Source organism: Aeromonas sp. PS2Canimalfood6 (assembly GCF_048276795.1).
GTDB classification, from domain to species: domain Bacteria; phylum Pseudomonadota; class Gammaproteobacteria; order Enterobacterales; family Aeromonadaceae; genus Aeromonas; species Aeromonas caviae.
Genome location: NZ_JBLUXC010000035.1, coordinates 1 through 44081, shown reverse-complemented (window position 1 = coordinate 44081; position 44081 = coordinate 1). Strand labels below are relative to the sequence as shown.

Sequence of the window (44081 nt, the reverse complement as noted above, 5' to 3'; positions counted from 1 at the left end):
GGAAGGGGTGAACAACAAGATCAAAGTGATAAAGCGTATGGCATATGGATTTAGGGACTCAGAATACTTTTTTCTGAAAATCAAGGCGGCCTTCCCCGGAAAGCCGCGATGAACCTTATTTATGGTTGCTCAGACTCCGGGTCTCAGAGGCTGGGCAGAGTCCCGGCCGGGATCAGGTCGTTGTAGCTGGCACGGCCCAGCAAGGCGGCGGCCGCCTCGATGTCCGGTGCAAAGTACCTGTCCTTGTCATAGAAGCTGACCTCTTCCCGCAGACGGCCCTTGGCCAGCTCGATGAGCTCGGTGGAGCGCAGGGGTGCGCGGAAGTCGAGCCCCTGGGCCGCTGCCAGCAGTTCCACCGCCAGGATGCCACGGGTGTTCTCGGCCATGTCCGCCAGCCGGCGACCGGCGAAGGTGGCCATGGAGACGTGGTCCTCCTGGTTGGCCGAGGTGGGCAGGCTGTCCACCGAGGCCGGGTGGGCCAGGGTCTTGTTCTCGGAGGCCAGGGCCGCCGAAGTAACCTGGGCGATCATGAAACCGGAGTTCACCCCGCCGTTGTTCACCAGGAAGGCCGGCAGGCCGGACATGCGCGAGTCGATGAGTAGCGCCATGCGCCGCTCGGACAGCGACCCGATCTCGGCGATGGCCAGGGCCAGGTTGTCGGCGGCAAAGGCCACGGGTTCTGCGTGGAAGTTGCCGCCGGAGATGATCTCCTCATCCTCGGCAAACACCAGGGGGTTGTCGGAGACCGCGTTGGCCTCGCACACCAGCACCTCGGCGGCCTGACGGATTTGGGTCAGGCAGGCGCCCATCACCTGGGGCTGACAGCGCAGGGAGTAAGGATCCTGCACCTTCTCGCAGTTGTGGTGGGACATGCCGATCTCGCTGCCGTCCACCAGCAGGTGGCGGTAGCAGGCGGCCGCATCGATCTGGCCGCGCTGACCGCGCACCTCGTGGATGCGGGCATCGAACGGCCGGCGGCTGCCGAGGGCCGCTTCAACGCTCATGGCACCGATGGTGATGGCGCCGGCGTAGAGATCCTCGGCATGGAACAGCCCTTCCAGCGCGAAGGCGGTGCTCGCCTGGGTGCCGTTGAGCAGGGCCAGCCCCTCTTTCGGCGCCAGGGCGATGGGCTCCAATCCTGCAATCTTCAGGGCAGTGGCGGCGTCGATCAGCTCACCCTTGTGACGGGCCTTGCCTTCACCGATCAGCAGGCAGCTCATATGAGCCAGGGGCGCCAGATCGCCGGAAGCGCCGACGGAGCCCTTCTTCGGCACCACGGGGTAGACCTCGGCGTTGATAAGGGTCATCAGGGCCTCGAGCACCGTCAGCCGAATGCCAGAGAAGCCACGGGCGAGCGAGTTGACCTTGAGCACCATCATCAACCGCACGGTGGCGTCATCCATGTACTCGCCAATTCCTGCCGCATGAGAGAGCACGATGGAGCGTTGCAGCTCGTCCAGCTGCTCCACCGGGATCCGGGTATTGGCCAGCAGGCCAAAGCCGGTGTTGATGCCATAGACCACCCGGTTTTGCTCGATCACCTTGGTGACCACGGCGGCGGAGGCGTGGATCCCCGCCAGGGCAGCCGGACCCAGGCTGACGTGTACGGGCTCGCGGCTGACACGGCGCAGGGTGGCGAGGCAGAGTTTGCCCGGTTGCAGATTGAGTTCGAACATCTTATTTCACCCCTTTGCCGGTGGCGTCGATCATCGGCAGATCCAGTTTCGCCTCATGGGCACAGTTGATGGCAATCTCGTAGCCGGCGTCGGCGTGACGCATCACCCCGGTGGCCGGGTCGTTGCGCAACACGCGGCCGACCCGCTTGGCGGCATCGTCGGTGCCGTCACAGACGATCACCACGCCGGAGTGCTGGGAGAAGCCCATGCCGACCCCGCCACCGTGGTGCAGGGAGACCCAGGTCGCACCGCCGGCGGTGTTGAGCAGGGCGTTGAGCAGCGGCCAGTCGGAAACGGCGTCGGAACCATCCATCATGGATTCGGTCTCGCGGTTCGGGCTCGCCACCGAGCCAGAGTCCAGATGGTCACGGCCGATGACGACCGGTGCCTTCAGCTCGCCATTCTTCACCATCTCGTTGAAGGCCAGGCCCAGGCGCACCCGATCCTTGACGCCAACCCAGCAGATCCGCGCCGGCAGGCCCTGGAAGGCGATGCGCTCGCGGGCCATGTCGAGCCAGTTGTGCAGGTGGGGATCGTCCGGGATCAGCTCTTTTACCTTCTGGTCGGTCTTGTAGATGTCTTCCGGGTCGCCGGAGAGCGCCACCCAGCGGAACGGGCCAATGCCCTCGCAGAACAGCGGGCGGATGTAGGCCGGCACGAAGCCCGGGAAGTCGAAGGCATTCTTGACCCCCTCTTCCAGCGCCATCTGGCGGATGTTGTTGCCGTAATCGAGCGTGGCGGCGCCGCGGGATTGCAGGGTCAGCATGGCTTCGACCTGACGGGCCATGGAGCGGCGAGCCGCCACGTTGACCTCGTCCGGTGCGCTCTTTTGCAGATCGCGCCATTGGGCCACGCTCCAGCCCTGGGGCAGGTAGCCGTGTACCGGGTCATGGGCGGAGGTCTGGTCGGTCACCACGTCCGGCGTGATGCCGCGAGCCACCAGCTCGGCGAAGACGTCGGCGGCGTTGCCGAGCAGGCCGACGGAGACGGCGGTGCCGCTGCGTTTGGCCTCCTCGATCATGGCCAGCGCCTCATCCAGGCTGTGGGCCTTCTTGTCGACGTAGCGGGTACGCAGACGGAAATCGATACGGGTCTCGTCGCACTCCACGGCGATCATGGAGAAACCGGCCATGGTGGCGGCAAGGGGCTGGGCACCGCCCATGCCACCCAGGCCCCCGGTCAGGATCCAGCGGCCTTTGGGCTCGCCGTTGAAGTGCTGGTTCGCCACCGCGAAGAAGGTCTCGTAGGTGCCCTGCACGATGCCCTGGGTGCCGATGTAGATCCAGGAGCCAGCGGTCATCTGGCCGTACATCATCAAACCCTTTTTATCGAGCTCGTTGAAGTGCTCCCAGTTGGCCCAGTGGGGCACCAGGTTGGAGTTGGCGATGAGCACCCGCGGCGCATCCTTGTGGGTCTGGAACACCCCGACCGGCTTGCCGGATTGCACCAGCAGGGTCTGATCGTCCTCGAGCCGGGTCAGCACCTCGACGATCTTGTCATAGCAGGCCCAGTTGCGGGCGGCGCGGCCGATGCCGCCGTACACCACCAGGGACTGGGGATGCTCGGCAACATCCGGATCCAGGTTGTTCATCAGCATCCGCAGTGGCGCTTCGGTGAGCCAGCTCTTGGCGGTCAGCTGGGTGCCGTGGGGAGCACGGATCACGCGGCTCGGATCGTGGCGGGGATCCTGGTGTTGTACAGACATAGACACTCCTTGTTTAGCGATGCAATCAGGCGGCGCGGTGCGCCACTACTTGGTCAACTGGTGAACCAGGCGCGCAGCCACGCGGGCACTGCGGTTGTCCTGATCCAGGTTCGGGTTGTACTCGGCCAGATCGGCGAGCCTGAGCTTGCCGCTGGCCCGGATATGGGCGATGAGCGGTTCGATGACCGCCAGCTCCACGCCGCGAGCGGCGGGAGCGCTCACTCCCGGCATCACCGCCGCCGGCAGCACGTCGAGATCGATGGTGAGATAGAGGTGGTCGCAACGGGCGATGAAGGCATCCAGCCCGCCTAGCAAGGCTGGCAGCTCGGTCGGCGTCATCGCTTCGTCCAGCACGTGCCAGACTTCCAGCGCCTCGGCGCGGGCAAAGAGCGCCGCGGTATTGGCGGTTTCGGCCACCCCGAGACAGGCATAGTGAAAGGGGGTGCCCTGGGCAGCACACTGCTCGGCAATCTGGAAGAAGGGGGTGCCCGAGCTCGCCTGCTCCTGTTTCATGCGCAGATCGAAGTGGGCGTCGAAATTGATGATCCCGACCCGCCCTTCGCCGCCAAGATGACGGTTCAGGCCGCTCCAGCTGCCAAACGCCACCTCGTGGCCGCCTCCCAGCACCAGGGGGAAGTGCCCCTGATCCAGCGCACTCGCGACCCGCTCGGCCAAGCGCCCGTGGGCGGCATCGAGATCGCCGTCCTCACAGGCCAGATCCCCGCCGTCATAGACGGAGGCGCCCAGATGCCAGGCCGTGTTGGCCAGCAGCTTGCGCACCGCCAGCGGTGCACCGGCGGCGCCGACCCGCCCCTTGTTGCGGCGCACCCCTTCGTCACAGGCAAAGCCGAGCAGCACCACGCCGGGTTCGCGATTCCCCTGCCAGGGTTGCACCCTATCGTGCCAGCGCAGGGCCAGCTCGCCGTCTTCGGGATCCTGACGCCCCTGCCAGACCGACATGTCGATCCCGTTGAACTTATCCATGAAGGGTTTCCTCCCCGTTGACCACACGGCTCACCAGCTGATCGACGCCGATGAGGTAGCTGAGCTCGGCCGGATGGCCGCAGTTCCAGACAAGGAAATCCGCCAGCATGCCGACCTTGAGCTGCCCCAGCCGTTCCTGCTCGCCGAGCGCCCTGGCGGCGTGGCGGGTCACCCCGGCCATGGCCTCCACCGGGGTCAGGCCAAACAGGGTGCAAGCCATGTTCATGGCCATGCGCAAGGAGACGATGGGGGCCGTGCCCGGGTTGATGTCGGAAGAGACAGCCATGGGTACCCCCGCCTTGCGCAAGGCAGCGATCGGGGGCAACTTGGTCTCCTTGAGGAAATAGAAAGCGGTGGGCAGCAGGGTGGCGACCACGCCACGGTGGGCCAGCGCCTGGATCCCGTCCTGATCCAGATATTCCAGATGATCCACCGAGAGGGCGCCGAAGTGGGCGGCGAGCGTGCTGCCCCCCAGGTTGGAGAGCTGATCCATGTGCCCTTTCACCGCGAGGTTGTACTGATCCGCCGCCAGATAGACCTGCTCGGTCTGGGCAAGGGAGAAGCCGATGTGCTCGCAGAAGACATCCACCGCATCCGCGAGACCTGCCTCGGCCGCCGCCGGGATGATCTCCTGGCAGATGGTCTCGACCCAGGAGTCGGGATCGTCGCGATACTCCGGCGGCACCGCATGGGCCGCCAGCAGCGTGGTCTTGACCCGGATGGGCTGCGTCTCTCCCAGACGACGGGCCACCCGCAACATCTTGAGCTCGTCTTCCAGGGTGAGGCCGTAGCCGGACTTGATTTCGACTGTGGTGACCCCTTCCCGGATCAGGGACTTGATCCGCGGCAACGCCAGCTCATAGAGCCGCTCCTCGCTGGCTGCCCGGGTGGCGCGCACCGTGCTGATGATGCCACCCCCCTTGCGGGCGATCTCCGCATAGGGGACTCCCTTCTGGCGCAGCTCGAACTCTTCGGCGCGACTGCCGGCGAAGATGAGGTGGGTGTGGCAATCGATAAGACCGGGGGTGACCAGCTTCCCCTTCATGTCCTGCCAGGAGGCGGCATAGGGGCCCTTGAGATCCTGCATGGGGACCAGAGCGTGGATCTTGCCATCCCGCACGCCAAGGGCATGGGGCTCCAGCAGGCCGTAGTCCGCCAGATCGGGGCGCAGGGTGGCGGGTGTCACGTTGAGCCAGACCCGCTCGCAGTTCAACAGTTCCTTGTTCATACCGACCTCTAAATGTATATACAATAATTTATAGCCGATCTCTGAAAAGAAAGGAAGGATAAAGTTCACATCTTGATAACAGCGGTTTTATTAGAGTGTAAGCACAAAAAAGCCCACCGAGAGGTGCAATGCTGTTCAGATAAGCACTTTTTTGACTGATTATTCATAAATTGGATTTGAGTTGAGGGGGCAAGGCTGTGTCCAGTCGATCTTCCTCCAGCCTTTATCCAGCGGGGCTTGCAATAGAAAGAGGGAGGCATCATGCCTCCCTCGATTTTTTGTCCTGATACTACGTGGACTGGAACTCAAATTCTCTTAAGTGAACAGCATTGCACCGAGAGGTGGGCTTTTAAATGCTTAATTTGTATATACAATTATGCGAGACGCGTCTTGGAGCTCAGCTTGTAGCGGGAACCCGGCGACAACAATCTGGCATAGGAGACCAGACAGCCGTCTGACCAGGTGCGCCGGTGCAGCAGCAGGCAGGGGGTGTCGACCCTCACTTGCAGCAGTCCGGCTTCACCAGCACTCGGCAACACGGCTTCTACCACGTGCTCCATCTCGGAGAGAGGGCAGATCTCCATCAGATAGCTGTTTGGCGTCTGCTGGGTGAAATCCTGCTCGCCATAGCCGGGCAGTCGCTCGGCATCGACGAAGCGCTCCTCCAGTTGCAGCGGCTCCCCATCGGCCTGATGGACGATGAGGCTGTGAAAGGTGGGCGCCCCGACCCGCAGGCCCAGACGCACCGCCACTTTCTCGTCGGCGGCCTGACGTTGCAGCCGGATCACCCGCGCGCTGTACTCGCTGCCCCGCTCGGCGATCTCGTCGGCGATGTTGCGAATCGCCAGGAGCGGCGACTCGGTGCGCCTGTCGGCCACAAAGCTGCCGGATCCGGCGGTGCGCACCAGCCAGCCTTCGGCCACCAGTTCACGCAGCGCCTTGTTCACCGTCATGCGGCTCACGGCAAACTGCTCGCACAGGGCGGCCTCGGTCGGGATCCGGTCGCCCGCCTGATAGTGGCGTTCGCGGATCCCGTCCAGGATGTGCTGCTTTATCTGAAGGTAGAGCGCAGGAGCCACCGGATGGTCCTCAGCGGCGACGATGGGGCGGACGCATGTCCGGCCAGGCGCGATAGACGTCCGGGATCTGGTCAGGGCCGCTGATGCAGAGATCGAGATCGTGCAGCAGGCCATCCTTGATGCCGTAGATCCAGCCGTGCACCGCCAGCTCCTGCCCCTTGCGCCAGGCATTCTGGATGATGGTGGTGTGACAGACGTTGGCGACCTGCTCGGCCACGTTCAGCTCGCACAGGTAGTCGAAGCGCTCGTGCTCATCCTCGATGGCTTCGAGCTGTTCGCCGTATTTGAAGTAGACGTCCTTGATGTTGCGCAGCCAGTTGTCGATGAGACCCAGCTCCTGGTTCTGCATCGCAGCCTTGACCCCACCGCAGCCATAGTGGCCGCAGACGATGATGTGCTTCACCTTGAGCACCTCCACCGCGTATTGCAGCACCGAGAGGCAGTTGAAGTCGGTGTGCACCACCAGGTTGGCGACGTTGCGGTGGACAAAGACGTCCCCCGGCAAGAGCCCCATCAGCTGGTTGGCGGGAACCCGGCTGTCGGAACAGCCGATCCAGAGGTACTCGGGTGCCTGCTGGGCGGACAGGGTAGCGAAGAAATTGGGATCCTCGGCCTTGATCCGTTCCGCCCACTCGCGGTTGTTGGTAAACAAGTCGTTCAACAGTTTCACTTCTGCTCTCCCTACTGTGGCAGTGGCGGCAACATACCATACACAAGGGTAACCAAGGCAAGGCCGACCAGATCCCCGCAAAACAAAAACAGGGCCATCAGGCCCTGCTTCTTACCGGAGGAGGCCGTCAGGCATCCATGGCATCTTTCAGCTTCTTGAGCGCGTTTTTCTCAAGCTGGCGCACCCGCTCGGCGGAGACGCCGTAAGTATCGGCCAGCTCCTGCAGGGTGGTCTTGCTCTCGTCATCGAGCCAGCGGGCACGGATGATGTGCTGGCTGCGCTCGTCCAGGGTCGCCATGGCCGCACTCAGGCGACGGGTGGCATGGCTGTCCCAGTTGTCGTTCTCGATGTTCGCCGCGAGATCGGAAGATTTGTCTTCCAGATAGTGCACCGGCGCGAAGCCACCCTCGTCTTCATCGTCACCGACCAGGTCGAAGGCCTGATCGTAATTGCTCATGCGCGCTTCCATCTCGGTGACGTCGGCAGCGGATACCCCGAGGTCGGCAGCCACGGCCTGCACCTCTTCGTGGTTCAGCCAGCCCAGACGCTTCTTGGACTTGCGCAGGTTGAAGAAGAGCTTGCGCTGGGCCTTGGTGGTCGCCACCTTGACCATGCGCCAGTTGCGCAACACATATTCGTGGATTTCGGCCTTGATCCAGTGCACGGCGAAGGAGACCAGACGCACGCCCACGCTCGGGTCGAAGCGTTTGACGGCTTTCATCAGGCCGATGTTGCCTTCCTGCACCAGATCGGCCTGAGGCAGGCCATAGCCGGAGTAGCTCTTGGCCACGTGAACGACAAAACGCAGGTGCGACATAACGAGCTGGCGTGCAGCTTCGAGATCGCCATCCTGCTGCAGACGCATCGCCAGTTCGCGCTCTTCCTCTGCGCTCAGCACAGGGATCGAGTTGACGGCCTGGATATAGCCTTCCAGACTACCTTGCGGAATCAGAGCCATAGTGCGTTGCAATGAAGTTCCCATGTTCTACCTCTTACTTTTCAATCGAATCAGTCTAACACCCTGAGAAGACGTGTCTACCGACCAGGTATCATTCTGCGTGCTGCATCATACATCACCCCAGCATGAACCCGGCCCATCTTAGGCTGACGGCATGAATCATAAATGAACAGTCAAAAAAAAGGGGTCACAGTAAAGGACCCCTGAAAAGTAGCATGCTAAGTCCATTGTTGCGGAGCTCGCAACCTTCACATGCTTGCCAAGTCAGACGAGCAAGGCATAGGGGCCATACCCGTATTCATTCTGCTGCAGTCAATAGACCATTGATAAATCAAAAGGTTCAGAGGATCCACATATGATCCTCGGCGCAGACACCATTCAGATTACTCTGAGAAAGTGGCCCGTGCCAGAAACGGGCCACTCTTTTACTTGATCCAGTTCGCAAAATCCAGCGCTTTAAAATGCTGACAAATTAATCAGGACGGTTCTATGTCGCGAATGTGCCTGTGCACCGAGAACCAGGAGGCGATCAACCCCAGCAGGGCGCCCAGCAGTATGAGATTGAAGCCGTCGAACGCCCCCATCCCCACCAGACGGAAGTTGCTGTTGTAGAGCCCCGCCAGCTCCTTCACCACCCCCTCGCTCCAGATCACCATCACCTCGGTCAGCCACCAGGCCAGCATGCCGCCGATGACCCCAAACCAGATGCCCGTATAGAGGAAGGGACGGTGGATGAAGGCATCGGTCGCGCCCACCAGCTTGAGCACTTCAATCTCGGAACGCTGGTTCAGGATGTTCAGGCGCAGGGTGTTGCCCACGATCAGCAACACGGCGGAGAGCAGCAACACCGCGATACCTGTAATGGTGTGGCGCAGCAGGTTCATGATCCCCTGCAACCGGGTCAACCACTGCAGATCCAGCTTGCCCTGCTCGATACCGGGCTCGTTCTCCAGCTTGGCGAGCAGCTCGGCGGCCCCTTCGGGATTCTGCCAGCGCGGATCCGGGATCACGCTCAGCACCGGCGGCAGCGGGTTGCTGTCCAGATAATCCAGGGCATCGCCGAAACCGGAGATCTCCCGAAATTCCCTGAGCGCCTCGTCACGGTTCATATAAGTGACGGACTCCACTTCCGGATAGAGCAGGATCCGCTGCTTCATGTCGAGGATGCTCTGCTCCGGCAGATCCTTGCGCAGATAGAGGGAGATCTGGGAGCTGGTCTGCCAGCTCCCCTCTACCACTTCGGCATTCTTCAGCAATACGTGGAAACAGGAAGGCAGCGCCAGACTCACGCCAAGCACTGCCAGGGTCATCAGGGAGGCGAGCGGGTTGCGCCACAGCTCACCCAGGCTGGCAAAGGCCTGTCGCACATGATCCACCCCATACATCATCAAACGACGCAACGGCGGCTGTTTATGACGAACAATAGCCATCAGCGATCCTCCCCGGACGAATACATGCGACCCGCCTTGAGGGTCAGGGTGCGGTAGCGCATCCGGGCGATCAGCCCCAGATCGTGAGTGGCAATCAGCACGGAGACGCCGAAGCGGTTGAACTCCTCGAACAGGCGCATGATGTCCATGGAAAGCTGGGGATCCAGGTTGCCGGTCGGCTCGTCCGCCAGCAGCAGCGGCGGTTTGTTGACGATGGCGCGGGCGATGCCGACCCGTTGCTGCTCACCACCGGAGAGCATGCGCGGCTGGTAGCGCTCCTTGCCGAGCAGCCCGACCTTGTCCAGCGCCGCCGCCACCCGCTTGTTGATGTCCCCATGGCTGTAGCCATCGATCACCAGGGGCAGGGCGACGTTGTCGAACACGGTACGATCCATCAACAGGCGGTGATCCTGGAAGATCATGCCGATCTGGCGGCGCACGTAGGGGATCTGACTGCGCTGGATGTGGCTGACGTCATCGCCGTGGAAGAAGACGCGGCCGTCGGTCGGTCGTTCCATCACGCTGATGAGCTTGAGGAGGGTACTCTTGCCCGCCCCCGAATGGCCGGTCAGGAAGGCCATCTCCCCCTTGCGCAGGTGAAAACTGACCTTTTGCAGCGCTTGATGACCGCCACTGTAGACCTTGCTGACCTTGTCAAAACGAATCATAACGGTTCCCTGAGATTGACAAACCCCGACCGGGATAAAGCATGGGGCGCTCACTCCCCCGTACCGGCACAACACCTGGATGACAACACCGGTCACAAGCATGCCACATGTCACCCTTGCCTGGATGAGCCATGCCTGCGCCCTCATAGTGACATACCCCGACCGGAGTCGGGGTATGGAACACGTGCTTGTCACGGCCGGGCCGACTCATGTCAGCCGGATTTATTCTTCGCGGCTGAAGAGCGCCTCGATAAAATCGTTGGCGACGAACGGGCGCAGATCGTCGATCCCCTCGCCCACCCCGATGTAGCGGATCGGGATCTGGAACTTGTCGGCCACCGCGAAGATGACACCACCCTTGGCAGTGCCGTCCAGCTTGGTGAGGGTGATGCCGGTCAGGCCCACCGCCTCGCTGAACAGCTTGGCCTGGCTCAATGCGTTCTGGCCGGTGCCTGCGTCCAGAGTCAGCATGATCTCGTGGGGCGCCGCATCGTCCAGCTTCTTCATCACCCGCACCACCTTCTTGAGCTCCTCCATCAGGTTGCTCTTGTTCTGCAGGCGGCCGGCGGTATCGGCGATCAGCACGTCAGCCCCGCGGGAGCGGGCAGCCTCGATGGCGTCATAGATGACGGAGGCGGAGTCGGCACCGGTGTGCTGGGCAATCACCGGAATGTTGTTGCGCTGACCCCACACCTGCAGCTGCTCGACCGCAGCGGCACGGAAGGTATCGCCAGCGGCCAGCATTACGCTCTTGCCCTCGGCCTGGAACTGTTTGGCCAGCTTGCCGATGGTGGTGGTCTTGCCGACGCCGTTCACACCGACCATCAGGATGACGTAAGGCTTCTTGCTGGTGTCGATCACCAGGGGCTGCTCGACCTTGGCCAGCATCTCGCCCATGTCCTGTTTGAGCAGACCGTAGAGCGCCTCGGCGTCCTTGAGTTGCTTGCGATCCGCGTGCTGTACCAGCCCCTCGATGATGCGGGTGGTGGTGTCGACGCCAAGATCGGCGGTCAGCAGCTGGGTCTCCAGCTCTTCGAACAGATCGTCATCGATCTTCTTGCCACGGAACAGGCCGAAGAAACCGGAACCGATATTCTCCCTGGTACGCACCAGGCTGCGCTTGAGGCGGGCAAAGAAGCCCTCCCGCTGCGGCTTCTCCTGAGTGTCGTCGTCCACCTTGGCGGCCAGTGGCAGAGCGGCCAGCGCGGCGGCCTCAGCCTCCATCGCGGCGACCAGACGCAAATCTTCCGCTCGCTGGGCCTCTTTGGCGACACGGGCTTCCTCGGCAGCCTGAGCTTCGGCGGCAATACGGGCTTCTTCTGCGGCGCGAGCCTCGGCGGCAATACGGGCTTCTTCCGCGGCAAGGGCTTCGGCAGCGATGCGAGCCTCTTCCGCAGCGCGGGCCTCGGCAGCAATACGGGCTTCTTCTGCGGCGCGGGCTTCGGCAGCGATGCGAGCCTCTTCCGCAGCGCGGGCCTCGGCGGCAATACGGGCTTCTTCTGCGGCACGAGCCTCGGCGGCAATACGGGCTTCTTCTGCGGCGCGAGCTTCGGCGGCAATACGGGCTTCTTCTGCGGCACGAGCCTCGGCGGCAATACGGGCTTCTTCTGCGGCGCGAGCCTCGGCGGCAACACGGGCTTCTTCTGCGGCGCGAGCCTCGGCGGCAATGCGAGCCTCTTCCGCAGCGCGGGTTTTGGCGGCAAAAATGGCGTCGTCTGCGACCTGAGCTTCGGTTGAGATCAAAGCCTCATTGACGATGACGGGCTCAAGCTCGCCCTCCGGCTCTTCCACAACCAGGGGGCCTTCGTCAGGGCCGCTCAGCGGCGCTTCGGGCTTGGCGGTGGGGGCATCAGCCGGGGCAACATCGGCGACAGGCGCGGGAACAGCGGCGGCCTGCGACTCGACGACCGCCGGGGTAGCGTCGGGCGCCTGCGATGGAACGGCCTCAGCCTCTTCTTTCTTGCGGCCGAAACCCAGCCAGGAAAACAAACCTTTTGCCATCTAAAAATACTCACATCAAAGGCTGACTGCTAAGATAGCCGTCCCTCGGCGGGTCGGCATAAAAATGAACCGCCTTATACTATCACTTTATTTTCTGACGACGAAACGCGATGCCCAGAGTGAAATCCAGCCGTAACAGCCCGAGCAAGAGCCCGGCCCCTCAGGGGCGAGCGGGCGTGGTACGAATCATCAGCGGCCAATGGAAGGGGCGCAAACTCCCCGTCAGGGATGTGGAAGGGCTCAGACCCACCACGGATCGCGTCAAGGAGACCATCTTCAACTGGCTGGCTCCCCACGTGCGCGGTACCCGCTGCCTGGATCTGTTCGCCGGCAGCGGCGGGCTGGGGCTGGAAGCCTTGTCCCGCTATGCCGAACAGGTCACCCTGATCGAGATGGACAGAGGCGCCGCCGACCAGCTCAAGAAGAACCTGACGACCCTGGGCAGCAGCCAGGGGCAGGTGATCCAGGCTGATGCCGTGAGCTGGCTGCAAGGCCCGCCCACCCCCTTCGACCTGGTCTTTCTGGACCCACCGTTTCGTCGCGAGCTGCTGCCCCAGGTGTGCGAGCTGCTCGAGCAGCGCGGCTGGCTGGCATCCGATGCCCTCATCTATCTGGAGCGGGAAAAAGAGATGGCCGATCTGGCGCTGCCCACCAGCTGGACACTACTCAAGGACAAGCAGGCTGGTCAGGTCTGCTATCAGCTCTATCTGCGGGACACCAAGCATGACGCAGCTGTTTAAAGGGGAGATGGGTACAGTCCCCTTCTCCGTCAATTTGGACAACGGCTCAAGGACAAGCAGGTCGATCACATCAGGTCTGCTATCAACTCTATGTACGGGAGGTAAACGATGAAGCGGGTGTTTAATCTGTTGGCGATGGGGGTGCTGCTGTTCTTCTGGTTCGGTGTGGCACTCGCCCTGCTGGGCACCCTGCCGGGCAAACTGAACGGCTTTCTGCCTGTGTGCGGCGTCATCGTGATATTGATGCACTGGGTACAGGCCAGCATGATCAAGGCGGCTTGCAAACCCTACTTCGCTGTCACTCGTCTCGAATTCACCCAGGTGCTGATCTTCGGGGTGTTCGGCATGATGGATATCCGCACCAAGCTGCAGGCCATCATAGACGCCAGGAAGAAGGGAGAGACCCCCCCTAGGGCCGATTAGGCCACCCCCGGCCCGACCAGAAGGAGTGATTCGTCACTCCTTCTGCGTTTTTCCGAGGCTGATTCCCAGCTTGATGGAGAGGGCGGCAAGCAGCAGCAGCATGGCAATGAGGGAGAAGAAGTTGCTGCCAAGCTCGGGGTACTGCACCTTGACCAGGGCAGAATGGCCGAACACGCCGATAAAGAAGCAGAGCAGAATGCAGCTGGGTGTGTTGCCCACCATGGGCTCATGGCGATAGTGCTGATAGAGCTGGCTGGCCGCCAGCAACAGGGCGATGAGGGGGTAGAAGGAGAAGGGGACGACCGACTCCGTCAAGGCCGACAGGAAGGCATCGCCACAGATACCGATCAGCAGGGCCAGCACCAGGGGCTTCTTCGGAATCGCGTTCGGTTCATGCATGAGGCTGTCCATCCTTGCGTTATGTGAGAGATTCGTGGCGCTTGCGGTTCTGCACCTCGGCGCCCATGGCGATCATCCGCAATTGGCTGATGGTGCGCTCCGACAGTGCCTTGCACTCTTCCGGAGTCATGTCGAGGGCGTCTGCACCGGCGCTGAAGACGATGGTCACCATGGCCTCGGCCTGGATATAGGCCTCTTCCCGTGGCGCCTGCGTGGTGGCTTCCAGATAATCGGTCAGCTCGGCGATGAAGTGCTGGATCTCCCGGGCCACCGCCTGACGGAATGCAGCCGAGGTGCCGGAGCGCTCGCGCAGCAGTAGCCGGAAGATGTTCGGGTTGTTTTCGACGAATTCCATGAAGGTCTGCACCGAGGTGCTGATGACGCTGCCACCACCGGCAATGCGCTGGCGCGCCTGGCGCATCAGTTGGCGCAGGGTCAGCCCTCCCTCGTCCACCAGCGTCAGCCCCAGCTCTTCCATGTCCCGAAAGTGGCGATAGAAGGAGGTCGGCGCTATGCCCGCCTCTCTGGCCACTTCCCGCAGGCTGAGGTTGGAGAAACTGCGGTTGGCGCAGAGTTGACTGAACGCCGCCTCGATCAGCGTACGCCGGGTTTTTTCTTTTTGTTGCGCGCGAATACCCACGAAAACAGTCACCTTGAGATTAGCGAGGCCAGATGATAACCCGAAGGCGGGGCCGGGATCAGGTTTGTCTCCGACTTTTTTACCATTGACCCGCATTCCGGCTCAATGGAGAATAGTGAACAGCTGTTCGCTGAAAGGAGCCGAGTGAAATGGACCGCCCCCCGATCATCATGACCAACACCCTGCTGTTCGCCCTCTCCGGGCTGACGGCACTGATAGCGGTCCCCTGGTATGGACTGAGCCAGGGCTACGACCTCTGGCAGTGGCTCTGCTTCCTGCTGCTGTTCTGCTATTGCGGCATCTCCATCACCGCCGGCTACCACAGGCTCTGGTCCCACAAGGCCTACAAGGCGCACCCGGCCCTGCAATGGATCTTCGCCATCGGAGGCGCGCTCGCCCTGCAGAACTCGGCGCTGCACTGGTCCTCGGATCATCGCCGCCACCACCGCCACGTGGATGACAACCAGAAGGATCCCTACAGTGCGGGTCGCGGCTTCTGGTACTCCCACATCGGCTGGATGCTGCGGGAATACCAGCGCGATACCTACCACGACTACAGCAATGTGCGCGACCTGCAAAACAACCCCGTGGTCGCCTTCCAGCACAGGCACTATCTGGCTCTGGCCCTGGTCACCAACATCGGCATTCCGCTGCTGCTCGGCCTCTTGCACGGGGATCTGCTCGGCATGATGCTGCTGGCCGGGGTGCTGCGCATGGTGATGACCCATCACACCACCTTCTTCATCAACTCCCTGGCCCACATCTGGGGCAGCCAGCCGTTCACGGATCGCAACAGCGCCCGGGACAACGGCATCCTGGCCTTCTTCACCTTTGGCGAGGGCTATCACAACTTCCATCACCTGTTCGAGAACGACTACCGCAACGGCATTCAATGGTGGCAGTTCGACCCCACCAAGTGGCTGATCCGCACCGCCGCCTGGTGCGGGCTCGCCAAAGACCTGAGATCCTGCCCGGAGGAACGCATCGAACAGGCCAGGCTGGAGATGCAGCTCAAGCGCGCCCAGGCCAGAGTGCACAAGCAGGATGACAGGGAACGCTGGCAGGCACTGCTGCAGGAGGAGTACGACAAGCTGAGCCTGCAGATCCAGCACTACTATGCCAGCCGCAAGTCACTGCTGGAGCAGCGCAAGCGCACAGCCCTCGCACGCTACGACAGGCTCAGGCTGCAACTGGAGTACCGCACGTTGCGAGACGGTTTCCTCGTTGCCAAACGCAACTGGAGTCGTCTGCTGGCGGGCCTCGCCTGATCGCCGAAACATCACGCAAAAGACCGCCAGCAGGCGGTCTTTTTTATTGGACAAGCAGACGGCGGGCATAAAAAAATGGGGCAACATTCGCATGTCACCCCCTCGCAAATAGCATGTTCCATATTGGGCTACCGCAACCACGGGGGTCTGTCTGGCATCACGGGTTTCCGCTCCCGATCTGCCTCGCCTGCCGGAGCAATCCGGTTGGCCCATTTCCCCTGTTGCCGTCACCCACACGGCAGACCAGCCGCCGTGTTTGTCCTTGCACTCGAGATACTACGCAGTTAAATAAAATAAAAAACCGTTCTACACGCACCTCTATGCAGTCGAGGCCCCTGGATTGTTACGGCGCTATCAATATAAATCGATTAAAAACAATACGATGCAATCCAGTCCCGTTTTTGGATGGCAAACGTTATCCTCGAAGGCGCACAAGGCTTTGCGAGATCTCGCACAAGGCGGATCCCACTCACAACCAACGGTGCAAAGGTAACCAATCGCTCAATTGCGCCAGCAGGCGCCGCCATGCAGAAGGGGACACCGCCACCGGGTGCACGGCCTGCTGCAACCAGCCATCGATGAGTTGCTGCAACTCGTCGCACAACCTCGGGCTATGGAGGTGCAGCATCAACTCGGTGTTGAGCATCAGGGAGCGGGGATCCAGGTTGAAACTGCCGAGCAGCGCCTCCTCCTTCCCCATCAGGATCAGCTTGGCATGCAGACTGAACGCCTCCGTCGTCAGCTCGAACAGGTTGACCCCCTGACGCTCGAGCCAGGGGCGGTGACGTCGATAGGCGCCATAGACCAGGGGCACGTCCGTGCTGGCCAGGGAGTTGGTCAGGATCTCGATGTCGACCCCCTGCCGTCGCTGCCCCTTGAGCCGGCGACGCAGCCCCCGTGTCAGGATCAGGTAAGGGCTCACCAACCTCAGGGCCCCCTGATTGCTCGCCAGCATGCGTCCCAGCAGGGGCGCCGTGGTCGGCCGGGCGACCAGCCCCTTGCCGGGGCGATCGAACCAGCACTGCCCTCGCCCGGGATGCCAGCAAAGGGGAACGGGGCACTCATCAAACAGAGTGGCCGGCAGATCATAGGCGGCCGCCATGGCGGGGTCGGTCAGGGTCAGCAGGAAATCGTTCAGGGCCCGGGTTTCGGCTGGCAGCAAGGGGCGTCTCAACAGGCGACGGACCGGGTGGCTCCAGCGACTGTGCCAGAACAGCGCGAACCCCTGCTCGGCCTGCTGACAGAGGGGGCCGCGGCAGACCAGATCCAGGTCGATGAAGTGAGGCGGCATCCCCAGCCCGAAGTAACGATCACCAATATTGCGCCCGCCGATCACCGCCTGGCTGCCATCCACCAGCAGCAGCTTGTTGTGCATCCGGTGATTGATGCGGCGAAAGCTCAGCACCCCTTCCAGCAGCAAGGTAAGGGGACGCCAGCCCCGCAGCCAGAAGGGGTTGAACAGGCGCACCTCGATGCCCGGTTCCGCCGCCACCGCCTCCAGAAAGCGGTTCTCCCCGCCGTAGAGATCATCGATGAGCAGTTGCACCACCACTCCGCGCCGGGCCGCCCGCACCAGCTCCGCCAGCAGCAGCTTGCCGCTGCCGTCCTCTTCCCAGCTGTAATACTGGGCGAGGATCCGGTGGCGAGCCTGGCGGATCAACTGGCATCGGGCCTTGAGGGCTGCACCGGGATCGGCGAGCAAGGCAAACTCGGCGGGGATCAAGGGTCATCTCTCTGTCATCTGGTGGTGGCATAACCCAGACAACCGCCCCGATAGCCCAGTGTCAAGGAGCCGATGATGGAACTGCGCGACCACCCCTCCCTCAGTCAGAGACCCCATGCCAGCCAACCGGATCCCACCCCGGCCAGGCTGTTGATGCCCTGGTACCAGCAGCACCGGGATCTGGGCTGGGAGCCCCTTGCGCAGCATCACGAGGATCCCCTCCCCGGCCAGCATTGACAGGCTCAGGGCTGCACCGCCTCGATGGCCTCTGACTTGCCCTCCAGCTGGGGCAGGCTGAAACGGTAGGCCACGTAGTATTTGTAGATGGTGCCAACGTAGTTGATGGGCCCCTGGCCCACGTCGTTGGCCACCAGCTGCTCCACGTTGCCGAACCAGACGTTCGGATCCAGCCCCTTGTCAGCCGCCTTGGCCTGCAATGCCTGGACCCGGTTCGGACCCGCATTGTAGGCGGCCAGGGCGAACAGATGGCGATTGAGCCTGTCCATCCCGGGATCATTGAAGTAGGTGTCCAGGATGAGTCGCATGTAGCGACAGGCCGCCTCCACATTGCCCTCCAGACTGGTGAGTCTGGCACCGCGGATCCCCACCTCCTTGCCGGTGCTCGGCAGCAATTGCATGATGCCGACGGCCCCCCGGTGAGAGCCGACATTGGGATTGAGCCCCGACTCCTTGTAAGCCAGCGCGGCCAGCATCAGCCAGTCCAGCTGATACTTGTCCGCCTGGGCCTCCAGTACCTTGCGAATGGTCGACAGTCGCCCCAGCGGGTCCGGCGCCAGTATGTTGCTCATGCGGTCGCTCTGCGCCAGCAGGCGGCGCAATGTCATGTCACTGTAGAGGGTCCGCTTGCTCGACTCCGAGATGTAGGCGTTCACCGCCTTGAGCAGCTCCGGGCTGTTGTTGCGCAGGGCCCAGGCGCTGCGCCCCTTGTCCCGCAGCGGTATCAGCCTGTGGGCCTTGAGACCGCCAATCATGTCGAGCCAGATCCGCCCCTTGAAGCTGTCGGTGACCGTCAGCGGAATGATCCCGGCTGACACCATCTCCAGCAGGTCCCCGTCCTGCAGGTATTCGGGAACCGTCTCGATGTAGACCGGGGGCAACCCCAGCTCCCGAAACAGCCAATTGAGCTGGTGCAGGCTCTCGAAATAACTGGAGCTGGCTCGCACCCAGATCCGCCGGCCGGACAGTTGGGTGATGCGATTGAAGGCAGGGAGATCCCGCTGGCTCACCACCCACTCCTCGATGGGGGCGATCAGCGGCTGGGAGAAGGTCACCTGCTCGCGCCGGGTGGGGGTGACCGTCAGGTTGGCGGCCACCAGATCCCCACGCCCCTCGGCCAGGTAGTCCAGCAGCTTGTCCTGGCGCACCGGGATATAAATGATCTTGAGCTTGAGCTTCTCCTTGGCCAGGTAGGTCTGGTTCAACCAGCGCTCGAATCCCTGAAGCTGATTGACCAGGATGCCGTACTGGGCTCCCTTGTCGAAAAAGAAAAACCCCCGCTCATAGACCACCAGGGCCCTGAGCTCTTTTTTTTGCAGGATGTGTTCGAGATCACCGGCCTGGGGCAGCAACTGCGGCTTGAGATCCGCCGCCAGCAGAGGGAGAGAGCAGAGAGCCAGCAGGGCCCAGATCCATCGCCGCATCATGATTTAACCACCTCGCTGTGGGCCGGTGCGCACCGTCGGGTCTGTCAGAGAAGGCGCCTGCGCCAAGTCATGGGGCGTCGCGGGATCTTCTGCCGATCGGCGCATGCCGGACGGAAAACGGATCGTCCGTGGGATAACTCACTATACAACGCAAAGGGAGGGAAAAAGCGAGGGGCAGAGCAAGACGGCAGGCAAGCCTGCCGTGTCATCACGATCTCAGAGGGAGCGGGCGCGCATCTCGAAGATCAGCTTCTCGGCGGTGCAGGTGAATTGCAGGCGGGCCTTCAGGATCACGCCATCCGGGCCCCGGCTCAGCTCGCTGCTGCTTTTGGCTTCGGCAGTGACCTGCTTGGCCAGCGCCTCGTAAGCTGCAAATTTCTCGCGGGCGTCGGCTTCTGCAGCGGCCTCGATCACCAGCTCCATGACGTCGTCACCTTCGCCGATGATGGTGCCAATTTCGGCGAAACAGCCGCAACTGTCACAGGTCTCGTTCAGTTCCACTTTCTCGTCTACAGACATACGTTTACTCCTACTTATTCCGGATATTGTCATCGTCGCGCAAGGCGTTGCGAAAATCCCTGATGGCAGTGCCCAGATCCTCACCGGCGCCAGCCAGGCGTTTGCTGCCAAACGCCACGACGACGACGACGAGCAGGATCAGCAGATGCCAGATATGAATGCCACCCAGTCCCATAGGGAGACTCCTGACTGTTAGATACCTGGAGGTTGTATCAAAAGAAAGCGTATCGATTGTTGGGCAAAATCAAGGCAGGTGCAAGTTGGCGAAAAAATCGCGCAAAAACGGCGACGAGGCGCAAGAAATACGGCGACCATGGGCCGCCGTATGAGTCGGTGCTACTTGTCCCCTCAACCGCTACATCCTGTACCAGCCGCCACCAGGGCGAGAGACCCGTCGAGCATAGGATCGCCAAGATATGAAAACAAATGGTATATATTCATCTAGGAATTGAAGAGGATTCATATCATGTTGCTGGAACAGCTTGCACGCATAGACCTTAATTTGTTGATAATCCTGCAAGTCTTGCTGGAAGAGCGCAACGGCAGCCGGGCTGCACGCCGCTTGCACCTGAGCCAGTCCGCCGTCAGCAAGGCCCTCGGACGGTTGCGGGAGACCTTTGACGATCCCCTGTTCGTGCGCTCGGCCTACGGGATGGATCCCACTCCGCGCGCCCTGGATCTCCAGCAACAGCTACAACCCATACTGCTCTCCCTGGACAACCTGATCCAGCCGCCGGATTTCGATCCCGCCAGCACGGAGCGGGAGTTCGTCATCGCCAGCATGGACAGCGCCTTCACCCTGTTTGCCCCCCTCTACCTGAGCGAACTGAAGCGTCAGGCTCCTGGCATCCGCCTGCGCTACGAGGAGTGGACCGAGCACAGCCTGACCGAGATGAGCCAGGGCCAGGTGGATATCGCCTTCACGGTGCGGGAGAACTGCATCAATTCGGATTTTCGCCTCGACACCCTGCCCAACGCCATCTGCCAGCGGTTGCTCACCATCGACGATCTCACCTGCCTGGTGCAGCGGGATCACCCTGCCTTGCAGGAGCCCGAGTGGGATCTCGCCCGTTACCTCGCCTACCCCCATGTGCAGACCTACTGCGAAGGGCGGGATCGCTGGATGCTGGATCACAAGCTGGCGGAGCAGGATCTCTATCGCCGGATCGAGGCGACCGTCCCCTCCTTCGAGGCGGCCCTGCGCATGGGCATGCACTCGGACATGATAGTGACCCTCTCCCGCCTCTACGCCCGCCACGCGACCCAGGTCTATCCCCTGGTGCCGCTGCCGCTGCCCATCGCCCTAGACAGCATCTCCCACCTGCTCATCTGGCATCAGCGCCACGAGGAGGATCCGGGCCATCGCTGGCTGCGGGAGACCCTGCTCGCCCTCATCATGGGCAAGCTGGAAACCTCGGTGGACGACCCGGCCGCTGCCGCCTGACGCGCAAAAAAACGGGGCTCAAGAAGCCCCGTTTCACGTTGACATCAGCATTCGCCCCGTCAGTTCTGACCCGTCACCGCCAGATAGTGGTGTACCCCGTCCAGCAGCATCTGCACCGAGATCATCACCAGCAGCATGCCCATCAGCCGCTCCACCGCGGTGAGTCCTCGCTCACCCAGCAGCTTGTTGAACAGCTCGTAGAACATCAGGATCACGGCGCTGGCCCCCCAGGCCATCAGCAGGGCCAATGACCAGTCCACCATCCGGGTCGGCTCCTGGTTCGCCAGAAGCAGCAGGGAAGCCAGGATGGAGGGGCCTGCAATCATGGGGATGGCCATGGGCACCAGGAAGGGCTCCTCCCCCGCCGCCAGCCCGGTCACGCCACCGGGGCTCGGGAAGATCATCTTGATGGCGATGAGGAAGAGGATGATGCCCCCCGCGATGCTGACCGCCTCCTGACGCAGGTTGAGGAAGCTCAGGATCTGCTGACCGGCGAACAGGAAGCCCATCATGATCACCAGTGAAAACAACAGCTCCCGCAGCATTACCTTGCGTCGACGCTTGGGGTCGACATGGCGCAGGATGGAGAGGAAGACCGGCAGGTTGCCCAGCGGATCCATGATCAGAAACAGCATGACGGCAGCGGAGAATGTGTCCATAGAGCGCCCGGGCAGAACCTTTCAACAAGAGGGGAAGGAGGGCGAAATATAACAAAGGTGGCGGGATTCGGCGAGCGCCCCACCGCGCTCGCCGCTGGCGATCATCCGTGGTTGCAGATCTTGTCGGCGCGGGTCTGGAACCCTGACTCCGAGTCGATGAACTTGCCGCGCCTGGCCAGGAAGTCGATCAGGGCGTCAGCGTCCATCTCGCTGGCGCTGCAGGTGTGGAACCGGGCCTCGGCACCGAAGCGCGAGGCGATCGCCGCCCTGAGGCTGGCCCGGGTAAACGGACTCTCCTGCTCCAGCATCATCTCCATCACTTCGTGACCGTGTATCGATTGGGACATCTCGAACCTCTTTAATCATCATGTCAGATGACAATTAAAGCCCGAAGCCCGGAGAGGGTTCTTGATATAGGCCAACAAAACGCCTTTTTTAACGCCAGCGGGCTGGTCGTGAGCGCCGCTTTGTCGATAATGTGGCAACCTGACGGGGGGATGGCTACACTGTCGCCCCTTTTTGCCACCGCAGACAGAAAATAAGGACATTGGCGTCATGCTGTTCCATGGATTGGTCTTCAAACCCTGGCGGATCTGGACCCGTCGCCCGCTCTGGTTGAAGACCCTGCTCGGCATGCTGACCGGGATAGGTCTGGGGCTCTGCTTCAGCGAGCAGGCCCTGCTGCTCAAGCCCATCGGCGTCCTGTTCGTCAACACCATCCAGATGCTGATGGTGCCCCTCATCTTCTGTTCCGTCCTGGCAGGCCTCACCGCCCTGCTCAAGGGCAAGCGGCTCGACCGCATCGCCGGCAAGGCCATCGGCTTCTATCTCTGCTCCACCGCCGTCGCCATCTGTATCGGCCTGATGATGGGCTGGCTGCTGGAACCGGGCATGGGCGCCAACATGGGTCCTTATGAACGGGGCGCCATGGCGCAGCAACCTACCCTGGCCAGCGTGCTGAGCCACCTGGTGCCGCGCAACCCGGTGCAGGCCATGGGCGATGGCAAGATATTGCAGGTGATCGTGTTCGCCGTGGCCCTCGCTCTCGCCCTCAACGCCACCGGGCGACGCGGCCGCCCCGCCATCCTGTTCTTTACCTCATTGGCGGAGGGAATGTTCAAGCTGACCCAGATGGTGATGGCCCTGGCCCCCTATGGCGTCTGCGCCCTGATGGCCTGGATGACCGGCAAGTACGGCGTCAGCCTGCTGTTGCCGCTGCTCAAGGTGATCGGCGCCGTCTACCTCGGCTGCCTGCTCCACGTGCTTGGCGTCTACAGCAGCCTGCTGCTCCTGATGGCGCGCCTCAACCCGTTGCACTACTTCAAGAGCATCGTCGATGCCCAGGCGGTGGCCTTCACCAGCAGTTCAAGCAGCAGTACCCTGCCCATCAGCCTGGCCTGCGCCGAACGCAGGCTCGGGGTCTCCCCCGCCATCACCGCCAAGGTGCTGCCCATCGGCGCCACCATCAACATGGATGGCACCGCCCTCTATCAGGGGGTCACCGCCCTGTTCGTGGCCCAGGCCTTCGGGGTGGATCTGCATCTGGTGGACTACCTGACCATCATCAGCATCGTCACGCTGGCCAGCATCGGCACGGCGGGCACACCCGGTACCGGGCTGATGTTGCTGACCCTGACCCTCACTGCCGTGGGACTGCCTCTGGAAGGGGTGGCGCTCATCGCCGGCATAGACCGGATCCTCGACATGGCGCGCACCACGGTCAACGTCTCCGGCGACATCCTGGTCTCCGTGCTCATCGCCCGCAGCGAGAAGGAGCTGGATCTCGCCACCTACCACGATGCCCATGCGGGGGATGACATCGACTTCACCCTGCGCTGAGGGCGCGAGGGGCGTTCAATGATCCTGGGGATCGTGATGGCAGCGCCAGCAGATATCGAAGTTGGCGCCGTTCTCCTCCCCGCACTGGCCGCACAGCCAGCCGTTGCCCTGGCGCTGCTGGTAGCGCTCGATGATCCGGCCCGCCCGCTGACGATCCCGCTCGTTCACCATCAGGGTCACTTGCAGCAGATCCACCGGCAGCTCCCCGAGCGCGCCGGAGAGCCCTTCGCCGCTGAGGCGCACCCTGACTCCCTCTACCTCCAAGGCCCCTTTCAGGGCATGCGCCTCCAGGGAGTGAGAGGCGCGATACAAGTTAATCCACTGATCCATACGTTGTCCTCGAAACCCTTGCCAGTGCCGTCATCACCAGCACTACCATCATTCCAGGGCGAGCATCTTCCGGGAGCGAGATGCCCGATACAGATTCATCCACTGATCCATACGTTGTCCTCGAAACCCTTGCCAGTGCCGCCATCACCAGCACTACCATCATTCCAAGGCGAGCATCTTCCGGGAGTGAGATGCCCGATACAGATTCATCCACCGCTCCATACGTTGTCCTCGAAACCCTTGCCAGTGCCGTCATCACCAGCACTACCATCATTCCAGGGCGAGCATCTTCCGGGAGCGAGATGCCCGATACAGATTCATCCACCGCTCCATACGTTGTCCTCGAAGCCCTTGCCAGTGCCGTCATCACCAGCACTACCATCATTATTCCAGGGCGAGCATCTTCCGGGAGCGAGATGCCCGATACAGATTCATCCACCGCTCCATACGTTGTCCTCGAAACCCTTACAGCAGCTTGTCGATACCGTAAGCCGGGCCGTTGGCCACCAGAAAATCGATGAATGCCCTCAGCTTGCGCGGCATCAGGCGCCGCTCAGGAAACAGCAGGTAGATGGGTACCCTGGGTTGCTGCCACTCCGGCAGCAAGGAGACCAGCGTCCCGTTCGCCAGCTCATCATGGCACAGCATGGCAGGCAGGGAAGCCAGCCCCAGCCCCGCCTTCGCCGCCTCCCTGGCACAGGTGATGTTGTTGACCTGGAAGCGGGACGGGGGATCCACCAGCACTTCGCGATCATCCAGCTCGAAACACCAGTGCGAGGCGAGGAACCCCGTGCTGACCGCGATCCGCTCGTGATGCACCAGATCGGCGGGCCTCTGGATCACCGGGTGGCGCGCCAGATAGTCCGGGCTGGCGCACAGCAGCCGCTCGGTGCTCCAGAGACGCCGCGCCGCCAGGTTGGAGTCGCTCATGTCGCCGACCCGCACGATGGCATCCAGCCCCTCGCTGATGGGATCCACGATGCGGTTGGTCAGCTCCAGCTCCACCTTCATGCCCGGATAGGCTTGCAGGAAGTTCGCCACCAGCCTGCCCACCACCAGCTGTCCCGTCTCGATGGGCACCGCCAGCTTGAGGGTCCCCGTCACCTCCTGCTGGCTGGCACTGAGCATCAGCTCGGCCTGGGCCAGCTCCTCCACCGCCTTGCTGCAGCGTAGATAATATTGTTCACCGGCTTCCGTCAGGGTGAGCTGCCGGGTGGAGCGATAGAGCAGCCGTGCGCCGAGACGCTGCTCCAGCTCGGCGATGCGGCGGCTCACCGTCGCCTTGGTCATGCCCAGCTCCTGGGCAGCGGCGGTAAAGGAGCCCTTGTCGACGATACGAACGAGGATTAAGGCAGCATTCAGGTCCATTGTTTCACCAGTGAAACTGTATATCTCATGAATGGATACTAATCGAAACAGTTGCACGATGTTAGCCTGCCCGCCACAGTTCAGGAAAACCAATATCATGAGTCAACACAAGAAGATCCCCCTGCTGGCCGCCCTGGTGCTGGCCCTGCTCGGCCTGCTGTTTGCCGGTTACTGGTATCTGCATGGCCGCTACTTCGAGAGCACCGACAACGCCTACCTGCAAAGCGAGGTGACCGGCATCGGTTCCAAGCTCTCCGGCTACATCAGCGAAGTACTGGTGACCGACAACCAGGCGGTGAAGGCCGGCCAGCTCATCGCCCGGCTCGACGACCGCGAATACAGGACCAAGGTGGCGGAGGCCGAGGCCGATCTGCACCTCAACCAGGCGACGGCGGATAACCTCGCCGCCACCCGTATCCAGCAGTTGAGCCTCATCCGCCAGGCCGAGGCAAAAGTCAGCTCGGCCAATGCCGAACAGGTCCGGGCCCAGCAGCAGGTGCGCCGGGTCAGCCAGCTCAATGAGCGTCACTACAGCTCCCAGGACAGCCTGGACGAGGTGCGCGCCGGCTTGCAGGTCAACCAGGCCCAGGCACTGGAGGCCAAAGCCGCCCTGCAGGCCGCCCGCGAGCGGCTGCTGGTGCTGGATGCCGAAGCCAAGCAGAACCAGGCCAGGCTGGCATTGAGCGAAGCCCAGCTTGAACAAGCCAGGCTGGAACTCGGCTACACCGAGCTGCGAGCCCCCGCTGATGGCATCATCGGCAAACGCAGCCTCCGGGAAGGGCTCTACGTCCAGTCCGGTATGCAGGTGGCCAGCCTGGTGCCCCTGAGCCAGGTGTGGGTCGAGGCCAACTTCAAGGAGACCCAGTTGCAGCACATGCAGCCGGGCCAGAAGGTGGAGGTGATCCTGGATACCTATCCGGATCAACCGGTCGAGGGGATCATCGACAGCCTCTCTCCGGCCACCGGCGCCAAGTTCGCCCTGCTGCCGCCGGAAAACGCCACCGGCAACTTCACCAAAATCGTGCAGCGGGTACCGGTCAAGATCCGCATCCCGGATCCGGGCGCCCTGGCGGGCAAGCTGCTGCCCGGCCTCTCCACCGAGGTGATCGTCGACACCCGCACCCCTGATCCCGTGGTGGCCGCCCACTGATGGACGCCATACCACGCCGCAACTGGATCGCGGTCATGGGGGGCCTCATCGGCGCCTTCATGGCCATCCTCGACATCCAGATCACCAACGCCTCCCTGAAAGACATTCAGGGGACACTCTCGGCCACCCTGAGCGAGAGCTCCTGGATCTCCACCTCCTATCTGGTGGCGGAGATGATCGCCATACCGCTGAGCGGCTGGCTGAGCCGGGGACTGAGCGTGCGGCGCTACCTGCTGTGGACCACGGGCGCCTTCATCGTCGCCTCCGTGCTCTGCTCGTTCAGCTGGAACCTCACCAGCATGATCGTCTTTCGGGCGCTGCAGGGCTTTACCGGCGGGGCCCTGATCCCCATGGCCTTCTCCCTCATCGTCAGCCTGCTGCCGCTGCACAAGCGAGCCACCGGCATGGCGCTGTTCGGCCTTTGCGCCACCTTCGCCCCCGCCATCGGCCCGACCCTGGGGGGCTGGCTGACGGAGCAGATGTCCTGGCACTACATCTTCTATCTGAACGTGCCGCCCGGCCTGCTGGTGATGGCCATGCTGGCCCACGGGCTGGACAGGAAGCCGGTGGACTGGGAGGTGATCAAGCGGGTGGATCTCATCGGTATCCTCACCATGGCGGTGGGTCTCGGCCTTCTGGAGGTGGTGCTGGAAGAGGGCAACCGGGAGGACTGGTTCGGCTCGAGCTTCATCGTGCGGCTCACCGTCATCTCGGTGGTGGCCCTGGTGTTCTTCGTCATCAGCCAGTTGCTGCGCCGCCACCCCCTGGTCAACCTGCGGCTGCTGCACAACCCGCGCTTCGCCCTGGCCTGCTTCGCCTACCTGGTGCTCGGCATGGGGTTGATGGGCTCCATCTATGTGCTGCCCCTCTACATGACCCAGATCCACAATTACAACGCCCTGGAAATCGGTGAGGTGCTGATGTGGATGGGGTTACCCCAGTTGCTGGTGCTCCCCCTGGTGCCCAAGCTGACCCACAAGATAGATCCGCGCTATCTGGTGAGCTTCGGCTTTCTGGTCTTCGCCATCAGCTGCTTTATGAACGTGAACATGAACGCCGACTACGCCGGGCCCCAGCTGATCCAGTCCCTCATCGTGCGGGCCCTGGGGCAGCCCTTCATCATGGTGCCCCTCTCCCTGGTCGCGACCGCCAGCCTGACGCCGGACGAGATCCCCTCTTCCTCGACCCTGCTCAACGTGCTGCGCAACCTGGGGGGCGCTTTCGGCATCGCCATCATCGCCACCCTGATCGACAACGACACCCGAACTCATGTCAGCCAGATCGGCAGCACCCTGGCCGCCACCAGCATCGAGGGGCAGGCCTATCTGATGCAGTTGGCCCAGACCATGATGGCCCAGGGAGCCGGGCCGGAGCAGGCCCAGTTGCAGGCCCGGGCCATGCTGTCGAACACCATCAGCCGCGAGGCGGCCATCATGGCCTACAACCAGGTGTTCTACGTGATGGGTATCTTCCTGCTGATCGCCAGCGCCCTGATGCTGCTGCTCAAGCAGCCTGCCCCGAGGGCCCCTGACGCAGAACCGGTCGAGGCGTGAAAGGTGGGGCTCACATAGCAAAACGGGCCAGAAGGCCCGTTTTTCATGGCTGCCCGCCGGTCAGCCCGCCAGGGAGGCGGCGATCAGGAACTGTGCCGCGAAGTAGCTGCTCATGATCCAGGCCGTGGCATGGGGGAAGGGGCGGCGGAATCTGTCCAGCGCCAGCATGCTGTCGGAGAAGAGGAACATCAGCGCCCCCACCAGGGCGGCGGCGCTGCCGGCAGTGAGAGAGGCATGCCAGGCACCGGCGGCCACCCAGGCCATGGCGATGATCACCAGCATGTAGCAGAAGACGGGGATCCTCATCTCGCCGAGCTGGCCCCACAGGAGCCCGAACACCATACCGGCCACCAGCAACAGCAGCAGGCCGTCCACCAGCTTGAGCACCAGGGGCCCCTGGGCGAAACCGACGATGTAGCAGAGGTGAGCGACAAAAAATGCCGCCAGCCCCTGGATGAAGCGATCCCGTGGCAGCATCAGCAGCACGTCCCCCGCCAGCGACAGGCAGAGACCGAGCAGGATCCAGGCGTGGGAGCCGTTGTGATCGTCGCTCTGGTAGCCAAACGCCAGGGCGATGATGAACAGCATGGTCAGGGGCTTGCTGATGTAGAACTGACGGGAGTCTGAGCCGTAAGCCGCGCGGATGTGCCACCAGCCCGATGCGATGATCAAGAAACTCAATAACATGCCCTGCTCCTCACCGGCTGCTCACCCTGGGGCGGCAACCTCTTTAGTGCCCGCAAGAGTAGCAAATTCCCCCGGCCAGTGGCAGAGGCTGAAGCAGATGGCACCCTACACCTAAAGTCTAATTGCCCCCATCCCCGCCCTCGGGCATAAGAGACAGTTCTGGAGGATCACCATGGAAGACGCTATGACCAACTACCTGCCCGCTATCGATATCATGATGTGCCATCTTGGCATTAGCTTTGAACAGGCCTGCGAGCAGCTTGGCCTCAGCCCGCAGGAGCAGCAGACCCTCGACCAACTGCAAAAACAGAAGCAGACCCAGTCCAACTGATGCCCCGGACTGATGGCCCGAAGTGGCCGGCATCACAGCCCAGCATAAAAAACGGCGCCCGAAGGCGCCGTTTTTTATTGGGTGATGATCAGGGTCGAGCGACCCGGCGGCGTTGCAGCCAGACCACGGCTCCGAACAGCAGGAAGCCCGGCAGCCACATCAGCTCCTTGGGCCAGCGCTCGGTGGGCGCCTTGACGCTCAGGATCTGCTGATCCATCTCCAGCCCCAGATCGGCGGCCTGGCTGCCGAAGGTGACGGTGTCGATCAGGATCTTGCCGTCCTGCTCATAGGTCTGGATCCCCAGCTTGGCCAGACGATCCTCACCACTGACGCCCGAAGGCACCGGCAGCAGCACGGTGAAGCGGCGCAACTTGCCCACCGCATCTTCCCCTTCCATCCGCAGGCGCAGGGTGCTTTCGGCCTCCACCTGCCCCATGGTCTGGACCAGCTCGGCCGGGGCGGTGTCGCGATACGGGTCGTGCAGCAGATCCATCCAGAAGCCAGGACGGAACAGGGTGAAAGCCACCAGCAGCAGCAGCACGCTCTCGTACCAGCGGCTCTTCACCAGGAAGAAGCCCTGGGTGGCGGCAGCGAAGATCAGCATGGCGATGGTGGCCACGATGAAGATCAGTACGCCGTGGGCGAAGTCCACGTTGATGAGCAGCAGATCGGTGTTGAAGATGAACAGGAACGGCAGCGCCGCGGTACGCAGGCTGTAGTAGAACGCCGTGATCCCGGTCTTGATGGGGTCGCCCTTGGAGACGGCGGCCGCGGCGAACGAGGCCAGCCCCACCGGCGGGGTCACGTCCGCCATGATGCCGAAGTAGAAGACGAACAGGTGCACCGCGATGAGCGGCACGATGAGGCCGTTCTGCTGCCCCAGGGTGACGATCACCGGCGCCAGCAGGCTCGATACCACTATGTAGTTGGCGGTGGTCGGCAACCCCATGCCGAGGATCAGGCTCAGCAGGGCGGTGAGGAGCAGCATCAGCAGCAGGTTACCCATGGAGAGGAACTCCACCAGATCCGCCAGTACCAAGCCGACGCCGGTCTGGGAGACGGCCCCGACGATGATACCGGCCGTGGCGGTGGCAATGCCGATGCCGATCATGTTGCGGGCACCGGCAATCAGCCCCTCGCGCAGGTCCACCACGCCATCGGTGAAGGAGCCGTAGTCATGCTTGCCGTCGGTGCGCAGCCAGTTCAGCAGCGGTCGCTGGGTCAGCAGGATGATGATGAGCATCACCGAACCCCAGAAGGCCGACAGGCCGGGGGAGAGGCGCTCCACCATCAGACACCACACCAGCACCACCACGGGCAGCAGGAAGTGCAGGCCGGAGAGCAGCACGGCGCGGGTTTCCGGCAGCTCGTCCAGCGGCTTGTCCGGATCTTCCGATGGCAACGGCTCGTTGCTGGCGGCGATCTTCAGCAGTCCCAGATAGGCGGCGGCCAGCAGCACGCTGATCCCCGGCAGGGCGTAGTCGCCCAGTGCCGGTTTGAGCCAGCCCAGGCCGTAGTAGACCGCCATGGAGAGGCCGCTGATGAGAGCGGCACCGAAGGCGAAGCCGGTCAGGCGGCGCAGCCAGGGGCGCGGCTGACGGTTGCCGATGGGCTGCATGCCGAGCTTGAGCGCCTCGAGGTGCACTATGTAGAGCAGGGCGATGTAGGAGATGGCCGCCGGCAGGAAGGCGTGCTTGATAATGTCGACGTAGGGAATGCCGACGTACTCCACCATCAGGAAGGCGGCGGCGCCCATGACCGGGGGCATGATCTGGCCGTTGACCGAGGAGGCCACTTCCACTGCGCCTGCCTTCTCCTTGGAGAAGCCGACCCGTTTCATCATGGGAATGGTGAAGGTGCCCGTGGTCACCACGTTGGCGATGGAGGAGCCGGAAATGACGCCGGTCAGGGCCGAGGCCACCACGGCCGCCTTGGCAGGGCCGCCGCGCAGGTGGCCGAGCAGGCTGAAGGCGAGCTGGATGAAGTAGTGGCCCGCACCGGCGCGCTCGAGCAGGGCGCCAAACAGCACGAACAGGAAGACGAAGCTGGTGGAGACCCCGAGGGCGATGCCGAACACCCCTTCGGTGGTGATCCACTGGTGGTTGGCCAGCGCGTGCAGGCTCACCCCGCGGTGCGCCAGCAGGGAGGGCATCCAGGGACCGGCCAGGCTGTAGGCCAGGAAGACGATGGCGATCACCGCCAGGGCCGGGCCGAGGGCACGGCGGGCGGCTTCCAGCAGCAGCGGAATGCCGATACAGGCGACCACGAAGTCCATGGTGGTCAGGTTGCCGGGGCGCTGGGCCAGCTGCTCATACATGATGAACAGGTAGCTGGCGACGGCGGCGCCGATGAGGCCGAGGGCGATGTCACCGAGCGGCACGCGGTCGCGCGGCGAGCTGCGCATGGCCGGGAACACCAGATAGGCGAGCAGGATGGCGAAAGCCAGGTGAATCGAGCGTGTTTCAGTGTCGTTGAGAACACCGATGCCGAGAGAGAACGGCAGCGGCGAAGCGATCCAGAGCTGGAACAGGGACCAGATCAGCGCAAGACCCGCGATGATCCAGCTCATGGTGCCCACCGGCAGGCGGGCTCCCACATCCTGGGCGATCAGCTCCTCGGCCGAGAGCGCCTCTTGTTGTTGTGTTTGCTGCATAGTGTGACTCTGTAGGTACTGCAATAAATGAGACTCGCTCCCCCGAAGGAGGAGCGAGTCCGGGGCACATCCGAAGACGCAGCCGGATTACATCCAGCCACGTTCCTTGTAGTAACGCACAGCGCCTTCATGCAGCGGAGCGGAGAGACCCACCTTGATCATGTCGGCTTCCTTCAGATCCGCGAAGGCCGGGTGCAGGCGCTTGAAACGATCCAGGTTGTCGAACACGGACTTGACCAGCTGGTAGACCACTTCCGGGTCAGCCTTGGCGCTGGTGGAGAGCACCGCCTTGCCACCGATGGACGGGGTCGGGTTCGGGCTGCCCTTGTAGAGACCACCCGGGATCTCGGCCTTGCTGTAGTAGCTCTTCTCGGCCAGCAGCTTGTCGATCTCGGGGCCGGTGACCGGCACCAGCACGGTGTCCGTGGTGGTGGAGGCTTCCTGGATGGCGCCGTTCGGGTGGCCGACGAAGTAGCTCATGGCGTCGATGTTGTTGTCACCCAGGGCAGAGGCCTGCTCGGCGGGTTTCAGTTCGGAGACCAGGCTGAAGGCGGATTTGTCCCAGCCCTTCACGGTCATGATCTCTTCAAAGGTGTCACGCTGACCGGAACCCGGGTTGCCGATGTTGACGCGCTTGCCCTTCAGGTCGTCGAAGCTGGCTACCTTGGCGTCCTTGCGGGCCAGGATGGTGAACACTTCGCTCTGCAGGGAGAAGACGGCGCGGATGTCATCCATCGGACCTTCGGCCTTGAACGGCTCGACGCCCTTCATCGCCTTGTACTGGTGGTCGGACTGCATGATGCCGAAGTTGAATTCGCCGGAGCGGATGCCGTTGACGTTGGCAACACCACCGCCACTGGCCGGGGCGTTGCACTTGATCTGGTGATCGGCGGCGCCGCGGTTGAGGAAGCGGCAGATGGACTGGCCCGCCACGTAGTAGACGCCGGTCTGACCGCCGGTGCCTATGGTCACGAAGCGCTCCTGCGCTTGCACCGGACCACCAAACGACACACCGACCAGAGCCGCCGACAAGGCGCACGCCAAGGATAATCCTTTCATGTTCTTCATCCTTTTCATTGATTTATTTCACCCGTTTCCCGGGAGAATATGAGACGGACCCGCATCAAGACTGGGTTCGCCTATACGACCTCGTACGAGGAAATGGTCGAGCGGCACGCGCCCTTCCAAAAGCCACCATCATCCTGCGGTGAGATAATCAGCGTCATGCCGATCGGAGGTGATCTGACCAGAAACGGGTCAGTTCAAAAGCATTAACGCTCCGATTAAGCACATAACACCAACATAAATCAAACAAAACAGCAAAATGGCGGATTTAAATAGCGAGAAGTTTGAAGCGGATCATTCATTTCTCAAGGGCAGATTAATTACATGAACTATCAAAGGGAAGCAATAAAAAGCACGCCCAGATTCTTTCGCAACCCTTGACTGGCAAGGATTAGATACCTGGTCCGTTATATCGCGAAATGCATACTGAACAGCATAAACACGACGTTAATGACGCTTTTGTCGCCAAGATGCAAAAACCCCGATCCGGGGCTGCCGGAACGGGGTTTGGTAACAAGCTGATTTCATTTGGGCCCGGCCATCACGCCTTGCTGCCAGCCAGCTCCAGAATGAAGGCGAACTCCAGGGCGATGTCCTCATAGGCCTTGAAACGGCCCGACTTGCCGCCATGACCGGCCTCCATGTCGGTGCTGAGCAGCAACTGGTTGTCGTCCGTCTTCAGCTCACGCAGCTTGGCCACCCACTTGGCCGGCTCCCAGTACTGCACCTGGGAGTCGTGCAGCCCCGTGGTCACCAGCAGATTCGGGTAGGCCTGGGCCTTGACCTGATCGTAGGGGCTGTAGGCCTTCATGTAGTCGTAGTAGCGCTTCTTGTTCGGGTTGCCCCACTCGTCATACTCCCCTGTGGTGAGGGGAATGGACTCGTCCAGCATGGTGGTGACCACGTCGACGAAGGGCACCTGGGCCACCACGCCGCGATAGAGCTGGGGCGCCTGGTTGATGACGGCCCCCATCAGCAGGCCGCCGGCGCTGCCTCCCATGGCATAGACCTGATCCCTGGCACCGTAGCCTTGCGCCACCAGCGCCTCGGTCACGTCGATGAAGTCGTTGAAGGTGTTCTGCTTCTTGAGCAGCTTGCCCTCTTCATACCAGGTGCGGCCCAGCTCCTCGCCACCCCGGATATGGGCGATGGCGTAGACGAAGCCCCGGTCCAGCAGGCTCAGGCGTGAGCTGCTGAAGTCCGGGTCCATGCTGGCGCCGTAGGAGCCATAGCCGTAGACCAGCAGGGGATTGGTGCCTGCACCACCCCCTGCCTTCTTGAACTTGTCCTTGCGATAGACCAGCGACACCGGCACGGCTACGCCGTCACGGGCGGTGATCCAGAGCCGCTCGCTGGCATATTGCGCAGGCACGAAGCCCGCCACCGGCTGCTGCTTGAGCAGAGTCCGCTTGCCGCTGTCCATGTCGAGCTCATAGGTGGAGGACGGCGTGGTCATGGAGGAGTAGCCATAGCGCAGGGCGCTGGTGTCCGGCTCCGGGTTGTAGGCAAGCCAGGTGACATAGGCGGGATCGTCGAAGGCGATCTCCTTCTGTTCGCCGCTCTGCCAGTTGACCTGACGCAACCGGGTCAACCCCTGGCTGCGCTCCTCCAGCACCAGCCAGTCCCTGAACAGGGCATAGCTCTCCAGCAGCACGTCCGGATTGGGGGCGATCACCGCCTTCCAGCGATCCACCGGGCTCTCCTTGGTCTCATAGAGGCCGAAGTTCTTGCCGTCCTTGTTGGAGCGCACATAGAAGCGGCCGCGGTAGTGATCCAGGCTGTATTCGTGATCCACCTGACGGGGCAGGAACAGGCGTGGCGTCTGGCCCGGCACATTGGCATCAATGAGGCGCGCCTCGCTGGTGGTGGTGCTGGAGAGGGAGATGACGATGAAATCTTCCGAGGTGGTGGCGTAGAGGCTCACATAGAAGGAGTCGTCCTTCTCCTCGTAGACCAGGGTGTCCTTCGCAGGATCCGTGCCCAGCTCGTGGCGATAGACCTGGTAGGGCAGCAGGGTCTTGGGGTGCTTGCGCACGTAGAAGACCGTCTTGCTGTCGTTGGCCCACACCAGGTTGCCGGAGGTGTTCTCGAGGGTGTCGGCGGCCCAGGCGCCGCTCTCCAGATCGAGGAACTGGATCCTGTATTGACGGCGGGAGAGATAATCTTCCGCCACCGCCAGCCAGCGGTTGTTGCGGCTCACCTCGAGCGCCCCCAGGGCATAGAACTCGTGGCCTTCGGCGCGCTGGTTGCCATCCAGCAGCAGGCCGGGCGCCCCGTCCCCTTCCACCTTGCTGCGGGAGTAGATGGCGTACTCCTTGCCCGGCTCGTAACGGGTCTGATAGCGGTAGCCGTTCTTCACATAGGGGACAGACTCGTCCTGCTGGGGAATGCGGGCCACCATCTCCTTGTAGAGCTGCTCGCGCAGCGGCTTGATCGGTGCGAGCATGGCCTCGGTGTAGGCATTCTCGGCCTTGAGATAGTCCAGCACCTCGGGCTTCTGCCGCTCGTCGTCACGCAGCCAGTAGTAGTTGTCGACGCGTGTGTCCCCGTGTTTTTTCAGGGTATGGGGGTGCTTGGCAGCCACCGGGGGGACAATGACAGGCTGGGTGGAAGTATCGCTTGTAGGCATGGCGGACTCTTCGTTGGCATGGGAACAGGGCGCAGCAAGCAGGCAAGCCAGCAGCAACCCCCGGGAAAAGGTGAACATGTCGCATCCTTTGCGCTGTCACAGGGCCGCCCCTCCCGCTGGTGCTGCACGCATCCAGACGGCACACCGGCAGGCAGTGGGAAAAGCGTCCCTGAGAAAATAAAAATTGGCGATCAATCTGCCCCTTGTCGCCCGGGGTTGCAAGGGCTCCCCGGACATTCCCCCCCAAATCGACGAAAAAGGGCCGCCATCTCGCGATGGCGGCCCTCCTCCCTGACCGTGGGCGACACGGGTTCGCTCAGGTGTGCCTCACATGATGGAAGTGTGTCTGCTCACGGTCAGCATCCATCAGCCGGGGTAGCTCGACCAGACTTTGGTCGCGCCCTCGTCACTGATGCTCAGCACCTGATAGGGCTGACCCGGAATATCCATGCCCGGCGCACTCTGGGGCATCCCCGGAATGGTCAGACCGCGGATCGCCGGTTTTTCCTTGAGCAGCTTCTGCACGTCGGCAGCGGGCACATGCCCCTCCACCACATAGCCGTTCACCACCCCGGTGTGGCAGGAGGCCAGCTGCGGGGTGATGCCATGCTGCTGCTTGATCGGGTCAAGCTGCTCGGTTTCCACGACCTTGACCTCAAAGCCGTTCTCTTCCATGTGCTTGATCCAGGTCTTGCAGCAACCGCAATACTGGGACTTGTAGACGGTCATCTGCCCGGTTGCCAGAGCAGAAAAACTGACGGTACCGGCCAGCACGGCCAGTAAAAGGGACTTGTACATATCTCACCTCGGTTAAGAAGAAATGCCCGGAAAGGGAAACTCGACTCAGCCGTGGTGACGGGGCGGACGCTCGAGACGCTTCAGGGGCGCCTCCGGCATGAACAGAGAGGGAGAGAGGTATGTCGGCCTGTCGGGCTCAAGCCGGGCAACCGTCAGGCTGTCGCTGGTGAGCACCGTCATGGCGAGCGCCGAGGTGAAGCTGCCGCAGGGCATGGCTTTTTCCAGGGTACGCTCGCTCTGGCTGCAATGGGGCGTCAGGGTACAGAGATCGGTGGCCGCACGGCTGCCAAACGACATCAGCACCAGCACCAGACTCCACAGTGGGAGCCAGCGGCGGGCGCGAGCGAGTTGGCGACGGGTCAGGACCATGAGACGACTCAATGACGAAAGAGGGCCTATGGTAACCCTTGGCCCAGGGGGAGGGTCAACCCCTCCCCCGTCTGCATCAGGGTTGCTGGCGGGTGGCCGCCAGCACGATCTCCCGCACGCAGACGTTGGCCGGCTGGTGCCAGGCGTAGAGCACGGCGTCGGCGATCACCTCGGGTGCAATGACGCCTCCCATCCGATCCTTCCAGTCGTGATAGCCCGCCTTGATGCTCTCGTCCGTGGTGTGGCTGAGCAGCTCGGTCTCCACCGCGCCCGGAGCGATGGTCACCATCCGCACGCCGACATCGGCCACCTCTTCCCGGATATTCTCGGTCAGGGCGTGAACGGCGAACTTGGTGGCGCAGTAAGCGGCATGGTTCGGGAAGGTCTTGCGACCGGCGATGGAGCTGATGTTGATGATGGTTCCGCTGCGGCGGGCCTTCATGCCGGCCAGTACCGCATGCACGCCATTCAGAACCCCCATCACGTTGATGTTGAGCATCTGCTGCCACTCGGCGGGATCCTGCACGTCGGCCTGTCCCAGCAGCATGACGCCGGCATTGTTGACCAGACATCCCACCGGGCCGAATTGCGCCTCCGCCTGCGCTACGGCGGCCTTCATGGCGGCGGTGTCGGTGACATCGACCCCGATGCAGAGGGTATCGGGCAGGTTCAGCGCCTGCATGGGCTCGACCCGGCGGGCCAGCAACAGCAGCGGATGGCCGGCGGCGGAGAAGGCGCGGGCAATGGCGGCACCGATCCCGGCGGACGCGCCGGTGATCACCACGAGGGACTTGGACATGGAGTTTTCCTTCTGATGCGTTGAAATGGGCGTCAAACAAGGGCTGGCCAGCACGGGACCCAGTCACTATAGTCGCTACATCCATCGGCGATAAATATAGTTTTCCGCTGGTTATCATCTGAATTAACTATGGTATCCCCATGCTGGACCTGAGATTGCTGCGCTTCTTCATCGCCATCTATGAAGAGAAGAACATCACGGCGGCGGCAGCCCGCTGCCACGTGAGCCAACCCTCCCTCTCCGCCGGCCTTCGCCAGCTCGAAGAGAGCCTGGGGGACAGCCTCTTCATCCGGGGCAAGAAGGGGGTGGAAGCGAAGGATCCGGCCCACTATCTCTATCCCCACGCCGTCAAGCTGGTGGAAGAGGCGCGTCGCCTGCCGACCCTGTTTCGCCAGAAGGCGACGCGTGCGAGACTCAACATGGCCATCATGCCCGACCTCAGCCGCCGTCGGCTGGCGGGATTGCTTCGGCGGGTGCAGGGGGTGCTGCCCGAGCTGGATCTCACCCTCTCCGATTACGGCACCCCGGCCGACTGCCGGCTGACCCTGGATGCCCTGCGCCGGGAGGACGAGATCTTCCTGCCGCTCTGGGAAGAGGAGTACGTGCTGTGCGTTCCCAGGGGACACCCTCTTGCGGGCAGGGCGCGTATCGAGCTGGCTGAGTTGCAACACCATGATTTCATTGAGTGTCCCCCCTGCGAAGCCCATCAGCAAACCATAGGCCTGCTGGCCTGTGACCGGCTCACCCTCAATCTGGTGGCCAAGGCCGAGAGCAAGGGGCTAGTGATGGCGCTGGTGCTGGCCGGAGTGGGCATCAGCTTCCTGCCCGACGGGCTGGTGGAGGACGAAGCGGGCCTGTGCACCCTGCCCGTGAGCGGCCCCCGGATGTTCCGCCGCATCGGCCTCTGCTACCCCGCCCACCAGACCCTGAATCCGGCGCTGCGCGCACTGATCCCGGAACTGGCGGGCCAGGGAGCTTCTTGATAACGTTTCAGCTCACAGTCTGTCGCATGTGCCGGCAGCAGACCCTCTTCAGGAATCCCATGAAACGCATTCTGGTCATCTTTTCACACCCGGCGCTGCAGAGTTCCCGGGCCAACAAACAACTGCTGCACGCCATCGAGGGGCTGGAGGGGATCACCCTGCACGATCTCTGCCAGCGCTATCCGGACATGTTCATCAACGTGAAACGGGAACAGGCCCTGCTGGCGGAGCACGACATCATCGTCTTCCAGCACCCCTTCTACTGGTACTCCTGCCCGGCCATCATGAAAGAGTGGATGGACCTGGTGCTGGAGTACGGCTATGCCTACGGCCCCGAGGCCCATGCCCTCAACGGCAAGCAGTGGCTCAGCGCCATCACCACGGGGGGCGGCCCCGAATCCTACTGCCGCGCCGGCTACAACCAGCGCCCGCTGCTCGACTTCCTGCTCCCCTTCCAGCAGACCGCACAGCTGTGCGGCATGCGCTGGCTGCCCCCTTTCGTGCTGCACTCCTTCCACAAACTCGAGGATCCCGAGGCGCTGCGCCGCTGCGGCCAGGACTATCGCCAACTGCTGTGCGCCCTGCGTGACGAACAGCTGACCCCGGCCCAGCTGGCCGAGAGCCCCTATCTGCGCGATCTGCTGGGGGTACTCCCATGACACACACTCGATCCGGGCGCAGGCCCGGCCAGCCCTCACCGGCATTCATCATGTTAAGGAGGAGCCGCTGATGGGACATGGATTGCTGTTTGACGCCCTGATCTACCTCTCGGCGGCGGTGATCGCCGTCCCGCTGGCCAAGCGGTGGGGGCTGGGCTCCGTCCTTGGCTACCTGCTGGCGGGGATCATCATAGGTCCCTTCCTGCTTGGTCTGGTGGGCGAGCAGAAAGACGTGATGCACTTCGCCGAGTTCGGGGTGGTGCTGATGCTGTTTCTGGTCGGTCTGGAGCTGCGCCCGGCCCTGTTGTGGCAACTGAAAGGGCCCATCCTCGGCACCGGTGGCCTGCAGGTGCTGCTCACCAGTGTCGCCCTGACCGGGGTGGGTTATCTTTTGGGTCTGCCCTGGCAGCAGGGGCTCGCCATCGGTCTCATTCTTGCGCTCTCCTCCACCGCCATCGTGCTGCAGAGCCTGCAGGAGCGCAAACTGATGCAGAGCGAGAGCGGCCGCTCCGCTTTCGCCGTGCTGCTGTTCCAGGACATCGCCGTCATCCCCATCCTGGCGATCCTGCCGCTGCTGGCCATCGCACCGGTCGCCAGCAGCGGCAGCTCAGAGCTGGCAGGCTGGCAGCACGGCCTGCTGGTGGTGGCCGCCATCGCCGGCATCGTGCTGGGTGGTCATTACCTGATGCGGCCGGTGTTTCGCGCCATCGCCCAGTCCCACATGCGGGAGATCTTCGTCGCTGCCGCCCTGCTGCTGGTGATCGCCATCGCCGTGCTGATGGAATCCGTCGGCCTCTCTCCCGCCCTCGGCTCCTTCCTCGCCGGCGTGGTGCTGGCGGACAGCGAATACCGCCACGAGCTGGAAGCAGACATAGAGCCGTTCAAGGGGCTGCTGCTCGGCCTCTTCTTCATGTCGGTGGGTGCCGGCATCGACTTCAGCCTCTTTGCCGCCCATCCCCTGTTGATCCCGGCACTGGTGATCGGTCTGATGGTGCTCAAGTGGCTGGTGCTGATGGGGCTCGGCTTTGTCATTCGCCTCTCCCCGAACCAGCGCTGGACCTTCGCCCTGGCCCTGGCCCAGGGCGGGGAGTTCGCCTTCGTGCTATTCTCGTTCGCCGCCCAGAACAAGGTACTGCCGGGCAGCACCATCTCACTGCTGACTCTGGTCGTCGCCCTCTCCATGGCGCTGACACCGCTGCTGCTTATCCTCAACGATCGGGTGATCCAGCCCTGGTTCGACTACCGCAACCAGAGCGACACCCCCGAACACGAACAGCCCGAGCTGGTGGAACACCCGGTCATCATCGCCGGCTTCGGTCGCTTCGGTCAGATCGTGGGGCGTCTGCTCCACGGCCATGGTATTGGCACCACCATCCTGGAGCAGGATGCCAGCCAGATAGAGATGCTGAGAAAGTACGGCTACCAGGTGTTTTATGGAGATGCCAGCCGACTCGACCTGCTGCACGCGGCCGGCGCCCACAAGGCCAAACTCCTGGTGCTCTCCCTCAATGACCCGGCCACCTCCCTCGAAGTGATCGAGATGGTGAAAAAGCACTTCCCGCACCTCAGAATACTGGCCCGTGCCCAGGACAGACCCCATGCCCACGAGATCCTGCGCCACGGGATAGACAGCGTGCACCGCGAAACCCTGGGGTCGGCCGTGGATCTTGGGGTAGAAGCACTCACCCTCTTGGGATTCAGGGCCAATCAGGCCTGGCGTGCGGGGCAGATGTTCAAGCAGTATGACAACCGGCTGCTGCGGGAACAGGTCAACTACCTGGACGACGAGCACACCTATATCAACAAGAGCCTGCAATACCGCGACATCCTCTCCGACCTGCTGCAAGACGATCAGGAAGGACAGGAGCGTACCCACGCCCATCAATGGAACAGCGGTCTGCCCGACAACAACAAGGAAGCAACATGATTGCCTATTACCCCATGCTCAAACACCTTCACATGACCCTGGCCCTGGTCAGCCTGCTGCTCTTCCTCTACCGCTGGAGCCTGGCGCTGGCGGGCAGCGGGCGGCTGCAACAGAAATGGTTGAAGGTGCTGCCCCACATCAACGACACCTTCCTGCTGCTGTTTGGCGTGCTGCTGGCGGTGACCCTGCAGATGAGCCCTGGCCAGCAGCCCTGGTTGATGGCCAAGCTGATTGCCCTGATGATCTACATCGGCCTGGGCGTCATGGCGCTCAAGCGCCCTGCCCGCGGTCAGAAGCTGGTGGCCGGAGTAGCCGCTCTCGCAGTATTCGGCTACATGGTGGGCGCAGCCATCACCAAATCAGCCTGGTCCTGGCTGGCATAACGACGTGTCGAGGTGGGGGCCCGTCCCCCACCTCCTTCCCACCTCCCCCTCCTTACTGCTTCCATTTCCTTCCTGTCACCCTGGTCGCGAGCATCCTCGCAAGGCTTGTTTTCAATAAAAAAAGGGCTCAAACAACCCCTTTTATCTGTTGTTTTGTTTTATTTATCAATGACTTGCTTCTTCATGTATGAAAATGGCGACAGTTGTCGCAGCAAAACTTGCGACATAGACTGTCGCAGGCCATGGCTAGGATACACTCAACGCTAAACCAGTGAAGGCATGCACCATGAGTAAGAAGCTGTTACGACAACTGACCTTGGCGCGTTGCATCCCGCACCGCCCTTACAAGCTGACCGCCAGCCAACTCCAGGTAAAACTGGAAGAGGAAGGCATTCACGTCAGTCTCCGTACCGTGCAACGGGACCTGGAAGAGATGTCCGGCATGGGACTGTTCGACCTCACCTCCGATGAGCGCAGCAAGCCTCATGGCTGGTGCTTCGAGCGCCATGGTCTCAATGACTTTGCCAACATCATGCCGCTCTCGCTGGCAGTGGCCCTGAAAACCTGGAGCGACCAGGCAAGCCAACTGTTGCCGGCAAGCGTGCTGACCGAATTGAACCCGCTGATCGACAAGGCTGGCCAGGTGATCCGCGACAGCCAGAGCGAACTGGCCGAGCGCTGGCTGGAGAGCGTGCACCAGTCACCTCGCCCCTTCGCTGGCAATCCGGAGATCCGCCGCAGCACTCTGATCCGCGACGCCCTCTGGCGTGGCCGCAAATTCAGCGCCGAGATCCAGCGTGTCATCAAGGAGCGTACTGTCTGGCTCTGCTATGACCGCATCAATCCCCTCGGCATCCTGAACCAGCCCGATGGCCCCATCCTGCTCTGTACCCTCTCCGAGCTGGATCCCAAGGTCTACGGCATTCCGTTCGATCACATCAAGAACGTGGAGTTGACCAACTTCAGCGCGACCCAGCCGAAGGACTTCAATATCCAGAAGCTAATCCGCGACCAGGGTTATCAGGACGTCAGCGGTCCGATCCGCTTCGTCGGGCGCATCGATGCCAACTGCCCGACCCTGATCGATGGACAAATCCCGGGACATAACCCGCGTATGACCCGTTACGACAAGCGCAGCGTGGTGGTGGAGACCGAAGTGCAAGATACGCCCGAGTTCCGCTCCTGGCTGAACAACATGAGCGGCAACCTGGAGGTACTTGCACCCGAATCACTGCGCAAGGCCTACCCGACTCCTGGGACAAGGGTCAGCTAAAGAAACCAGCAGACAATACAAAGCCGAGATTTATCTCGGCTTTTGTCTACTTTTAAAGCATAAGTATTCAATTAATTTTGAACTCTTACACCCCTGATTGAAGCGGCTGCACCATCGTTTTCCTACCGATTTCTGCTTGTAAGAGATCTGCCATTCCCCCTGTAAGACCCCTCAGTGTTGAACCGTACGTGAAGCCATCCCGCACTGGGTATGCTTTCCATGGAAACTATCTAAGTAACTGATAAACGTAGATAATATTCCACACAAGCCCATTTCTGCACCGGATGTCACGGAATCCAAGCCGAATGCACACCTTGTTCGAGCCCGTAATTGCCTTAGTATGGGTCTCACAAGGACGAGCTGATTCGGCAGGATGCAGAAACAGCGCATAAACAAGGAATAGCCTGCAGGATGTGGGCAAGGAACACCTCGGGATGGGGTTGATAGCCAGGATGGTTATCACAAGGATCGACAGGACAACCGCAGGATGCGGTAGTTGGATACCTCAGGATGAGGTTGAGTGGCACGGATTGTCGCTCATCAAGGATGAAAGGACACCGCAAGACGCGGTCAGGAACAGCTTCAAGATGAAGCGTGATAGCCAGGATGGTTATCAGTCAGGATGACGCAGGAACACCACGGGATGTGGTAATGGACACCTCCAGGAAGGAGAGGGTGAAGCAATCAGGACAGATTGCCAGGCTAGGAAGGCCACAGGACACCCCAACGGATTGGGAAGGGGAATTTCCAAAGGAAAGGATAGCGTCAAGGATTGCAGGGAGCATGGCAGTTCAGGGAATGGACGAAATGACTTGAGGGGACAGCATCTGCTGTCCCCTTTTCTTTTGTGCACCCCATGCCCGCGACACAACAGAAAATGGAATCAGCCTGAGCGATCCTGCCTACATCACGCCATCTGCATCACTGATAACCTGTTTGTATACCCACCAGAGGCAGCCACAGTAGCGCTCCTTGCCTTTCCTCCGCCCTCCCTCATCTATACTCAGCGATATCCACTAGGCCCTCAGAGCGCAGCAGATCAGCCGCGGCCAACCAGCCAGAGTGCTCCTGGCGACTGATTCCAGGTAACAATGGCCACTGGCTTCTGCTCCGCCAGGCAGATTGTTGAGTCATCCCTGAACTGTCTATATGTGTGACCACGAATGAAGCGTGGATGCCATTCGGCGGAGATGGTCGTGTAGGGAGGTGAGGATAACCCGGCCAAGCCACCTGGCACTGAGGATGAGGGGTTGGGTAAATGTCAGAAAGCAAAAAGGCCTTCCCGTCAGGGAAGGCCTTTCAATTTAGTGGCGGAGCGGACGGGACTCGAACCCGCGACCCCCGGCGTGACAGGCCGGTATTCTAACCGACTGAACTACCGCTCCGCATTCGGTTAGCTTTCGCTAA

Annotated in this window: 43 protein-coding genes and 1 tRNA gene; 15 read left to right on the top strand and 29 right to left on the bottom strand. The window is 62.1% G+C overall.

All coding sequences use genetic code 11. The features are described from left to right. Nucleotides 1-112, top strand: a 112-nt coding sequence (locus tag ACNPAA_RS14280; protein WP_147273929.1) for a transposase, incomplete at its 5' end; no start/stop codon positions are given. 31 nt (nucleotides 113-143) lie between these two features. Here the strand turns inward: ACNPAA_RS14280 and hutH are convergent. From hutH to ftsY, 10 genes are all read right to left on the bottom strand, one after another. Beyond that, nucleotides 144-1676 carry a histidine ammonia-lyase gene (gene hutH / locus ACNPAA_RS14275; RefSeq protein WP_290433802.1) on the bottom strand — a complete coding sequence of 511 codons (1533 nt, stop codon included), beginning with the start codon at nucleotides 1674-1676 and terminating at the stop codon, nucleotides 144-146. 1 nt (nucleotide 1677) lies between these two features. Then, a complete protein-coding gene (gene hutU / locus ACNPAA_RS14270) occupies nucleotides 1678-3381 on the bottom strand; it encodes a urocanate hydratase (protein ID WP_042015303.1) in 1704 nt (567 codons plus the stop codon). A 45-nt stretch (nucleotides 3382-3426) separates the two neighbouring features. Continuing rightward, nucleotides 3427-4365 (bottom strand): formimidoylglutamase, encoded by a 939-nt coding sequence (hutG, locus tag ACNPAA_RS14265; RefSeq protein WP_109422013.1) that lies wholly within the window; start codon nucleotides 4363-4365, stop codon nucleotides 3427-3429. Then, nucleotides 4358-5593: an imidazolonepropionase gene (gene hutI, locus ACNPAA_RS14260; protein ID WP_010672608.1), complete on the bottom strand. Its 1236-nt coding sequence runs from the start codon at nucleotides 5591-5593 to the stop codon at nucleotides 4358-4360. Before hutI ends, hutG begins: the two co-directional genes overlap by 8 nt. A gap of 374 nt (nucleotides 5594-5967) precedes the next feature. Next, a complete protein-coding gene (hutC, locus tag ACNPAA_RS14255; RefSeq protein WP_041212197.1) occupies nucleotides 5968-6672 on the bottom strand; it encodes a histidine utilization repressor in 705 nt (234 codons plus the stop codon). Nucleotides 6673-6682: 10 nt separating this feature from the next. Next, the gene (gene can / locus ACNPAA_RS14250; protein WP_010672606.1) at nucleotides 6683-7342 is read right to left on the bottom strand and encodes a carbonate dehydratase; all 660 of its coding nucleotides are present in this window, start codon (nucleotides 7340-7342) and stop codon (nucleotides 6683-6685) included. Between the two features lie 127 nt (nucleotides 7343-7469). Then, nucleotides 7470-8324, bottom strand: a complete 855-nt coding sequence (gene rpoH, locus ACNPAA_RS14245) for an RNA polymerase sigma factor RpoH (RefSeq protein WP_029313526.1) — start codon at nucleotides 8322-8324, stop codon at nucleotides 7470-7472. 452 nt (nucleotides 8325-8776) lie between these two features. Then, nucleotides 8777-9730 carry a permease-like cell division protein FtsX gene (gene ftsX / locus ACNPAA_RS14240; RefSeq protein WP_029313524.1) on the bottom strand — a complete coding sequence of 318 codons (954 nt, stop codon included), beginning with the start codon at nucleotides 9728-9730 and terminating at the stop codon, nucleotides 8777-8779. Then, nucleotides 9730-10398 (bottom strand): cell division ATP-binding protein FtsE, encoded by a 669-nt coding sequence (gene ftsE, locus ACNPAA_RS14235; RefSeq protein WP_010672603.1) that lies wholly within the window; start codon nucleotides 10396-10398, stop codon nucleotides 9730-9732. The genes ftsX and ftsE overlap by 1 nt, the downstream gene beginning before the upstream one ends. Nucleotides 10399-10620: 222 nt before the next feature. Then, the gene (gene ftsY / locus ACNPAA_RS14230; RefSeq protein WP_417891834.1) at nucleotides 10621-12399 is read right to left on the bottom strand and encodes a signal recognition particle-docking protein FtsY; all 1779 of its coding nucleotides are present in this window, start codon (nucleotides 12397-12399) and stop codon (nucleotides 10621-10623) included. Between the two features lie 110 nt (nucleotides 12400-12509). Here ftsY and rsmD point away from each other — a divergent pair, with 110 nt between their 5' ends. Then, nucleotides 12510-13139: a 16S rRNA (guanine(966)-N(2))-methyltransferase RsmD gene (gene rsmD / locus ACNPAA_RS14225; protein ID WP_417891833.1), complete on the top strand. Its 630-nt coding sequence runs from the start codon at nucleotides 12510-12512 to the stop codon at nucleotides 13137-13139. A 108-nt stretch (nucleotides 13140-13247) separates the two neighbouring features. Further along, on the top strand, nucleotides 13248-13562 hold the full coding sequence (locus ACNPAA_RS14220) for a DUF1145 domain-containing protein (protein WP_010672600.1): 315 nt from the start codon (nucleotides 13248-13250) through the stop codon (nucleotides 13560-13562). A 33-nt stretch (nucleotides 13563-13595) separates the two neighbouring features. On the opposite strand, the gene ACNPAA_RS14215 is transcribed toward ACNPAA_RS14220, so the two are convergent. Then, on the bottom strand, nucleotides 13596-13961 hold the full coding sequence (locus tag ACNPAA_RS14215; RefSeq protein WP_010672599.1) for a YijD family membrane protein: 366 nt from the start codon (nucleotides 13959-13961) through the stop codon (nucleotides 13596-13598). 19 nt (nucleotides 13962-13980) lie between these two features. Beyond that, on the bottom strand, nucleotides 13981-14601 hold the full coding sequence (gene fabR / locus ACNPAA_RS14210) for an HTH-type transcriptional repressor FabR (protein ID WP_010672598.1): 621 nt from the start codon (nucleotides 14599-14601) through the stop codon (nucleotides 13981-13983). Between the two features lie 149 nt (nucleotides 14602-14750). Here fabR and ACNPAA_RS14205 point away from each other — a divergent pair, with 149 nt between their 5' ends. Continuing rightward, the gene (locus tag ACNPAA_RS14205) at nucleotides 14751-15869 is read left to right on the top strand and encodes a fatty acid desaturase (protein ID WP_039040410.1); all 1119 of its coding nucleotides are present in this window, start codon (nucleotides 14751-14753) and stop codon (nucleotides 15867-15869) included. A 469-nt stretch (nucleotides 15870-16338) separates the two neighbouring features. Here ACNPAA_RS14205 and ACNPAA_RS14200 read toward each other — a convergent pair whose 3' ends face one another. Continuing rightward, the gene (locus tag ACNPAA_RS14200; protein ID WP_417891832.1) at nucleotides 16339-17592 is read right to left on the bottom strand and encodes a phospholipase D-like domain-containing protein; all 1254 of its coding nucleotides are present in this window, start codon (nucleotides 17590-17592) and stop codon (nucleotides 16339-16341) included. Between the two features lie 75 nt (nucleotides 17593-17667). On the opposite strand from ACNPAA_RS14200, the gene ACNPAA_RS14195 reads away from it, so the two are divergent. Beyond that, a complete protein-coding gene (locus ACNPAA_RS14195; RefSeq protein WP_010672595.1) occupies nucleotides 17668-17829 on the top strand; it encodes a hypothetical protein in 162 nt (53 codons plus the stop codon). Nucleotides 17830-17834: 5 nt separating this feature from the next. Here ACNPAA_RS14195 and ACNPAA_RS14190 read toward each other — a convergent pair whose 3' ends face one another. From ACNPAA_RS14190 to tatA, 3 genes are all read right to left on the bottom strand, one after another. Further along, the gene (locus ACNPAA_RS14190; RefSeq protein WP_042015292.1) at nucleotides 17835-19256 is read right to left on the bottom strand and encodes a lytic transglycosylase F; all 1422 of its coding nucleotides are present in this window, start codon (nucleotides 19254-19256) and stop codon (nucleotides 17835-17837) included. Nucleotides 19257-19472: 216 nt separating this feature from the next. After that, on the bottom strand, nucleotides 19473-19775 hold the full coding sequence (locus tag ACNPAA_RS14185; protein ID WP_010672593.1) for a YfcZ/YiiS family protein: 303 nt from the start codon (nucleotides 19773-19775) through the stop codon (nucleotides 19473-19475). A gap of 10 nt (nucleotides 19776-19785) precedes the next feature. Beyond that, complete coding sequence (gene tatA, locus ACNPAA_RS14180; protein WP_161469759.1) at nucleotides 19786-19950, bottom strand: twin-arginine translocase TatA/TatE family subunit; 165 nt, start codon at nucleotides 19948-19950, stop codon at nucleotides 19786-19788. A gap of 291 nt (nucleotides 19951-20241) precedes the next feature. On the opposite strand from tatA, the gene ACNPAA_RS14175 reads away from it, so the two are divergent. After that, the gene (locus ACNPAA_RS14175) at nucleotides 20242-21219 is read left to right on the top strand and encodes a LysR substrate-binding domain-containing protein (RefSeq protein WP_041214292.1); all 978 of its coding nucleotides are present in this window, start codon (nucleotides 20242-20244) and stop codon (nucleotides 21217-21219) included. 59 nt (nucleotides 21220-21278) lie between these two features. On the opposite strand, the gene ACNPAA_RS14170 is transcribed toward ACNPAA_RS14175, so the two are convergent. Beyond that, a complete protein-coding gene (locus tag ACNPAA_RS14170; protein ID WP_010672590.1) occupies nucleotides 21279-21878 on the bottom strand; it encodes a YhgN family NAAT transporter in 600 nt (199 codons plus the stop codon). Nucleotides 21879-21979: 101 nt separating this feature from the next. Beyond that, entirely contained in the window at nucleotides 21980-22225 is a 246-nt protein-coding gene (locus ACNPAA_RS14165) for a YecH family metal-binding protein (protein WP_039040405.1), read from the bottom strand. A 208-nt stretch (nucleotides 22226-22433) separates the two neighbouring features. Here ACNPAA_RS14165 and ACNPAA_RS14160 point away from each other — a divergent pair, with 208 nt between their 5' ends. Next, a complete protein-coding gene (locus ACNPAA_RS14160; protein ID WP_041214291.1) occupies nucleotides 22434-23717 on the top strand; it encodes a dicarboxylate/amino acid:cation symporter in 1284 nt (427 codons plus the stop codon). A gap of 15 nt (nucleotides 23718-23732) precedes the next feature. On the opposite strand, the gene ACNPAA_RS14155 is transcribed toward ACNPAA_RS14160, so the two are convergent. From ACNPAA_RS14155 to ACNPAA_RS14145, 3 genes are all read right to left on the bottom strand, one after another. Next, a complete protein-coding gene (locus tag ACNPAA_RS14155) occupies nucleotides 23733-24047 on the bottom strand; it encodes a DUF2007 domain-containing protein (protein WP_010672587.1) in 315 nt (104 codons plus the stop codon). Beyond that, complete coding sequence (locus ACNPAA_RS14150) at nucleotides 24031-24429, bottom strand: hypothetical protein (protein ID WP_279956120.1); 399 nt, start codon at nucleotides 24427-24429, stop codon at nucleotides 24031-24033. Before ACNPAA_RS14150 ends, ACNPAA_RS14155 begins: the two co-directional genes overlap by 17 nt. Nucleotides 24430-24512: 83 nt before the next feature. Beyond that, on the bottom strand, nucleotides 24513-25415 hold the full coding sequence (locus ACNPAA_RS14145; protein WP_010672586.1) for a LysR family transcriptional regulator: 903 nt from the start codon (nucleotides 25413-25415) through the stop codon (nucleotides 24513-24515). 97 nt (nucleotides 25416-25512) lie between these two features. Here ACNPAA_RS14145 and ACNPAA_RS14140 point away from each other — a divergent pair, with 97 nt between their 5' ends. Together ACNPAA_RS14140 and ACNPAA_RS14135 are read left to right on the top strand one after the other, a co-directional pair. Then, the gene (locus ACNPAA_RS14140; protein ID WP_161470114.1) at nucleotides 25513-26565 is read left to right on the top strand and encodes an HlyD family secretion protein; all 1053 of its coding nucleotides are present in this window, start codon (nucleotides 25513-25515) and stop codon (nucleotides 26563-26565) included. After that, nucleotides 26565-28118 carry a DHA2 family efflux MFS transporter permease subunit gene (locus tag ACNPAA_RS14135; RefSeq protein ID WP_290433748.1) on the top strand — a complete coding sequence of 518 codons (1554 nt, stop codon included), beginning with the start codon at nucleotides 26565-26567 and terminating at the stop codon, nucleotides 28116-28118. Before ACNPAA_RS14140 ends, ACNPAA_RS14135 begins: the two co-directional genes overlap by 1 nt. A gap of 60 nt (nucleotides 28119-28178) precedes the next feature. Here ACNPAA_RS14135 and ACNPAA_RS14130 read toward each other — a convergent pair whose 3' ends face one another. Then, the gene (locus tag ACNPAA_RS14130) at nucleotides 28179-28805 is read right to left on the bottom strand and encodes a lysoplasmalogenase (RefSeq protein WP_010672583.1); all 627 of its coding nucleotides are present in this window, start codon (nucleotides 28803-28805) and stop codon (nucleotides 28179-28181) included. A gap of 172 nt (nucleotides 28806-28977) precedes the next feature. On the opposite strand from ACNPAA_RS14130, the gene ACNPAA_RS14125 reads away from it, so the two are divergent. Continuing rightward, nucleotides 28978-29136 carry a hypothetical protein gene (locus ACNPAA_RS14125; protein WP_005332188.1) on the top strand — a complete coding sequence of 53 codons (159 nt, stop codon included), beginning with the start codon at nucleotides 28978-28980 and terminating at the stop codon, nucleotides 29134-29136. Between the two features lie 88 nt (nucleotides 29137-29224). Here ACNPAA_RS14125 and ACNPAA_RS14120 read toward each other — a convergent pair whose 3' ends face one another. The 6 genes from ACNPAA_RS14120 to ACNPAA_RS14095 all read right to left on the bottom strand — a co-directional run bounded on the left by ACNPAA_RS14120 (nucleotide 29225) and on the right by ACNPAA_RS14095 (nucleotide 37449). Further along, entirely contained in the window at nucleotides 29225-31789 is a 2565-nt protein-coding gene (locus ACNPAA_RS14120; RefSeq protein WP_319892937.1) for a TRAP transporter permease, read from the bottom strand. 87 nt (nucleotides 31790-31876) lie between these two features. Further along, entirely contained in the window at nucleotides 31877-32848 is a 972-nt protein-coding gene (locus ACNPAA_RS14115; RefSeq protein ID WP_029313514.1) for a TAXI family TRAP transporter solute-binding subunit, read from the bottom strand. 547 nt (nucleotides 32849-33395) lie between these two features. Continuing rightward, entirely contained in the window at nucleotides 33396-35561 is a 2166-nt protein-coding gene (locus ACNPAA_RS14110; protein ID WP_257707674.1) for a S9 family peptidase, read from the bottom strand. Nucleotides 35562-35849: 288 nt separating this feature from the next. Then, nucleotides 35850-36281: a DUF411 domain-containing protein gene (locus ACNPAA_RS14105; protein WP_010672577.1), complete on the bottom strand. Its 432-nt coding sequence runs from the start codon at nucleotides 36279-36281 to the stop codon at nucleotides 35850-35852. 45 nt (nucleotides 36282-36326) lie between these two features. After that, nucleotides 36327-36650 carry a hypothetical protein gene (locus ACNPAA_RS14100; protein WP_010672576.1) on the bottom strand — a complete coding sequence of 108 codons (324 nt, stop codon included), beginning with the start codon at nucleotides 36648-36650 and terminating at the stop codon, nucleotides 36327-36329. A 76-nt stretch (nucleotides 36651-36726) separates the two neighbouring features. Further along, a complete protein-coding gene (locus tag ACNPAA_RS14095; protein ID WP_182976160.1) occupies nucleotides 36727-37449 on the bottom strand; it encodes an SDR family oxidoreductase in 723 nt (240 codons plus the stop codon). 140 nt (nucleotides 37450-37589) lie between these two features. On the opposite strand from ACNPAA_RS14095, the gene ACNPAA_RS14090 reads away from it, so the two are divergent. The 5 genes from ACNPAA_RS14090 (at nucleotide 37590) to ACNPAA_RS14070 (ending at nucleotide 42674) form a co-directional block, all read left to right on the top strand. Beyond that, entirely contained in the window at nucleotides 37590-38432 is an 843-nt protein-coding gene (locus tag ACNPAA_RS14090) for a LysR family transcriptional regulator (RefSeq protein WP_041212185.1), read from the top strand. Nucleotides 38433-38491: 59 nt separating this feature from the next. Continuing rightward, nucleotides 38492-39091 carry an NAD(P)H-dependent oxidoreductase gene (locus tag ACNPAA_RS14085; RefSeq protein ID WP_041212184.1) on the top strand — a complete coding sequence of 200 codons (600 nt, stop codon included), beginning with the start codon at nucleotides 38492-38494 and terminating at the stop codon, nucleotides 39089-39091. 70 nt (nucleotides 39092-39161) lie between these two features. Next, nucleotides 39162-41018, top strand: coding sequence for a monovalent cation:proton antiporter-2 (CPA2) family protein (locus ACNPAA_RS14080; protein ID WP_103858882.1), 1857 nt, complete (start codon nucleotides 39162-39164; stop codon nucleotides 41016-41018). Next, on the top strand, nucleotides 41015-41401 hold the full coding sequence (locus tag ACNPAA_RS14075; protein WP_042864580.1) for a SirB2 family protein: 387 nt from the start codon (nucleotides 41015-41017) through the stop codon (nucleotides 41399-41401). The genes ACNPAA_RS14080 and ACNPAA_RS14075 overlap by 4 nt, the downstream gene beginning before the upstream one ends. A gap of 286 nt (nucleotides 41402-41687) precedes the next feature. Next, a complete protein-coding gene (locus ACNPAA_RS14070) occupies nucleotides 41688-42674 on the top strand; it encodes a helix-turn-helix transcriptional regulator (RefSeq protein ID WP_029313511.1) in 987 nt (328 codons plus the stop codon). A 1308-nt stretch (nucleotides 42675-43982) separates the two neighbouring features. Here the strand turns inward: ACNPAA_RS14070 and ACNPAA_RS14065 are convergent. Then, nucleotides 43983-44059, bottom strand: a tRNA-Asp gene (locus ACNPAA_RS14065). Between the last annotated feature and the right edge of the window lie 22 nt (nucleotides 44060-44081).

What these genes read in the sequence shown, in the direction of transcription:
- ACNPAA_RS14070 (WP_029313511.1), top strand. Translation starts at nt 41,688, where the DNA reads ATGAGTAAGAAGCTGTTACGACAACTGACCTTGGCGCGTTGCATCCCG.
- ACNPAA_RS14135 (WP_290433748.1), top strand. Translation starts at nt 26,565, where the DNA reads ATGGACGCCATACCACGCCGCAACTGGATCGCGGTCATGGGGGGCCTC.
- ACNPAA_RS14125 (WP_005332188.1), top strand. Translation starts at nt 28,978, where the DNA reads ATGGAAGACGCTATGACCAACTACCTGCCCGCTATCGATATCATGATG.
- ACNPAA_RS14090 (WP_041212185.1), top strand. Translation starts at nt 37,590, where the DNA reads ATGCTGGACCTGAGATTGCTGCGCTTCTTCATCGCCATCTATGAAGAG.
- hutG (WP_109422013.1), bottom strand. Translation starts at nt 4,365, where the DNA reads ATGGATAAGTTCAACGGGATCGACATGTCGGTCTGGCAGGGGCGTCAG.
- ACNPAA_RS14160 (WP_041214291.1), top strand. Translation starts at nt 22,434, where the DNA reads ATGCTGTTCCATGGATTGGTCTTCAAACCCTGGCGGATCTGGACCCGT.
- ACNPAA_RS14100 (WP_010672576.1), bottom strand. Translation starts at nt 36,650, where the DNA reads ATGGTCCTGACCCGTCGCCAACTCGCTCGCGCCCGCCGCTGGCTCCCA.
- ACNPAA_RS14120 (WP_319892937.1), bottom strand. Translation starts at nt 31,789, where the DNA reads ATGCAGCAAACACAACAACAAGAGGCGCTCTCGGCCGAGGAGCTGATC.
- ftsX (WP_029313524.1), bottom strand. Translation starts at nt 9,730, where the DNA reads ATGGCTATTGTTCGTCATAAACAGCCGCCGTTGCGTCGTTTGATGATG.
- tatA (WP_161469759.1), bottom strand. Translation starts at nt 19,950, where the DNA reads ATGGGACTGGGTGGCATTCATATCTGGCATCTGCTGATCCTGCTCGTC.
- ACNPAA_RS14175 (WP_041214292.1), top strand. Translation starts at nt 20,242, where the DNA reads ATGTTGCTGGAACAGCTTGCACGCATAGACCTTAATTTGTTGATAATC.
- ACNPAA_RS14140 (WP_161470114.1), top strand. Translation starts at nt 25,513, where the DNA reads ATGAGTCAACACAAGAAGATCCCCCTGCTGGCCGCCCTGGTGCTGGCC.
- rsmD (WP_417891833.1), top strand. Translation starts at nt 12,510, where the DNA reads ATGCCCAGAGTGAAATCCAGCCGTAACAGCCCGAGCAAGAGCCCGGCC.
- ACNPAA_RS14165 (WP_039040405.1), bottom strand. Translation starts at nt 22,225, where the DNA reads ATGTCCCAATCGATACACGGTCACGAAGTGATGGAGATGATGCTGGAG.
- ACNPAA_RS14170 (WP_010672590.1), bottom strand. Translation starts at nt 21,878, where the DNA reads ATGGACACATTCTCCGCTGCCGTCATGCTGTTTCTGATCATGGATCCG.
- ACNPAA_RS14185 (WP_010672593.1), bottom strand. Translation starts at nt 19,775, where the DNA reads ATGTCTGTAGACGAGAAAGTGGAACTGAACGAGACCTGTGACAGTTGC.
- ACNPAA_RS14105 (WP_010672577.1), bottom strand. Translation starts at nt 36,281, where the DNA reads ATGTACAAGTCCCTTTTACTGGCCGTGCTGGCCGGTACCGTCAGTTTT.
- ACNPAA_RS14075 (WP_042864580.1), top strand. Translation starts at nt 41,015, where the DNA reads ATGATTGCCTATTACCCCATGCTCAAACACCTTCACATGACCCTGGCC.
- ACNPAA_RS14115 (WP_029313514.1), bottom strand. Translation starts at nt 32,848, where the DNA reads ATGAAAGGATTATCCTTGGCGTGCGCCTTGTCGGCGGCTCTGGTCGGT.
- ACNPAA_RS14195 (WP_010672595.1), top strand. Translation starts at nt 17,668, where the DNA reads ATGGAACTGCGCGACCACCCCTCCCTCAGTCAGAGACCCCATGCCAGC.
- hutU (WP_042015303.1), bottom strand. Translation starts at nt 3,381, where the DNA reads ATGTCTGTACAACACCAGGATCCCCGCCACGATCCGAGCCGCGTGATC.
- ACNPAA_RS14080 (WP_103858882.1), top strand. Translation starts at nt 39,162, where the DNA reads ATGGGACATGGATTGCTGTTTGACGCCCTGATCTACCTCTCGGCGGCG.
- ACNPAA_RS14190 (WP_042015292.1), bottom strand. Translation starts at nt 19,256, where the DNA reads ATGATGCGGCGATGGATCTGGGCCCTGCTGGCTCTCTGCTCTCTCCCT.
- ACNPAA_RS14095 (WP_182976160.1), bottom strand. Translation starts at nt 37,449, where the DNA reads ATGTCCAAGTCCCTCGTGGTGATCACCGGCGCGTCCGCCGGGATCGGT.
- ACNPAA_RS14145 (WP_010672586.1), bottom strand. Translation starts at nt 25,415, where the DNA reads ATGGACCTGAATGCTGCCTTAATCCTCGTTCGTATCGTCGACAAGGGC.
- ACNPAA_RS14215 (WP_010672599.1), bottom strand. Translation starts at nt 13,961, where the DNA reads ATGCATGAACCGAACGCGATTCCGAAGAAGCCCCTGGTGCTGGCCCTG.
- ftsY (WP_417891834.1), bottom strand. Translation starts at nt 12,399, where the DNA reads ATGGCAAAAGGTTTGTTTTCCTGGCTGGGTTTCGGCCGCAAGAAAGAA.
- ACNPAA_RS14205 (WP_039040410.1), top strand. Translation starts at nt 14,751, where the DNA reads ATGGACCGCCCCCCGATCATCATGACCAACACCCTGCTGTTCGCCCTC.
- ACNPAA_RS14155 (WP_010672587.1), bottom strand. Translation starts at nt 24,047, where the DNA reads ATGGATCAGTGGATTAACTTGTATCGCGCCTCTCACTCCCTGGAGGCG.
- hutH (WP_290433802.1), bottom strand. Translation starts at nt 1,676, where the DNA reads ATGTTCGAACTCAATCTGCAACCGGGCAAACTCTGCCTCGCCACCCTG.
- ACNPAA_RS14130 (WP_010672583.1), bottom strand. Translation starts at nt 28,805, where the DNA reads ATGTTATTGAGTTTCTTGATCATCGCATCGGGCTGGTGGCACATCCGC.
- ACNPAA_RS14110 (WP_257707674.1), bottom strand. Translation starts at nt 35,561, where the DNA reads ATGTTCACCTTTTCCCGGGGGTTGCTGCTGGCTTGCCTGCTTGCTGCG.
- ACNPAA_RS14085 (WP_041212184.1), top strand. Translation starts at nt 38,492, where the DNA reads ATGAAACGCATTCTGGTCATCTTTTCACACCCGGCGCTGCAGAGTTCC.
- hutI (WP_010672608.1), bottom strand. Translation starts at nt 5,593, where the DNA reads ATGAACAAGGAACTGTTGAACTGCGAGCGGGTCTGGCTCAACGTGACA.
- ACNPAA_RS14220 (WP_010672600.1), top strand. Translation starts at nt 13,248, where the DNA reads ATGAAGCGGGTGTTTAATCTGTTGGCGATGGGGGTGCTGCTGTTCTTC.
- rpoH (WP_029313526.1), bottom strand. Translation starts at nt 8,324, where the DNA reads ATGGGAACTTCATTGCAACGCACTATGGCTCTGATTCCGCAAGGTAGT.
- ftsE (WP_010672603.1), bottom strand. Translation starts at nt 10,398, where the DNA reads ATGATTCGTTTTGACAAGGTCAGCAAGGTCTACAGTGGCGGTCATCAA.
- ACNPAA_RS14150 (WP_279956120.1), bottom strand. Translation starts at nt 24,429, where the DNA reads ATGGTAGTGCTGGTGATGACGGCACTGGCAAGGGCTTCGAGGACAACG.